Origin of the sequence: Providencia sp. PROV129 (assembly GCF_028482245.1) — a bacterium.
GTDB classification, from domain to species: Bacteria; Pseudomonadota; Gammaproteobacteria; order Enterobacterales; family Enterobacteriaceae; genus Providencia; species Providencia vermicola.
The window spans coordinates 115,343-158,055 of sequence record NZ_JAMPQD010000020.1; the positions used below are offsets into that span (position 1 = coordinate 115,343).

Annotated in this window: 39 protein-coding genes (1 of these 39 cut by a window edge); 14 read left to right on the forward strand and 25 right to left on the reverse strand. The window is 42.7% G+C overall.

Features of this window, described 5'->3' with window-relative positions; genetic code table 11:
• The 3 genes in view from PSF27_RS15020 to PSF27_RS15030 are tightly spaced (at most 56 nt apart) and all read left to right on the forward strand, a layout consistent with a single transcriptional unit that may run on beyond the window.
• Positions 1 to 368: the 3' portion of a LysR family transcriptional regulator gene (locus PSF27_RS15020; protein ID WP_206086841.1), read on the forward strand. The gene continues 541 nt to the left of window position 1, outside the view; only the last 368 of its 909 coding nucleotides appear in the window; its start codon lies off the left edge, out of view; it ends in the stop codon at positions 366 to 368.
• 56 nt (positions 369 to 424) lie between these two features.
• Positions 425 to 1,666, forward strand: coding sequence for a D-amino acid dehydrogenase (locus tag PSF27_RS15025; protein ID WP_272681787.1), 1,242 nt, complete (start codon positions 425 to 427; stop codon positions 1,664 to 1,666).
• Between the two features lie 2 nt (positions 1,667 to 1,668).
• On the forward strand, positions 1,669 to 2,022 hold the full coding sequence (locus tag PSF27_RS15030; RefSeq protein ID WP_206086844.1) for a RidA family protein: 354 nt from the start codon (positions 1,669 to 1,671) through the stop codon (positions 2,020 to 2,022).
• Positions 2,023 to 2,079: 57 nt separating this feature from the next.
• Here the strand turns inward: PSF27_RS15030 and PSF27_RS15035 are convergent, their stop codons facing one another.
• On the reverse strand, positions 2,080 to 3,093 hold the full coding sequence (locus PSF27_RS15035) for an XdhC family protein (RefSeq protein WP_206086845.1): 1,014 nt from the start codon (positions 3,091 to 3,093) through the stop codon (positions 2,080 to 2,082).
• A gap of 8 nt (positions 3,094 to 3,101) precedes the next feature.
• Complete coding sequence (locus PSF27_RS15040; protein ID WP_272681788.1) at positions 3,102 to 3,665, reverse strand: nucleotidyltransferase family protein; 564 nt, start codon at positions 3,663 to 3,665, stop codon at positions 3,102 to 3,104.
• A gap of 194 nt (positions 3,666 to 3,859) precedes the next feature.
• Here PSF27_RS15040 and PSF27_RS15045 point away from each other — a divergent pair, with 194 nt between their 5' ends.
• The 6 genes from PSF27_RS15045 to PSF27_RS15070 all read left to right on the forward strand — a co-directional run bounded on the left by PSF27_RS15045 (position 3,860) and on the right by PSF27_RS15070 (position 13,671).
• The gene (locus PSF27_RS15045) at positions 3,860 to 6,655 is read left to right on the forward strand and encodes a xanthine dehydrogenase family protein molybdopterin-binding subunit (protein WP_206086847.1); all 2,796 of its coding nucleotides are present in this window, start codon (positions 3,860 to 3,862) and stop codon (positions 6,653 to 6,655) included.
• Positions 6,652 to 7,203 carry a (2Fe-2S)-binding protein gene (locus PSF27_RS15050; RefSeq protein ID WP_206086848.1) on the forward strand — a complete coding sequence of 184 codons (552 nt, stop codon included), beginning with the start codon at positions 6,652 to 6,654 and terminating at the stop codon, positions 7,201 to 7,203. Before PSF27_RS15045 ends, PSF27_RS15050 begins: the two co-directional genes overlap by 4 nt.
• Complete coding sequence (locus PSF27_RS15055; RefSeq protein ID WP_272681789.1) at positions 7,200 to 8,435, forward strand: cytochrome c; 1,236 nt, start codon at positions 7,200 to 7,202, stop codon at positions 8,433 to 8,435. Before PSF27_RS15050 ends, PSF27_RS15055 begins: the two co-directional genes overlap by 4 nt.
• Positions 8,436 to 8,858: 423 nt before the next feature.
• Complete coding sequence (locus tag PSF27_RS15060; RefSeq protein ID WP_272681790.1) at positions 8,859 to 11,777, forward strand: xanthine dehydrogenase family protein molybdopterin-binding subunit; 2,919 nt, start codon at positions 8,859 to 8,861, stop codon at positions 11,775 to 11,777.
• Positions 11,774 to 12,340: a (2Fe-2S)-binding protein gene (locus tag PSF27_RS15065; protein ID WP_272681791.1), complete on the forward strand. Its 567-nt coding sequence runs from the start codon at positions 11,774 to 11,776 to the stop codon at positions 12,338 to 12,340. Before PSF27_RS15060 ends, PSF27_RS15065 begins: the two co-directional genes overlap by 4 nt.
• Before the next feature lie 11 nt (positions 12,341 to 12,351).
• A complete protein-coding gene (locus PSF27_RS15070; protein ID WP_272681792.1) occupies positions 12,352 to 13,671 on the forward strand; it encodes a cytochrome c in 1,320 nt (439 codons plus the stop codon).
• 13 nt (positions 13,672 to 13,684) lie between these two features.
• On the opposite strand, the gene PSF27_RS15075 is transcribed toward PSF27_RS15070, so the two are convergent.
• Positions 13,685 to 13,831, reverse strand: coding sequence for a hypothetical protein (locus PSF27_RS15075; RefSeq protein WP_272681793.1), 147 nt, complete (start codon positions 13,829 to 13,831; stop codon positions 13,685 to 13,687).
• Positions 13,832 to 13,920: 89 nt separating this feature from the next.
• Between PSF27_RS15075 and PSF27_RS15080 the strand changes: the two genes are divergently transcribed.
• On the forward strand, positions 13,921 to 14,538 hold the full coding sequence (locus tag PSF27_RS15080; RefSeq protein WP_272681794.1) for a Fic/DOC family protein: 618 nt from the start codon (positions 13,921 to 13,923) through the stop codon (positions 14,536 to 14,538).
• On the opposite strand, the gene PSF27_RS15085 is transcribed toward PSF27_RS15080, so the two are convergent.
• Positions 14,535 to 14,699, reverse strand: a complete 165-nt coding sequence (locus PSF27_RS15085; protein ID WP_206086854.1) for a hypothetical protein — start codon at positions 14,697 to 14,699, stop codon at positions 14,535 to 14,537. The genes PSF27_RS15080 and PSF27_RS15085 overlap by 4 nt on opposite strands.
• Positions 14,700 to 15,052: 353 nt before the next feature.
• Between PSF27_RS15085 and mutS the strand changes: the two genes are divergently transcribed.
• Positions 15,053 to 17,620 carry a DNA mismatch repair protein MutS gene (gene mutS / locus PSF27_RS15090; RefSeq protein WP_272681795.1) on the forward strand — a complete coding sequence of 856 codons (2,568 nt, stop codon included), beginning with the start codon at positions 15,053 to 15,055 and terminating at the stop codon, positions 17,618 to 17,620.
• 1 nt (position 17,621) lies between these two features.
• A complete protein-coding gene (miaE, locus tag PSF27_RS15095; RefSeq protein WP_206086856.1) occupies positions 17,622 to 18,386 on the forward strand; it encodes a tRNA isopentenyl-2-thiomethyl-A-37 hydroxylase MiaE in 765 nt (254 codons plus the stop codon).
• A 79-nt stretch (positions 18,387 to 18,465) separates the two neighbouring features.
• Here the strand turns inward: miaE and rpoS are convergent, their stop codons facing one another.
• From rpoS to cysJ, 15 genes are all read right to left on the reverse strand, one after another.
• Complete coding sequence (gene rpoS / locus PSF27_RS15100; protein ID WP_206086857.1) at positions 18,466 to 19,452, reverse strand: RNA polymerase sigma factor RpoS; 987 nt, start codon at positions 19,450 to 19,452, stop codon at positions 18,466 to 18,468.
• A 54-nt stretch (positions 19,453 to 19,506) separates the two neighbouring features.
• The gene (gene nlpD / locus PSF27_RS15105) at positions 19,507 to 20,580 is read right to left on the reverse strand and encodes a murein hydrolase activator NlpD (protein ID WP_206086858.1); all 1,074 of its coding nucleotides are present in this window, start codon (positions 20,578 to 20,580) and stop codon (positions 19,507 to 19,509) included.
• Between the two features lie 313 nt (positions 20,581 to 20,893).
• Entirely contained in the window at positions 20,894 to 21,520 is a 627-nt protein-coding gene (locus tag PSF27_RS15110) for a protein-L-isoaspartate(D-aspartate) O-methyltransferase (protein ID WP_206086859.1), read from the reverse strand.
• Positions 21,517 to 22,278, reverse strand: coding sequence for a 5'/3'-nucleotidase SurE (surE, locus tag PSF27_RS15115; protein WP_272539506.1), 762 nt, complete (start codon positions 22,276 to 22,278; stop codon positions 21,517 to 21,519). Before surE ends, PSF27_RS15110 begins: the two co-directional genes overlap by 4 nt.
• Positions 22,256 to 23,314 carry a tRNA pseudouridine(13) synthase TruD gene (truD, locus tag PSF27_RS15120; protein WP_206086861.1) on the reverse strand — a complete coding sequence of 353 codons (1,059 nt, stop codon included), beginning with the start codon at positions 23,312 to 23,314 and terminating at the stop codon, positions 22,256 to 22,258. Before truD ends, surE begins: the two co-directional genes overlap by 23 nt.
• The gene (gene ispF, locus PSF27_RS15125) at positions 23,280 to 23,792 is read right to left on the reverse strand and encodes a 2-C-methyl-D-erythritol 2,4-cyclodiphosphate synthase (protein ID WP_206086862.1); all 513 of its coding nucleotides are present in this window, start codon (positions 23,790 to 23,792) and stop codon (positions 23,280 to 23,282) included. The genes truD and ispF overlap by 35 nt, the downstream gene beginning before the upstream one ends.
• A 9-nt stretch (positions 23,793 to 23,801) precedes the next feature.
• The gene (gene ispD, locus PSF27_RS15130; protein ID WP_206086863.1) at positions 23,802 to 24,524 is read right to left on the reverse strand and encodes a 2-C-methyl-D-erythritol 4-phosphate cytidylyltransferase; all 723 of its coding nucleotides are present in this window, start codon (positions 24,522 to 24,524) and stop codon (positions 23,802 to 23,804) included.
• Between the two features lie 59 nt (positions 24,525 to 24,583).
• On the reverse strand, positions 24,584 to 24,880 hold the full coding sequence (gene ftsB, locus PSF27_RS15135; RefSeq protein ID WP_047757167.1) for a cell division protein FtsB: 297 nt from the start codon (positions 24,878 to 24,880) through the stop codon (positions 24,584 to 24,586).
• A gap of 170 nt (positions 24,881 to 25,050) precedes the next feature.
• Entirely contained in the window at positions 25,051 to 25,659 is a 609-nt protein-coding gene (gene cysC, locus PSF27_RS15140) for an adenylyl-sulfate kinase (protein WP_206086879.1), read from the reverse strand.
• A gap of 4 nt (positions 25,660 to 25,663) precedes the next feature.
• Complete coding sequence (gene cysN / locus PSF27_RS15145; protein WP_206086864.1) at positions 25,664 to 27,106, reverse strand: sulfate adenylyltransferase subunit CysN; 1,443 nt, start codon at positions 27,104 to 27,106, stop codon at positions 25,664 to 25,666.
• 22 nt (positions 27,107 to 27,128) lie between these two features.
• A complete protein-coding gene (gene cysD / locus PSF27_RS15150; protein ID WP_272681796.1) occupies positions 27,129 to 28,037 on the reverse strand; it encodes a sulfate adenylyltransferase subunit CysD in 909 nt (302 codons plus the stop codon).
• Between the two features lie 14 nt (positions 28,038 to 28,051).
• Positions 28,052 to 29,464, reverse strand: coding sequence for a siroheme synthase CysG (gene cysG, locus PSF27_RS15155; protein WP_206086866.1), 1,413 nt, complete (start codon positions 29,462 to 29,464; stop codon positions 28,052 to 28,054).
• 458 nt (positions 29,465 to 29,922) lie between these two features.
• Entirely contained in the window at positions 29,923 to 30,657 is a 735-nt protein-coding gene (locus PSF27_RS15160) for a phosphoadenylyl-sulfate reductase (RefSeq protein WP_272681797.1), read from the reverse strand.
• Positions 30,654 to 32,387, reverse strand: a complete 1,734-nt coding sequence (cysI, locus tag PSF27_RS15165) for an assimilatory sulfite reductase (NADPH) hemoprotein subunit (protein ID WP_206086868.1) — start codon at positions 32,385 to 32,387, stop codon at positions 30,654 to 30,656. Before cysI ends, PSF27_RS15160 begins: the two co-directional genes overlap by 4 nt.
• Entirely contained in the window at positions 32,387 to 34,192 is a 1,806-nt protein-coding gene (gene cysJ, locus PSF27_RS15170) for an NADPH-dependent assimilatory sulfite reductase flavoprotein subunit (protein ID WP_272539509.1), read from the reverse strand. Before cysJ ends, cysI begins: the two co-directional genes overlap by 1 nt.
• A gap of 364 nt (positions 34,193 to 34,556) precedes the next feature.
• On the opposite strand from cysJ, the gene queD reads away from it, so the two are divergent.
• Positions 34,557 to 34,922, forward strand: coding sequence for a 6-carboxytetrahydropterin synthase QueD (queD, locus tag PSF27_RS15175; protein WP_206086870.1), 366 nt, complete (start codon positions 34,557 to 34,559; stop codon positions 34,920 to 34,922).
• Positions 34,923 to 34,985: 63 nt separating this feature from the next.
• On the opposite strand, the gene queE is transcribed toward queD, so the two are convergent.
• Positions 34,986 to 35,657, reverse strand: coding sequence for a 7-carboxy-7-deazaguanine synthase QueE (gene queE / locus PSF27_RS15180; RefSeq protein WP_272539510.1), 672 nt, complete (start codon positions 35,655 to 35,657; stop codon positions 34,986 to 34,988).
• A 173-nt stretch (positions 35,658 to 35,830) separates the two neighbouring features.
• Here queE and PSF27_RS15185 point away from each other — a divergent pair, with 173 nt between their 5' ends.
• Positions 35,831 to 37,198, forward strand: a complete 1,368-nt coding sequence (locus tag PSF27_RS15185; RefSeq protein WP_206086872.1) for an amino acid permease — start codon at positions 35,831 to 35,833, stop codon at positions 37,196 to 37,198.
• A 56-nt stretch (positions 37,199 to 37,254) separates the two neighbouring features.
• Here the strand turns inward: PSF27_RS15185 and megL are convergent, their stop codons facing one another.
• The 5 genes from megL to PSF27_RS15210 all read right to left on the reverse strand — a co-directional run bounded on the left by megL (position 37,255) and on the right by PSF27_RS15210 (position 41,725).
• Positions 37,255 to 38,457 carry a methionine gamma-lyase gene (megL, locus tag PSF27_RS15190; protein ID WP_272681798.1) on the reverse strand — a complete coding sequence of 401 codons (1,203 nt, stop codon included), beginning with the start codon at positions 38,455 to 38,457 and terminating at the stop codon, positions 37,255 to 37,257.
• Between the two features lie 15 nt (positions 38,458 to 38,472).
• On the reverse strand, positions 38,473 to 38,865 hold the full coding sequence (locus tag PSF27_RS15195) for a hypothetical protein (protein WP_272681799.1): 393 nt from the start codon (positions 38,863 to 38,865) through the stop codon (positions 38,473 to 38,475).
• Between the two features lie 13 nt (positions 38,866 to 38,878).
• Complete coding sequence (locus tag PSF27_RS15200) at positions 38,879 to 40,066, reverse strand: NAD(P)/FAD-dependent oxidoreductase (protein WP_206086875.1); 1,188 nt, start codon at positions 40,064 to 40,066, stop codon at positions 38,879 to 38,881.
• A gap of 222 nt (positions 40,067 to 40,288) precedes the next feature.
• Complete coding sequence (locus PSF27_RS15205) at positions 40,289 to 40,846, reverse strand: DUF1287 domain-containing protein (RefSeq protein ID WP_241016922.1); 558 nt, start codon at positions 40,844 to 40,846, stop codon at positions 40,289 to 40,291.
• A gap of 87 nt (positions 40,847 to 40,933) precedes the next feature.
• Positions 40,934 to 41,725 (reverse strand): endonuclease/exonuclease/phosphatase family protein, encoded by a 792-nt coding sequence (locus PSF27_RS15210; protein WP_206086877.1) that lies wholly within the window; start codon positions 41,723 to 41,725, stop codon positions 40,934 to 40,936.
• Positions 41,726 to 42,713 lie beyond the last annotated feature (988 nt).

Below are 42,713 nucleotides of genomic sequence, written 5' to 3' on the forward strand. Positions count from 1 at the left end.
TTGATATTGACCAAGAACGTTGGATCCATCCTGGCTCTGATTCATTGTCTCAGCTTTTACAAAAGCGTCATCAATTCGCTGAATCAAATATCAGCGTACACACTTACCATATGGCTGCCGAGTTTGTTCAAGCAGGGTTAGGTTGCAGCATTACGGATATTTTCTCAGCAGAACACACACTACCAGAATCGATGATCTATCCGTTAAAAGAAGGACTGCGATTAGCGGTTTCTGTTTTCCACCGTGCAGATAAACCATTAACCAAAGCCGCACAAAATTACGTCAATACATTAGCGTTAACTCTCGAAAAAAGGAATAAAGTCGTTAACCAAAAGTTATACTCTGGTAATGAAAACTCAATTGTTTAGTTAGCCTATTCGCCGTTAAATATTCATTCCTACATTATTATAGGTTGTGGAATATTATGGCTAAACATGTGGTGATTATTGGAGCGGGTGTGATTGGGTTAAGCACCGCATACGCGTTAATTAAAGCGGGTCAAACCGTCACCTTGCTTGAATCTGATTCAGATGTCGGAATGCAAACCAGCTTTGCTAACGGTGGGCAGCTGAGTTACCGCTATGTTTCGCCACTTGCCGATTCTGGCGTTCCCTTACAAGGGCTGCGCTGGATGGGGAAAAACGACTCCCCGTTGAATCTGAAAATAACCCCATCAATTCAGCAATGGTCATGGTTAGCGCAATTTACCCTAGCGTGTAACCGTAAAACCAATAAAATCAATGGTGCACATATTCTGCGCTTATCACTATTAAGCCAAAACATAATGAATATGTGGCGGAAAAATGGTGATATCGCTGACTTTGCTTGGGAAAAATCAGGGAAATTAATTATTCATCGCGATAAAAAAAGCTTTCAAAAAGCGTGTGAAACGGCTGATAGTCAATTTCAAAAAATCTTAACGCCCGCTGAAATTACTGAGTTAGAACCCTCTCTAAAACATATCCAATCACAGCTCGTTGGCGCAATTTATGCCCCTGATGATGAAAGTGCCGATTGTTATTTATTTTGCAAAAACGTGCTGCAATATTTAAACACGCAGCCACAGTTTACTCTCTGCTTGCAACGTAGTGTCAAATCCTTTACCCAACACAATAATTGCATTACTGGAATAGTCACTCACCAGGGAAATATTCAGGCTGATGAGGTTATTGTTTGTGCTGGCAACGGCAGCCGAGAATTACTTAAACCGCTGGGAATTGATGTCCCTATGTTAGGCTTAAAAGGTTATAGTCTTAGCGTTGAATACCCACAAGCTGAGCATTGTGTCCCTAAGATGAATGTGACTGATTATGGTAATAAAATTGTTTATGCCAAATTGAATGACCAACTGCGCATCGCTGCCATGGTCGATATTGGTTATGATGATTCAGGGCTGCGCGATAACCGCGTGAATGCCTTAAAAGACATTGTGAAAAAAACGTTTCCACATTTACCTAAAGTGGATGATGCCCCTGCATGGTATGGGTTACGGCCATCAACACCAAAGGGCCCACCACTATTAGGAAAAACTATCTATAAAAACCTTTGGTTAAATATTGGCCATGGTAGTTTAGGGTTTACTCTAGCTGCGGGCAGTGCAGAAATATTAAGTCAATTGATTACGACAAAAACATCCCCCATTTCTCTTGCAGGATTAACGAGGTAAATATGAGTATTAAACGAAATAATCCAAAGCCACGCCTAGCAGACAGTGTTGAGTTTGGTGGCCTTGTGTACTTATCTGGCCAAGTTCCTAGCGATTTAACGGGTGACATTACACAACAGACTCAAGACGTTCTTGATAAAATTGATGCATTATTAGCAGCAAGTCAAAGCGATAAAACGTGCATTTTATCCGCTCAAGTTTGGATTAAAAATATGCATCGGGACTTTGCTGCATTTAATGCGGTTTGGGAAAGCTGGATGCCTGTTGAGCACAGCCCAGCACGTGCAGCTGTTGAAGCGAATATGGCGCGGGAACAAGTACTTGTAGAAATCATGGTGACTGCTGTACAACGATAACATCAGATATCATTAAAGACAGGGCGATAAACTGGCCGCCCTATCTTAAACTTTAACTTATTGATTTACCGCCGATAAATGATTTTTTATTTGTTTATCGTTCTGGCCTTTCACACCATTTTTGTATGCGACAATGTCTGCCATTATCGCTAACGCAATTTCAGGCGGCGTTTTGCTACCAATTGGAATACCAATAGGCGCGTGAATACGGTCGATTTCCGCCAATGACATTCCGCCAGCGCCCAATAACCGTTCACGTCGACGTGCACTTGTGCGGCTTGACCCCATTGCACCAATATAAAACGCAGGGGTATTCACAGCCTCCATCAATGTTAGGTCATCAATACGAGGATCATGTGTTAAAGAAACAATGGCCGTATTTGGCGTACAACTTTGGGACTCTAAATAACGGGCAGGAAATAATTTAATCACCTCAAACTGGCTAGAAAGCTGCCCAGAAAAACGCCCTAATTCATCCTCACGGTGCTCGCAAATGATCACTTCAAACCCCAATGTTGCCGCAAAACTTGCACAATAAATCCCAACATTCGAGATCCCTGCAATAATTAACCGTGGTGGTGCGGCAATATAAAATTGAATGTCATCACCAACACGCTCTATTTGGGTTGGAATCTGTTGATTATTGGCTGTACTAATTTCACCGCGTTGGGGCAAGATGATTTTTTTATTAATTGCGGTATATCCTAATAGTGCTTGATGTATTTCAGTGAGATAACTAACACTTTCGTCACTCTTAGGTAAATATTCAATTAAAACATCTAAACTACCATCACAAGGCAAATTCACTTTCGCCTCTAATCCACCGCGACCATAGCGAACAATTTGACTACCATTTAGGTATTTCGCATCTTGAATACGCTGAATAAAATCTTCCTCAATACAACCACCTGACAAAGAACCAACATACTGACCATCAGCTTTTGCGACAAGGAGCGACCCTGGGCTGCGAGGAGAAGAACCATACGTACTCAGCACAGTACACAACCAAATGGGCTCTTCTTTTATCCAAGAAAGGGCTTGAGAGATAACAAAAACATCTTCACGCAGCATACTTGCTCCTATTCATTATCAACTATTGGATAATCAATATCTTTAATAACACTTTCATCATTTATCTCTAATTCATAAACAAAATTGTGACGTAATATTGATTTTGCCCCATCATCCCCTGCTAATTTAATTAATTCTGAATAATACTTTGCAGATATTCCCACTGGATGACCAGGCAATCCACCATATACAGGTCTAACGAGCGAATGGTGATTGAGGTTATTGGCAACACAGAGGAGTAGACTGCTACTTATATAAGGCATATCCGCTAATTGAATTAACCAACCATCTAAATAAGATGTATTTTTAATGCCCAACGCTATAGATTCGCCTAATCCATCACTATCCAACAATGAGAATGGAATATTATATTGTAAGCAACTGTGAATAACCCCCTCATTATCAGGCCTGGTTACAACATGAACAGTAAGCTTGCTATCCATTGAATTTAAAAGTGTTTTTTCAAAAACAGTTTGTTCACCTAATAGAAGATTCAATTTACTGCCTTTTCCACCTGCATTTTTAAAACGCTGGCTGCGACCAGCTGCTAATATTAATATGCCAATATTCATAATTGTAATTATTCAGACGTATATTTATTTATGCTCTAATAAATAAGGGATATTCAATAAGATAACAAGTTATTGTTAATAGTAACTTGCCAAGCATTCACAATTAGACAATATTTGAATCAGTATGTAATAATTTTCAGAGTAATGATAAATAAAACAATATAGATGTAATATAATAAGTGTAAGGGTTTATTATGAGCAAAAGCAATGTCGAACTCTCCCGCAGACACTTTCTAAAATGTGCCGTTGTTGCTGGAATTTCAGTGTATCTCGCCCCTTTATATAGCCGCGCTTTTGATGTGCTATTTGAGGAAAAAATTCTTCAGTCCCCAGACTGGAACCCCGTTGATAAGCGAATAAAATTTCGTATTGATGCCTTTTCTAAAGTGCAAGGTGAAAAAGTTTTCGCCAGAGACATCCGAGCACGGGATATTCCCCACTGGCCAAAACAACAAGGCCACGCATTTTTACTCAGAGTGACCCAAGCGGACAAAATTTACCAAGGTTTTAACCTCGATAGGCTCAGCGATGGCTTGATGCCAGACCGCATTGTGACGGCAAGTGACTTAGAAAAAGACGGTGTTGCTTTCCCTGAGTTTTACGGAGAAGACTTGCTTCTTCCCGAAGGGAAAACCCCTGCCTATTTAGGCCAAGCTGTGGCACTGCTCATTTACCATGACTTTGCAAAATTCCGCTTTGCCAAAGAAACGCTTAAATTCCACGATGATATTATTCAATATGGTGCATTTACAGGGCCATTAGAACGTGACCCTTGGGGCACCTATCGTGGAGTACGTATTGGAAGTGAAAACCCTTACGACCCAGATATTTATTCCAGTATGAAAGACATGCCGATATCACCCATTGGGATGAAAAAACATCTTCCCGTATGGCCTGAAGGCCGTGAAGGTGGAAAACTGGATGAAGAAGGTATGTTTTTTGCCGATGCGCTAGCCAAACAATTGGAAAATCCCCCTGAAGACTGGTTAGTCATTAAACGCAAATATTCAACTCAATCCATTGATACCGCTGCATTAGAGCCTGATAATGCCAATGGTTGGTATGATGCAAAAACGCAATCATTCCACCTTGTGATCCCAACTCAGTCACCACAAGAAGTGGCGGCATCGTTGCCTGAAATGCTGGCTAAATCAACGTTCCCAATTAAGCAAATATTCCTACATCCTTGTTTTACAGTGGGTTATGGTTCAAAAGACCACGCCCCATTCCCTTATTATGGCGCCATGGCAACACTATATGGCGATGGCGTACCTATTCGTCTAGCTAATGACCGCTATGAGCAATTCCAATCCAGTATCAAGCGCCACGCTTTCGATATGGATTACACATTAGCCGTCAACAAGAAAACACATAAAATTGAAGCTCTCAGCGCCTCATTTATTGGTGATGGCGGTGGACGCTGTAACTTTACACCATCCGTTGTGATGGTTGGTGCCACGGGAGCACAGGCGATTTATTATATTCCTCGTAGTGACCTTTCTGCAGTTGGTATTGCATCACGAGCGGTCGATGCTGGCTCTGCTCGAGGTTACGGCACACTGCAAGCCATGGCTGCTACCGATATGTTAATGGAGGAAGCTGCGAAGCTGCTCAAGGCTGACCCCATTGAATTTCGCCTAAACAATCTAATCAAATCAGGGATGAAAAATACCCAAGGGGCAATCCCGGGCGGCGCGATCCGTGCCGATGAAGTATTAACGCGCTGCGCAGCTCACCCGATGTGGACCGAAAGGGCCAAACGCAAAGCCGATTACGAAGCCAAAAATAGTGGGAAATTTTTTGGTACAGGGATTTCCTGTGTGCAAAAAGACTTTGGGACAGGCGCGGAATCGTCATTTGCTCGTGTAGAGCTAACGCGAGAAGGCAAAATTGCCATCTACCACAGTGGGGCTGAAATGGGAACGGGCATGTCTACCTCTCAAGCCGTTGTATGCGCAAAATGGCTTGGAAAACCCGCTGAACTTGCTCACTTTTCTGTAGCTGACTGGTCGATTTTGCCTATGATATCAACGGGTAACCCGTTTGCCATGGCACAGGAAGAACAAGACCGCTTAGCGCAAAACCCACTCTGGACGCCAAATTATTGCTCACCGTCAAGTGCCAGTAATTCCGCATACTACTTTACCCACAGTACAGAAGAAGCGGCTCGACTCGTGTTCGAACATGGACTGTGGCCAGCTGCAATGTCAATTTGGCAAGAGGGCATTGGCGGAGGGCAAGCCGCACCATTAGTTGTACGCCGCGAAGATGCACGCTGGGTTGCTGAAGGGCTAACTGCCGATGGATTAGAAGTGTTAAGTTTACAGCGATTAATCGATCGCACCTTTGAAATGGGGGGTGTGACAGGTGCAGTTAGCCACGTATTTAACCGCTGGCAATGGGCTGAAGCCGATTTTAGCATTCAAGGCGAAATGCGCCGCTTACCCGTCGATGGGCTCGCGTTGCGTTTTGCTGAAAAGGATTACCAAGTCTGTCATCGTGAAAAAGCCTATTACCCTGATACGCAAAGAAATAACGCAGGTGTAACCTACTACAGTGCAGTAGCGACTGTCACAGAATTGTCCATTGATAAAGCCACGGGGCAAGTTGAATTACTTGACCATCACACCGTTGTGGAATGCGGTAATTTAATCGTTCCACAACTGGTTTCAGGGCAAATCCAAGGTGGTCTCGCAATGGGTATCGGTCATGCCCTCCATGAATATTTACCTCTGTATGAAGACGGCCCTGGTAATGGAACATGGAACTTCAACCGTTACCATCTTCCACTCGCCAGTGACGTTGCAGTTTGGCAGCAGACCAGTGAAATCCTACCAGGACTCTCAGAAACCGATCCCCCAAAAGGGGTTGCTGAGGTAGTGATGATCCCTGTGGTTTCATCTATCGTCAATGCTATCGCCGATGCAACTGGCCACCATTTCTTGCACCTCCCTGTGCGAGCTAAAGACATTCAAGAGGTATTATCATGAGCTTAAATTTCCTTCCGCTGACATTAACCATTAATGGTCAATCTTATGGGCCAATGGATGTACCTGAAGGCCTCATGATGATTGATTTCCTTCATGAATATGTTGATTTAACGGGTTCACGTCTAGGTTGTGGTCAAGGTATTTGCCACGCCTGCGTGGTGATCTTAGACCACCCTTCAGGTACCAGTGAAGAGATCCGCACCTGCATCACAGGCGCTCACTTTTTTAACAACAAAAGCATTCGTACCATTGAGGGGGCTGCAACTAAAGCGGAAAATGGGGATGTGAAATTATCCCCTGTGCAACAAGCTTTTATTGAGCATTTTAGCTTCCAGTGTGGCTATTGCACTCCTGGTTTTGTCAATGCAGCAACCGTTTTTATTGAGGAACTTCAACGTAACCCAATTAAAGAGGAAGAATTAGAGGAAGCCATTAAGCAGGCTCTGAACAACCATATTTGCCGTTGTACAGGCTACGTTCGTTATTATGATGCGGTGCGAGAAGTTGTTCTTGCCACTCCAGGGCTTATCAAGGAGGCAATCAAATGATCAAAAAAATCATTTTATGGCTGATTGCGATAATTATCGTCGTTTGGGCTGTACTTTACTGGTATGAAAGCCGTACATTGGATGGCCCCCCTCAAAAAGTGACCTCAACTCCCCAAGAAATTGAACGAGGTCGCTACCTGACTCTCGCTAGCGACTGCGCAGCTTGCCATACCAGCACTAACGGCGCACCACTTGCGGGCGGATTTCCCCTTGATACGCCTTTTGGTACCATCTATAGCAGTAACTTGACCCCTTCTGCAGATTTTGGGATTGGCCGCTGGACAAAAGATCAGTTTTATAAGGCGCTAACTCAAGGGATCTCACCGCCGAGTAAACACCTTTACCCTGCGATGCCATATACCTCCTACAAAGGTATAACCCGAGAAGACTCCGATGCAATTTACAGCTACTTGATGAGCCGCCCAGCGGTGGATGTTGCACCCCCCGAAAACTCATTGCCTTTCCCGCTAAATCAGCGCATGGCAATGATTGGTTGGAACCTGCTATTTTTTAACGATAAACCGCTTCCAGACAGCTCTCAAGGTAGCTCTCCTGAATGGCAACGTGGAAAATATTTAGTTAACGTATTGGAACATTGCTCTGAATGCCACACGCCAAGGGGAGCTTTAGGTGAAATGGATTTGGACAACTATATGAAAGGTGGTGCATTAGGGCGCTTTATCGCACCTGACATTACGCCAGAGGCGCTCGCTGCACGTGGCTGGACAAAACAGGATTTACAGCAATTTTTCATGACGGGTATCGCCCCACAAGGTTCAGCCTATAGTGATATGCACCCTGTGATTTACCTGAGTTCACAGCATTTAACTCCTGAAGATAATAGCGCAATCGCCACTTATCTGATGGGCGACAACCCACCGACCACATTGCCACTAAAAATGGGCGAAGGTAACCCACAAGGCCGACAAGTGTATTTAGAAACTTGTTCTGGCTGCCACGCTTACGATGGTGGCGGTAAACCGAATGTGGCCGTTGCGATGAAAGGCAATTCAACATTACGTGATGTAGACAGTACCAATCTGATTAATGCTATTTTGGATGGTTTACCAGAACAACAATTTCCGAATAACCAAAGCCTACAAAGCATGCCAGGTTTTGCGAATAAGCTGAGCGACCAACAAATCAGCGAATTAGTCAATTTTCTACGTGTTGAATGGGGTGGTCAACCTGCTGATGTAACGCCAGAACACGTTAAAGCCTTACGTCAATAACCTAAAAAAGCCAGACTAACAAAATGAACCAGTCAGTCTGGCTTCTCATTAAAATTAATAACAATCAAAAAATAGAATCGTTATATATTTAATTATACATTGAATTTATTTAAAAATAATCAAAATGATTTTACCCCATTAACTCAACATGAATTTTAGGCAGTGATTTTTGTTAAAATTGTCCAATTAAGATTACTCTACCAAGATTATTCACTTTCTTGTATAAAACCCTTTACTCATTTCCCATAACCCTTTATAGATACCCATACTATTTATGTAACTTATTGAGTAATCACATATTAACCATCTAAATGTGATTTGATTTATTTGTCATAAAATAATCTTATATTTAATTATACAAACACATTATTTATTACTACCTCTAATGCAAATCCCCCTAATAATAAAATTTGGGAGTACATAATGACGGGACATATTTCTAGGCGTAATTTTATTAAATTAGGTACCATCGCAGGGATTACCATCATGGTAGGTAAACTCCCTTTTGCCCTTGCGGTTGAATTGGATTCAGATTCACCGAAAACCGACTGGATTGGGCAAAATGGTAAAGCGCGTTTTCGTTGGGATGGCGTTGAAAAAGTCACGGGGAGAAAAAACTTCGCCCGTGATTACCGCGCCAAAGATATTCCAGGCTGGCCAAAAAAACAAAGTTATGCCTTTATGTTAAAAGCCACCAATGCGGATAAAATATTTGAAGGTATTGATATTTCAATGCTAGGGCCAAACTTACAGCCTGATAAAGTCATCTTACAAGAAGACCTCATCCGTGATGGCCTGAATATCCCCCAAGATACAGGGATGGGCAAAGGTTTTTACGGTACCAATGTGCTAGTTCCGTTAGGGGAAACAGCACCAATTATTGGCCACCCAGTTGCCATTTTGATTTACCAAGACTTTGATAAATACAGCGCAGCGCAGCGTATGTTGCGCTTTGCAACGAATACAGTGAAATATGGCGCCGTTACAGGCCCTAAACCACCTGCAAACTATGGGGCAGCCCGCTATGTACGAATTGGTGGGGAAACGCCGCTTTCCCCATCAATTTTCTCCCCTTACCAGGATTCTGGGATTAAAGGCGGTTTTGATGGCAATACACCTGTTTGGCCTCCTTATGACCCTAAACATGCCATCACCGTTCCCCCTGTTATTCGCAAAGATCGTGGTGGAGGCTTTATTCAAGCCCTTCATCAAGCAGAACAACGGCCTGATAAGCAAGAAAGAGCCATGGATTACGCACGGGAAATTGAGCAAGAAATTGCCGCAGCACGCCAAAACCCAGACAAATTTGTGCTTGAACGCCACGGTTTTTCGCAATCCATCGACCCTTGCGCCATGGAGCCTGATAACTGCAACACATGGTATGATGCCAAAACCAAAACTCTGCATATTTTGACGGCGACACAATCTCCCGCAGGTGTCGTCAATGCAGCGGCAGAATTATCGAAAAATAACAAACACTTTCCTGTTGAAAACATTGTTTTATTAACAGGCTCAACGGTGGGCTATGGTTCGAAAGATTATTCGGTTTTTCCATTCTATGCCTTAGTTGCCAGTTTTTACGCAGATGGCCTGCCTGTGCGCATGGCTAATGACCGTTATGAACAGTTCCAAATGGGGATGAAGCGCCATTCGATTGAAATGGACGTGACCATTATCGGCGATAAAAAAACGGGGAAATTTGATGTTTTAAAAGGCACATATAACTGCAATGGCGGAGGGCGTGAAAACTTATCCGTTGCGGTTTCTCATGTTGCGGTACGGGGTGCACAATCTATTTATTATTTCCCAAAATCTGATTTAACCGCGCTCGCCATGGCAACGCCTGCGGTTGAAGCTGGTTCAATGCGAGGTTTTGGGTCGCTGCAATCCATGGCAGTAACTGAGTTGATGGTAGATGAAATAGCGCATAACCTGAATATCGACCCAATAGAGTTACGCCGTCGTAACGCCATTTTAGAAGGTTATCCGAATACCCAAGGTGGCGTAATCGCAGGAGACCCACGCAATGTGGAAATGCTGAACTTGGCAGAAAAGCATCCGATTTGGCAAGATCGTGAGAAAAACAAAACCGAATATGATGCCAAAAACCCTGGCAAGCTGTACGGTGTTGGCTTTGCTCAAGTTCAACAAGTGTATGGTTCTAGCGGCGTACCTACCATCCTTTCCCTTGAATTTGATGCCGACGGTAAACTGACCATGCGCCACTGCATGCAAGAAATCGGCACAGGGGGAACGACTGCTCAACAAGTGATGGTATGGCAAGCTCTCAGTAAAGCTCCTGATGTAGTGGAGTTTGGCGTCACCGAATTTGCTGAATTACCGTTAAAAACCAGCTGGGCAGATCAGAAAAAACAAGACGAACTTGCCAAAAGCGACCCGTATTGGACACCTGCGTTAATCCCTGATATGAGCTCATCCAGTGGAGTCTACTATATCGGTTTTGGCACACGCCAAGCGGGTCACTTCTTACTGGAAAATACCTTATGGCCTGCGGCAAAAAGCATTTGGAGCGAAGGCCCTGGAGGCGGTGCATTTAACGGTCTAAATGTTGAGTTTTCAGATATTCGAGTGGGGCCCGATGGCATTGGAGGTGGTGGTATGAAGCCCATCCCTTTCAATATTTTAGCCAAGCGTGCCCATGAAATGGGACTAATCACGGGGATTGCAGTACATGGTTATTCCAGCTGGCAATGGGCTCGCGCTGATTTTGATATTCCAACCGTGGGGCTAAAAAACCTGCCTCTTGATGCCATATCCATTCGTTATGGTGATGGTGCGCCAAATGAATTGAAAAAACAAATGACAACAGGCGGTTACCACTTTATCAAACGTAAAATGGCGTACTACCCACCGACTCAACGTGCGAAAGCAGACCCAACAACGGTCACTCCCGCGTGTTGCTTAGTCGAGCTCAACGTCAACATTATGACAGGAGAAGTGGATGTAATGCGCCATCATATGATTATGGACCCCGGTACCATGATAGTCCCTGAGCTGGTTTCTGGGCAAATTCAAGGTGGTACGGCAATGGGCATCGGGCATGCATTGATGGAAGAACTGCCACTGTATGAAGATGGCCCGGGTAACGGTACGTGGAACTTTAACCGCTATGTTTTACCCCGTGCAAAAGACGTGGCCGTTTGGCAGCAAACCATCGATTATTTGCCTCCGTTGTCTGAAACCTCGCCGCCGAAAGGTATGGCAGAACTAGGGATGATCCCTATCCTTCCCGCCACTAGCAACGCACTCACCCACGCGACAGGGAAACGTTTTTATGAATTTCCTATTACGGTAGATAAAATTAAAAAGGCCCTCTCATGAATATCAAAAATGCCGTTCCGATTATTGAGCGCAAGCCATTAACCTTAACCATCAATGGTCAAAAAATTGGCCCTGTTGACGTCCCTGTTGGGATGCCAATGATTGAGTTCCTTCATGAATATCTAGACCTAACAGGAACTCACTTTGGTTGCGGACAGGGGATTTGCCACGCCTGCACCATCATGGAAATTCAACCTGATGGCACTACTGTTGAAAGCCGTACCTGTATTTTTGGCGCACACTACTTTAATAACAAAAATATTGTCACTATCGAAGGGCAAGCAAAACTGGATGAACAAGGAAACGTTGTCGAATTGACCCCGATCCAACAAGCGTTTATCGAAAACTTCTCTTTTCAATGTGGCTATTGCGCACCAGGTTTTGTCACAGGAGCCACAGTGTTCCTCGATAAACTCAAAAAGAATCCAGTCAAACGGGTTGACCTTGAACAAGCCATTGAAGAGGCGCTAAATGAGCATATTTGCCGCTGCACTGGGTATGTGCGTTACTACGAAGCTGTGAGGAAAGTCGCCCTCGACACTCCTGGCTGCGTAATTGATTAGGGAGAACGACGATGACTAACTCTCGTTCCATACGTAAAACGCTCTATATCATCATTGTACTATTTGCTGCACTGATGCTTTCAATCCTGTTTGGTGCATTTCGTACCTCCAGCATTGGCCCTGACTTAGACAAACCACTCACCTCGGAAGAAGTCGCAAGGTTAATGCCTCGCGGGCAAGAACTGGCTATTGCAGGGGATTGTTTTGGTTGCCACTCTTTACCTGAGGGGCCTCTAGCCGCTGGTGGACGGGCTATCGGAACACCGTTTGGTACCATTTATTCCACTAATATCACCCCTGATAAACAATTCGGTATCGGTAACTATACGCGTGCCGATTTCCATCGCGCGCTTAAAGATGGCATTGGCAAAGAAAGGGGCAACCTCTACCCTGCAATGCCGTTTGTTTTCACACATATGACAACCTCAGAAGATATTGATGCACTGTATGCGTATGTGATGACCTTGCCGCCAATGGCCGTGGCCAACAAAGAGAATACAGGCGTATTTGTTTTACCTGTTCGCCCGTTTATGAACTTTTGGACGCTACTTAATTTTCCGAAACAAAATGCCCCACACGATCCACAACGCTCTGAGCAATGGAACCGAGGTGCATATATTGTGGAAGGTCTCGCCCACTGCGGAGCCTGCCATTCACCACGTAACCTGATGATGGGCGTAGAATTTTCTCGCTCATTACAAGGGGGGGAAGAAGCGGGTCTTGCAATTCCAGATATCACCGCACAAGCGTTATCTAAACATGGCTATGACACTGCGTCTTTGAGCCAGTTTTTACTGACAGGTAATGCCCCTCAAGGCTCAGCCTTTGCCGATATGAGCACCGTGACGCATTTTTCCACCAGCCAAATGAAGAAAAGCGATGTGGATGACATGGCGATTTACTTAATGACGGACAAGCAAGGAAAGGTGTTAGGCGCTAAAGCACCACCTGCTCCATTACCAGAAGCCAGTCCCCAACCTACCGCGGATATTGGCGCAACAATGGAAACGGGTCGCTTGATGTATATGTCCACTTGTGCGGGTTGCCACGGCATTACAGGTGAAGGCGTACCGAATGGTATTCCGGCTTTAAAAGGCAATGCTATTTTAGCCATGGATAGCCCTGAAACCTTTATCAGCGTAGTATTAACAGGTATCCCGACGACCACATTCCCCAATGGGCAACGCATGTACGCCATGCCAAGCTTTGCCGATGATTTAGACCCAAAAGAAATCGCTGATTTGCTTTCATGGGCACGCGCCGAATGGGGTGGCCAAGGCAACCCCGTTACTGCCGAACAAGTTGAAAAACTGAAAAAATCGATGCAATAACAAAAAACGCCTCTTAAATTAAGGGGCGTTTTTTCACCTGCTCAACGTCGTTAAACTTACTTTCGCACACAAACAAGTAATGCCCACACATTTCAGACTCTTTATCACCAAACTCAAGTTGTCCTCTATCACTTTGGCGTAATACCATAGAGAAATCCATGCGTAGCACGCCAATCAAAGCTAATCATTTGCTTTATTATTAATTCTAGTTCCATTTAACCTAACAATCTGAAGAATGGAAAATATAAGATGAACAAATACGAGGTATCTAATAATGAAGGGAAATTTACCATAGATTCTGATTATGAGGTATTGGCGAATAAGCTAAGACTTTCAAGCATTGATGATATCAATGATGCAGAGATAGTCCTGTTAGAAAAACTGTATCAAGTCATTTTCGAAGAACAATTTCCAACAGAACAAATCACCGTATCACTTATCCAGCGTTGGCACCGCCAATGGCTAGGGAATGTTTACGAGTGGGCAGGTCAGTTACGCACGGTGAATATTAGCAAGGGTGGCTTTATGTTTGCCCCTGCGGGTCGTGTTGCAAAGTTACTCGAACAATTCGAGAAAGAGTACCTAAAGAAATATACGCCATGTACAAATATGAGCCGTGAGCAAACCATAGAAGCTATTGCAACAGTGCATGTGGAATTGATTCTGATTCATCCGTTTAGGGAAGGAAATGGGCGCTTATCGCGCTTACTCGCTGATGTGATGGCCGTACAAAATGGCTTACAAACACTAAATTATGAAAGTTGGTTCTGTCATCCTGAGCAATATATTGCTGCAATCCATGCAGGGATAAACCTTAATTATGAACCAATGAAATATTGGATTAACGAAGCCTTAAAAACAAATTAAATTGCTAATTTCAAATGTCCAAACTTTTCACGTTTCGTTTTCAATTCTTCCTCAAGACGACGAGGCTCCTGCCCTATTTCAATCGCTGTAGACGTTGTCACTGCACGAATAATTTGAATACGTGTCGGTTTTGTTGCTTGAATTAATTCATTCTTTTTCATTGTAGCCTCACTTCAAACGGGCAATAGTGCATTTTATCATCGTGGTTTAATATTAATGACGCTAATTTGATCAGTATGTAAATTTAGAACAGTATGTAAATTTAGAACAGTAAACTCTAGCAAGAATAGCACGCGAGTCATAAATGTCTAAATAGACAACGACACATTTCAGACTCTTTATCACCAAACTCAAGTTGCCCTCTATCACTTTGGCGTAATACCATAGATAAATCCATCCGTAACACGTTTGCCTACTCTCATTTGATGGGATCTGTGGTATTTTATACCCTTTAGTGAACGTTAAACTCGCTCACAGAACTTCGTTAACTCAATACGCTAGAACAGACAACACTATGACTGATAAGCAAAGCTTCGAATCCCACACACCAATGATGCAGCAGTATTTAAAACTAAAAGCACAACATTCAGACATACTGCTGTTTTATCGTATGGGGGACTTTTACGAACTGTTCTTTGATGATGCTAAAAAAGCCTCACAATTACTGGATATCTCCCTAACAAAACGCGGGCAATCTGCGGGTCAACCCATTCCGATGGCGGGTGTACCACACCATGCTGCCGAAGGTTACCTCGCCAAACTGGTGCAAATGGGCGAATCTGTCGCGATTTGCGAACAAATTGGCGACCCAGCGACCAGTAAAGGCCCCGTTGAGCGCCAAGTGGTACGCATTGTCACACCAGGCACCATCACCGATGAAGCATTATTAAATGAACGCCAAGACAATCTACTCGCCGCAGTATGGCAAGATCCTCAAGGCTACGGCTTTGCCACACTAGACATCACGTCAGGCCGCTTTATTATCAGCGAAATTTCTGATGAAGAAACCCTGCAAGCCGAGTTACAGCGTACGCGCCCTGCAGAGCTTTTGTACCCAGAAGATTTCGCCAGTATGTCCTTGATTGAACATAATAAAGGCTTACGTCGCCGTCCATTATGGGAATATGAACTGGATACGGCAAAACAACAGCTTGGATTGCAATTTGGCACCAAAGATTTAATCGGTTTTGGCGTAGAGAATGCCCATAAAGCCCTACGTGCTGCAGGTTGTTTGCTGCAGTATGTCAAAGATACCCAACGCACTTCGCTACCACATATCCGCAGTATTGTGATGGAAAAACAAAATGATAATGTCATTTTGGATGCGGCAACACGCCGTAATCTAGAAATCACCCAAAACCTTGCGGGTGGCACTGAAAATACACTCGCCTCTATTTTAGACATGTGCGTAACACCAATGGGTAGCCGCATGCTAAAACGCTGGTTACATACCCCACTGCGTAATATCCAAGTATTGAATAACCGCCAGCAAGCAATTAGCGCTTTGCAGGAACACGGTTTTGAATTACAACCGTTTTTACGCCAAATTGGTGACTTAGAACGCGTTCTTGCTCGCCTTGCACTGCGTTCTGCGCGACCACGTGATTTAACTCGTATGCGTTATGCATTCCAGCAATATAGCGATATACATCAAATTCTTAGCCAATCCAGTAGCCCGTATTTAAAAGAACTACAAAGCCGAATTGGGCAATTTGATGAACTGCAAAGTTTATTGGAAACCGCAATTATCGATGCTCCCCCTGTATTAGTACGTGACGGTGGTGTGATTGCCCCTGGTTACAATAGCGAACTCGATGAATGGCGTGCTTTGGCCGATGGCGCGACAGATTACCTCGACCGATTAGAAATTCGCGAGCGCGAAAAATTAGGTATCGACACCTTAAAAGTTGGTTATAACGCGGTTCATGGTTATTATATCCAAGTCAGCCGCGGCCAAAGTCATCTCACGCCAATTCACTATGTACGTCGCCAAACCTTAAAAAATGCTGAACGCTACATTATTCCTGAGCTCAAAGAGTATGAAGATAAGGTTCTAACCTCTAAAGGGAAAGCATTAGCCATCGAAAAAGAGCTATATGACGAACTGTTTGATATGCTACTTCCACACCTTGCTGCGTTACAAACCAGTGCAGAGGCATTATCAGAACTCGATGTCTTAACCAACCTTGCTGAACGCGCAGAAACATTAGGTTATGCCTGCCCACAACTCACTGAAAAAGCAGGTATTCAGATTACAGAAGGCCGCCATCCAGTCGTTGAACAAGTATTAAGTGAGCCGTTTATTTCCAACCCGCTTTCATTATCTCCACAGCGCCGTTTGTTGATCATTACAGGGCCAAACATGGGCGGTAAAAGTACCTATATGCGTCAAACTGCGCTGATTACCTTGCTTGCCTATATCGGTAGCTTTGTGCCCGCTAGCAAAGCGGTTATTGGCCCAATTGATCGTATTTTTACTCGTGTAGGTGCCTCGGATGATCTTGCTTCTGGTCGTTCAACATTCATGGTGGAAATGACTGAAACAGCCAATATTTTGCATAATGCAACCGAACACAGCTTGGTCTTGATGGATGAGATCGGTCGTGGTACCTCAACGTATGACGGGCTTTCTCTTGCATGGGCTTGTGCTGAAAACTTAGTCAATAAAATCAAAGCAATGACATTGTTCGCAACCCATTATTTTGAACTGACAACCTTACCTGAAAAACTGGAAGGCGCCGTAAATATCCATCTTGATGCCATTGAGCACGGTGATACCATCGCCTTTATGCACAATGTTCAAGAAGGTGCAGCCAGTAAAAGCTATGGTCTTGCCGTTGCGTCGTTAGCAGGTGTGCCTAAAGAGGTGATTAAACGCGCCAAGCAAAAACTAAAAGAGCTAGAGATTATCTCGAATAATGCCAATGCGAGTCATGTCGATAGCGCACAACTGAGTTTCTTAACAACGGAAGAGGCGGAACCCTCTCCAGTGTTAACCACACTGGATGGCATTGACCCAGATAAGCTGACACCTCGCCAAGCCCTTGATTGGATTTATCGTTTAAAGGATATGAATAACTAACATGGATGAGTATGCGGTGTTACTCGCACCAATTCGGCAATTTTTACAGTGTGAAACCCCAGATGAATGGGTGCAAAAAGCGAGTCAGCCTGAAAACTTACCGATTATCCTTAAAGACCACTTATTGTGCGAGTTAAAAGCCGCGCAAAGTGCTCTATTTTTAATCCGTAAATATGCCGTGGATAAAGACAGTGCGGCTACGTTACTCGAATGGTTTAAACCCTATGAGGCTTTTGCTTACGATAGAATTGGTGATGTTCACACTTTAAGAAATAAAAACCAGATTTCCAAACAGATACTGGCGCGTAAACAATCACCTTATAGCCAAAATTTAATCGATAAAATGGTGCTGCTCATCAAGGAAGAGTTACATCATTTTTACCAAGTGTTGGAAATCATGCACGAGCGTAATATTCCTTATGATGGCATCACTGCAGGCCGTTATGCCAAAGGATTATTTAGCCATATCGATCCGCACGATCCAAAAACCTTAGTCGATAAGCTGATTATTGGTGCTTATATTGAAGCACGTTCTTGTGAACGGTTTGCAAAATTAGCGCCTTATTTAGATGAACAACTGGCTAATTTTTATATTTCATTATTACGCTCAGAAGCTCGACATTACCAAGACTATTTGCAGTTAGCTCAGTTAATTAGTAAACAAGATATTACTGAGCGTGTTAATTATTTTGGAATCATTGAAGCTGAATTAATTTCAACGCCTGATAATGATTTTAAATTTCATAGCGGTGTTCCCATTAATTAACGCTATGTCTAGTCATAAAAAAATCCCTATAAACTTTCACTTATAGGGATTCTTATTTATCTTTTATCTCATTAACACTCTACATATTGAATAGCGACTCTAATGTCAGTTCTTCGCCATGTAAAATATCTTTTAACCGTCTTAAACCTTCCACCTGAATCTGACGAACTCGTTCACGAGTGAGCCCAATTTCGCGCCCAACCTCTTCAAGAGTTTCTGCTTCATAACCTAAAAGCCCAAAACGACGTGCTAAAACCTCCCTTTGTTTTGGGTTCAATTCATATAACCACTTAACAATATTATCTTTTAAGTCGTTGTCTTGAATTGTATTTTCTGGGCCTGAATCATTATCATCAGACAATACCTCAAGCAAAGATTTCTCTGAGTCCCCTGCAATTGGAGTGTCAACAGATGTAATTCGTTCATTTAAACGCAACATACGGCTGACGTCTTCAACAGGTTTATCTAGCTGTTCAGCGATCTCTTCAGGGCTTGGCTCATGGTCCAATTTTTGGGCTAATTCACGTGCAGTACGAAGATAGATATTGAGTTCTTTTACGATATGAATAGGAAGGCGAATGGTTCGGGTTTGATTCATAATGGCGCGTTCAATCGTTTGACGGATCCACCACGTCGCATACGTCGAAAAACGGAATCCTTTTTCTGGATCAAATTTTTCAACAGCACGAATCAACCCAAGGTTACCCTCTTCAATCAGATCGAGTAAAGCAAGGCCTCGGTTATTATAACGGCGAGATATTTTCACAACTAAGCGAAGGTTACTTTCTATCATGCGCTGGCGTGAAGCTACATCGCCACGCAGTGCACGTCTAGCATAGAAAACTTCTTCTTCTGCTGTGAGGAGTGGTGAAAATCCAATTTCACTTAGATAGATTTGGGTAGCATCCAGAACACGTTGACTCGTGTTCTGGAGTAAATCCATTTCTTCATCCTGTTCAGAAACCAGATCTTCTTCTTTAAACTGACTCTCATCAAAAGCGTCGTCTAAATTGCTTTCGTCAAGGTCATTATATAACTCGTTAACTTTCAGCGAACTTTGGCTCATCAGTGACTCCTACCCTAGATAATGCGGACAGAATGTCAAAGCATTCTGCCCAGTTTATCGTTGCGGTAAATAACGCAACGGGTTTACTGATTTTCCCTTGTAACGAATTTCAAAGTGTAGTCTAACTGAACTTGTACCAGTACTACCCATAGTAGCTATTTTCTGACCTTCAGTTACATCCTGTTGATCGCGCACAAGCAACGTATCGTTGTGTGCGTAAGCACTCAAGTAGTCATCGTTATGTTTTATAATTATTAGATTTCCATATCCACGCAAAGCATTACCTGCGTAAACGACTTTTCCTGGCGCAGAAGCGAGCACAGATTGACCTCGGGAACCGGCAATATCCACCCCTTTGTTCCCGCCTTGGGCATCAGAGAAACCTTCAATCATTTTCCCTTCTGCTGGCCAACGCCATTTTATTGACGAATTATTTGTGCCACTTGCTGCTGTAGAAGCAGTTGATGCAGTAGTCGTATTCGTTGTTGTAGAAACTTGCGTTGCAGGTTTTCTATTATTCGGCAACATCTTACCCGAAGTTTGACCACCACTGTTTGCAGGATACTCATTAGTTGTTCGGAGATCAACTGGTTGCTGATGACTATTTGATGAATTTGACGCCAATTGCGTGCTCGAGTTCACATTTGTATTACCAATATTAATTACCTGACCGACATTTAAGCTGTATGGTTCAGGTATATTGTTTTTCGATGCTAACTCGCGGAAATCATTACCCGTTATATACGCGATATAAAATAACGTATCGCCACGCTGAACAGTATAACTATTCCCACTATAACTGCCTTTTGGAATACTGCCATAATCACGGTTATAAACAATACGACCATCGCTGCTTGTATTTACAGGCGTTGACGTACGGTTTATCGGCTGATTATTCGTATTACTCGATAAGTTTGGACGTGATGATGGCATTGCCGTACTCATCCCTGTGCTGTTTGACGCAGTAGATGTTGTCCTTTGAGCCACTGGCTGACGCGATTGGCTATCATTCACACTCGAAATAGGTGCTGCTGGATGATATGGCGTAGAACACCCTGCCAATAGCGCTCCGCTAAATGAAAAGATGACTGCCCATCGAATTCTGCTTATAGGGCTAACAATTTTCATGCTTCTTCTCCCGTGAAGAAAAATCTGACGCGACAATTCAGTTTTATGTCAGTAATAGAGTTACCATAAAATATTTCACTTATTAAAGCAGAAATACAAAATAGTGAACAAGTTAAATATATCAAAAAGATAACAATTTGAGATTATGACTTAATAGTTTAAGCCACTGATTCAATTTTAGATGGGTAAAATATCATATTTGGAATGGTTTTACTTCTATTTGAGTTAGTAAAACTTTTGCAATGGCATTTTATTTAACATCATTATAAAAAATCAATCCGTTTTATAATGCAGAAATACCATTGCAAATAAATTAAAGCAGTTCACCCGCAATAAGAGGCACAAAACGTACTTTTTCAATGACGTTTGCATGATAATCATTTCCCCGTCGAGTAATTAACTTCAGGGATTGCTCTTTATCCCCAACAGGTAATACCATTCGACCACCATCTTTTAATTGCCCTAACAACAGAGTCGGAATTTCTGTTGGTGCTGCTGTAACAATAATGGCATCAAATGGGCCTTTGGATTGCCACCCTTCCCAGCCGTCACCATGGCGAGTAGACACATTATGCAGATCCAGCTGTTTAAGCCGACGTTTAGCTGTCCATTGCAGGCTTTTAACACGCTCAACCGAGAACACATGGTGTGCAAGATGCGCCAATACCGCAGTTTGGTACCCCGAACCTGTACCGATTTCCAGCACATTATCATTCGGTGCTAACGACAATAACGCCGTCATTTTTGCCACAATATACGGCTGTGAAATAGTTTGCCCATGACCAATTGGTAACGGGATATTATCGTAGGCTTTATGTGAGAGCGCTTCGTCCACAAACCGTTCACGAGGAACCTGTGAAATAGCATCCAATAGGCGCTCATCGTGAATTCCCTGTTGGCGTAACTGTGCCAAAAGTTCTTTCATGAGCCCTGTTTTCATTTTACTGTCACTCCTGATTTTTCCAACCACTCTTCGACCAATGTGTGCGCTTTATACGCCGTTAAGTCGACCTGTAATGGCGTAATGGAAACATAACCATTTTGAACGGCTTCAAAGTCTGTCCCTGGCCCTGCATCGCGAATTTCCCCGACAGGCCCTAACCAGTACAGCATATTTCCTTTAGGGTCTTCAAGATTATACACTTCCGATGCCGCGTGGCGGCTACCACAACGCGTGACTTTGATACCCTTAATTTCTTCATAAGGGATATCAGGTACATTGATATTCAAGATATTTCCTGCTCGTAATGGGTTCTTTTGTAACATCGAGAGAATATCACAAGTCACTTTTGCCGCCGTTTCATAATGGATTTCACCATCTAGCGAAACGGCAATCGACGGCAACCCTAAATGACGGCCTTCTGTTGCTGCTGCCACCGTACCTGAATAAATCACGTCATCACCCAAATTAGGGCCACAGTTAATCCCCGATACCACAATATCAGGGCGCGGACGAACGACTTTATTCACGCCAATATAGACACAGTCAGTCGGCGTTCCTTCTTGGACAGAAAGATCGCCGTTACTTAACGTTTGAATTTTTAGCGGTCTATCTAATGTAAGTGCATTAGACGCACCACTGCGATTACGATCAGGCGCAATTACTTGAACATGATAATATTGGCGTAGTGCTGCCGCAAGCGTTTGAATTCCTGGAGCATTTACACCATCGTCATTACTCAATAAAATCTTTAGCATCGACATTATCCTGCCCATTCTGATTAATAATTTCTCGTACCACGCTAGTAGCAAAACAACCTGAGTTCAAGAAAAACGCCAATTTTACTGTCGAATCATCTAACCATTGCCATGAAAAATTTTGCGGTTTAGCAATAATCGCACGCCTAACTGGAGAAACGCGTTCGCGTTGCATCAGTGGGATAACGGCTTGATATTCTGTTAAACATGCCGTTTCAAATGCCAGTGCGTCATCTTGTGTACCTAACTCACCATCTCCAGGTAAAGGTGCGGTGACACTCAACTCTGATGATAGCAAACGGCTTTGCAATGATGGAAGTTCTTCTTGTGTTGCCACAAACCAACTACCACGCCCCGTTAATTGCAAGGCATCACCTAACAGCACTTGCTGCTGGATTCCTTGGGCAATTCGCTCGCTCGCCACATGATTAAACATCGCACTGCGTGCCGCAGACAAATAAAAACTGCGTTTATTGCGTTCGCGAACTTGAATTTCTTGGTTAGCCCAGCGCAAAGCTTGTGTTAAATTTTGTCCATCACGCCCAAAACGCTGCTCACCAAAGTAGTTTGGCACACCCGAAGTGGCGATTTTTTGCATACGCTGCTCAACATCATTGGCATTAGAAATATCACGCAGCGTGATTTCAAATTGATTTCCTTTCAGGGAACCAATACGTAATTTACGCTTTTGTCGCGTCACAGCAAGCACGCGGCAACCCTCTAATTGCCACGCTGAGAAATCAGGTGTGTCTTTGCCTGGCATTTGCAAACAAAACCACTGTTCGGTCACCGCATGTCTGTCTTTTAAACCTGCATAGCTAACAACACGGGCTGAAATTTTAGCAAATTTGGCAAGTTGCTCTGCCACAAACAGCGTATTGCAGCCTGTTTTTTCCACGCGCACCATCACGTGCTCGCCTTCGCCATCTAACTCGAAGCCTAGATCTTCTTTAACAATAAAATCTTCAGGAATACTTTTTAATGTCCCTGAAGAAAGAGGTTTACCATGCAGGTACTGAACATTCATTGCTTTCATTACTATTATCTTTCACTAAAAGGACAACGGCGGCACACGCGATGCCTTCTTTACGACCCACAAAACCTAATTGCTCTGTTGTTGTCGCTTTTGCATTCACGTCATCCATATGACATTCTAAGTCTTCAGCAATATTCACACGCATTTGTGGAATATGAGGCAGCATTTTCGGGGCTTGCGCCATAATGGTGATATCGATATTACCAATACGATAGCCTTTAGCACGCACGTGGCAAAAGGCTTCCCTTAATAAAACACGGCTATCCGCCCCTTTAAATGCAGGGTCAGTATCGGGGAATAATTTTCCGATATCCCCCAATGCCGCAGCGCCTAAAATAGCGTCCGTTAACGCATGTAACACCACATCACCATCTGAATGAGCCAGCAAACCTTGCTCGTAGGGAATACGCACGCCGCCAATTACGATAGGGCCTTCGCCACCAAATTTGTGTACGTCAAAACCGTGTCCGATTCTCATTGTTTTTCCTTAGTTATTCATTCTTGAAAGATAAAACTCCGCCAGCGCGAGGTCTTCAGGCTGCGTCACTTTTAAGTTATCCGCTCGGCCTGCCACGAGAACAGGTTGATAGCCACAATACTCAAGTGCTGAGGCTTCATCGGTGATCACGGCGTTCTCTTTCAAGGCTTTACTTAGACAGTTCCGTAAGAGTTCCAACGGAAAAAATTGAGGGGTCAATGCGTGCCATAGCGCCTCACGTTCAACCGTGTGGTCAATGAATACTGAGGTTTTTACACTACGTTTCATTGTGTCACGCACAGGGGCGGCAAGAATACCACCACAGCAACCTTGTTCCGTTGCTAATTGAATAATGTTGTTGAGATCTTGTTGGTGGAGGCAAGGCCTTGCCGCATCATGCACCAGTACCCAACAATCATGATAATCGGGTTGTGATGTAAGGTAATTAAGCCCTGCCAAAACAGAATCGGCACGCTCTTTTCCACCCGTGACTACCGTCACCCTAGGGTCTTTCGCAATATCAAGCTGCTGGAAATAATCATCATCTGCGCTAAGTGCGATCACCACCGTATTGACGGTATTATTCGCTAACAATGCATCAATAGTATGTTCGATAATCGTTTTGCCCGCGACGGGTAAATACTGCTTAGGGCAATCAGCATTCATACGACTGCCAATACCTGCAGCAGGGATCAGTGCAACAATTTGTGGGGCAACACTTGGATTTGTCATTATTTGGTTCTTACATCAGAAATTATCAGGCAAATGGGCTCATTGTTTTAGGTTTCATATTATTGAGCAGATTTCTGGTTGCTGCTTTCTTTTACCATGCGATAGAAAGACTCACCTGGTTTAATCATACCAAGCTCGCTACGCGCACGTTCTTCAATTGCATCTTGACCATCATTGAGGTCATTAATTTCAGCAAATAATTGTTCATTACGCATTTTCAAGCGCGAGTTAACAATTTCCTGTGCGGCAACATCGTCTTTAACTTGGACATAATCATGTATGCCATTCTTGCCTAACCATAAGGAATACTGCAACCATGCTAATATCGCGATTAATAGTAGCGTTAATTTACCCATCTTGCCCCCTGAAATGATGTGCTAATCATCCCATAACTCAGCGAATCGCGCTACTGTGACAAAAAATTATATTAAAAAGTCAGAATAAATCGGATTTGTACCCCTTAACTATCACCTTATTTTATCACTAAAGATCAAGATCTGTGATTTAAGATAATAGCTAAGTGGCATTAATAATCCATTTGAATGATATTATTGCGCAGTAATAGCGCAATAATATGAGAAAGAGAATCGGAGATAGGTTGCTGCCCGTCAAGCCGTAATTCAGGGCTTAAGGGTGTTTCATAAGGGGAGTCAATCCCTGTAAACTGTTTAATTTTCCCTTCTCGTGCTTGTTGATATAACCCTTTCGGGTCACGTTGTTCACACACATACACTGGCGTATCAACGTATAACTCAAAAAATTGGTTTGGTTCGAATAATTCACGAACACTTTGCCGATCCGATTGAAAAGGCGAAATAAACGCCGTTGCTACAACTAACCCCGCATCCACCATTAGTTTAGCAACTTCACCCACTCGCCGAATATTTTCTTGCCTGTCAGCCTCACTAAAACCAAGGTCACGACATAACCCATGACGAATATTATCGCCATCCAATAAATAGGTTTTCACGCCAATAGAGGCCAGCTGGTGTTCAATGGCGCCCGCGAGTGTCGATTTACCCGACCCAGAGAGCCCAGTAAACCACAAGACGGCCCCTTTATGACCATTATTACTTTCCCGTAAGGGGCGCGTGACCACATGTTGATGCCATACAATATTGTTATCTTGAGTCATTGGTTTATTTTCCACCCAGTACGTCCCGAGCCCCCCAATGAGGAAAATGCCGGCGAATCAGCTGGTTAAGCTCAATTTCAAATTCACTAAATTCCCCCGTTGACTCAAAAATTGGCTCCTGTGCTTCTCGCACGAGTCCAGCCCCCACAGTCACATTCGTCAGCCTGTCGATAAAAATCATGCCCCCCGTGTCCGCATTGCGTTGGTAGTTTTCCAATAATAATGGCTCATCAAATGAAAACTCCACTAAACCAATGCCATTTAACGGTAATTCCGTTGCCACTTTTTGTGTGAGGTTATTCACATCCACTTGATATTGAATATTTTCAACTTTCCCTCGGCTGCGTTTTCCTGCAATTTTAATATCTAATTGCTGGCCTTGAACAAGGGGTTGTTCCGCCATCCACACCACATCAATCGACGCATGTTGCGTGGTTTGCAAGTTTTCGTTTTCTGCGACAATCAAATCGCCGCGGCTAATATCGATTTCATCATCCAACACCAACGTGATGGCTTCACCAGGTACGGCGAAATCCTGTAAGCCCGAAAATGTCACTATTTCCTTAATTTTGGCCGTTGCCCCCGATGGCAGCACTTTAATTGCTTGTCCAACTTGAACAATGCCTGACGACAGTGTGCCGCTGTAACCACGAAAATCTAAATTGGGTCTATTCACATATTGCACAGGAAAACGCAACGCTTGCTCTGAGGCTTTTTGCTCAACCTGCACATTTTCTAAAATAGACAATAACGTTTCCCCTTGATACCAAGGTAGTTGCTCACTCGGGTTAACAATATTGTCACCATCAAGGGCTGAAATCGGTACAAACCAAACATTCAGCTCGACGGGTAATTCAGTAGCAAACTGTTGGTAATCCTGTTTAATTTTGTCGAATACAGCTTCACTGTACTCCACTAGATCCATCTTATTCACCGCAACAATTAAATGACGGATCCCCAGCAATGTACTAATAAAACTGTGGCGGCGAGTTTGCTCTTGCACGCCTTTTCGAGCATCGATCAACAAAATAGAAAGTGAGCAAGTTGATGCGCCTGTCGCCATATTGCGGGTATATTGCTCATGTCCTGGGGTATCTGCGATGATAAATTTGCGCTTTTCTGTCGAAAAATAGCGATATGCCACATCGATGGTGATCCCTTGCTCACGTTCCGCAGCAAGGCCATCCACCAACAGGGCGAGATCAAGCTTTTCCCCTTGGGTGCCCATTCGCTTACTATCGCTTTGCAGTGTTGTGAGCTGATCTTGGTAAATTTGGCGAGTATCGTGCAATAAACGACCAATTAATGTACTTTTCCCATCATCCACATTGCCACAGGTTAAAAAACGCAAAAGTCCTTTTTGCTGTTGCGCAAGTAAGTAAGGTTCCACGCCACCTTGCTGCTCAATTTGCAGCGCGATTGATTCGTTATAAACGGCTTGTGCCATAATTTGCTCCTTATCTTGCGAATTAAAAGTAACCTTGGCGCTTTTTAAGCTCCATAGATGCAGACTGGTCACTATCGATTAACCGCCCTTGTCGCTCACTCGTGGTCGAAATCAACATTTCTTCAATGATTTCAGGCAATGTTTGGGCTTGAGACTCAACCGCGCCAGTTAGCGGCCAGCAGCCTAACGTTCGAAAACGTACTTGCTGTTGACTGATCACCTCTCCGACTTTTAAATCAATTCGGTCATCATCCACCATTAGCAAAGTACCATTTCGCTGGATCACCGGGCGCTCTTTCGCAAAATACAGCGGAACAATATCGATATTCTCCAAGTAGATATACTGCCAAATATCCAACTCTGTCCAATTCGAAAGTGGGAATACGCGAATACTTTCCCCCTTGTTGATCTGACCGTTATAATTGTGCCAAAGTTCAGGGCGCTGGTTTTTTGGATCCCAACGATGAGATCGGTCTCTAAATGAGTAGATCCGCTCTTTTGCTCGGGATTTTTCTTCGTCACGCCGCGCGCCACCAAAAGCCGCATCAAAACCGTATTTATCAAGTGCTTGTTTCAAGCCTTCCGTTTTCATGATATCCGTGTGCTTTGCACTGCCATGTACAAAGGGGTTAATTCCCAACTTTTCCCCTTCAGGGTTACGGTGAATCAATAATTCAAAACCGTATTTTTGTGCGGTAGCATCACGAAACTCATACATTTCGCGGAATTTCCACCCTGTATCCACATGTAACAATGGAAAAGGTAATTTCCCAGGATAGAAAGCTTTGCGCGCTAAATGCAACATCACAGAAGAGTCTTTACCGATGGAATACAGCATCACAGGGTTTGCGAACTCAGCGGCAACTTCACGAATAATATGAATACTTTCAGCCTCTAACTGCTGCAAGTGGGTCAATTTTTTCTCGTTCACGACAATCTCCATCATTAAGCCAGTTCCAGCACAGCGCTACGCCAGCGGATATCTTCTGTTTGCGAACCAAACCATGCGAGCTCATTGTGTAATGCTGTAACCTCGCCAATCACAATCAATGCAGGTGCGGGTGCTTGTTGGGCAAGTGCCTCGAGGTCATGCAATTGACCTGTTACCACTTTTTGGTCTCGTCGTGTCCCACTCCCCACAACGGCGACAGGGGTGTCACTCGCGCGACCAAATTTAATCAATTGCTCACTGATATTGGCCGCCTTTACGGTGCCCATATAAATCGCTAATGTTTGCTGACCGCGAGCCAATGCCTGCCAATCCAGATCCGCGCCATTTTCACGGCAATGTCCAGTAATAAACGTAATGCTTTGCGAGTGTTCTCGGTGAGTGAGAGGAATTCCTGCATAAGCCGTCGCGCCGATTGCAGCGGTTACACCTGGCACCACTTGGAAAGGTATCCCTGCTTTTGCGGCAACTTGTAATTCCTCACCGCCACGACCGAAAACAAACGGATCGCCGCCTTTTAATCTCACCACTTTTTTACCTTGCTGAGCAAATTTCACGATCATTTCATTGGTTTCTTCTTGAGAAACACTGTGATTGCCCGCCCGTTTACCCACACAAATTTTGTCAGCATCACGGCGTACCAATTCGAGGATCTCCTCGCTCACCAAATGGTCGTATAAAACCACTTCCGCGCTTTGTAATACTCTCAGCCCTTTTAATGTAAGCAGTCCTGCATCACCAGGGCCTGCACCGACTAAAACCAATTCTCCACGGTTATCTTGCTCATAAAGCTGCCGTTCAAGCTGTTGTTCCGCTTCGCTTAACTGGCCTTTTTCCACCAAAGAGGCAAAGCGACCACTAAAACTTTTTTCCCAGAAACGCTTTCTTTCTCGCATATTACTCAACGTCTCTTTGACTTTACCGCGCCAACGCCCTGCGATTTCGGCCATCTTGCCTAACGATAATGGCAGCATGGTTTCCAATTTTTCTCTAAGTAAACGCGCCAACACAGGAGCAGTTCCACCAGAAGATATCGCCACAATCACAGGCGAGCGGTCGATAATCGAAGGCACGATAAACGAACACAGCGGCTGGTCATCAACCACGTTGACAAAAATTTTGCGCTCATTGGCATCGTAAAACACGGTTTCATTGAGGAGCGCGTCATCCGTTGCTGCAATCACTAAAAAAGCATCATCCAACAGCGAAGAAAGGTACTCTTGCGCCAACCACTCAAAGTGGCCTTGCTGATGCTGTGTTTGTAATTGAGGACATAACGACGGGGAGATCACCACAAGCTTAGCCTGTGCTTTGATGAGCAATTCGGCCTTGCGCGCGGCCACTACACCGCCGCCAATTAACACCACTTTGCGCGTACGTACATCGACAAATAACGGTAAATAATCCATCTTGCTCACCCATCGTTATACAAACAAATTATATGAAACATAAAATTGACTATATGGCGTAAAAGTTAAGGTTTGAAATGCTAAAAAAATATGACTTGTAACAGAAAGGAATAAGCCAAATACTCATTAATTAGCAATAAATAGAGACCAAAAACACCAAATAGACAAAACTTAACTTAAACTTTATTTTGAAAGTAAATTTATAAAAATTAAGGAATATCTATTTTTAGATATAAACATCCCTTTGTAATTAAACAAATATTTTATTAAATCCATCACTATTTAGACTCTAAACTAAAACTATAGCTTGGGTTACAAATAACCAATACTCTAAATAATTCATGTTGTCCCTAGGCGATAAGTAAATGAGTCGCTAGGAACATACACAAGTATGTGACTAAGGTAGCTGAGCGCAGACCACAACGCTGCAGTTTGAAATATGACGGGGAGACGAGTATTTAGTTTTCATGAAGCCCACACTCCCTCTTTAGGCCAAAGAAACGCGTATCTTCCTCATTCATGCCAGCTTCCCATTTGCGGGTTGTATGAGTATCCCCAACAGATAAATATCCCTTCTCCCACAACGGATGGTAAGGCAAGTTATGCTTTGTTAGGTATTCATAGACTTGCTTATTATTCCAATCAATCATGGGTAGAATTTTAAAAATCCCTTTACCTATGCCAAGCACAGATAAATTTGCACGGCTTGCAGATTGCTCTCGCCTTAACCCTGAAAACCAGCTCTGCGCCTGTAGTTCATGTAAAGCTCTTTCCATGGGCTCTACTTTGTTCAATTGGTTATAATGTTCTATCCCTTCAATACCTTGCGTCCAAAGCTGCCCATGAATTGCTTCTTGCCAAGCGGGTGTTTGTTTCGCGCGATAAACCTGTAAATTCAGGTGTAATCTCTCCGTTAATTGCTCAATAAATTGATAGGTTTCAGGAAAAAGATAACCTGTATCCGTCAATATCACAGGGATTTCAGGTAATACTTGCGTCACCATATGTAAGGTAAGTGCCGCTTGAATACCAAAACTGGATGACAACACAAATTGTATGGGTAAATTTTCAACTGCCCATTCAATGCGCAGCTGCGCAGTCTTATTTTCCAATTGAGTATTAAACTCAGACAAATACTCCGTTTGCTGCTCTTTATCTAACCCAATAACGTCTGCAAGCTGAAGTCGGCTCATACCGCCTCCTTAACCTCATAGAAATCCACAGCAGAATTTAGCACAGGCTTCACAACCTCAGTACGGATCAGAAAATCACCAAACCCCTCTTGTGCTAAGCGGTTTTTCGCCCAATCGCCAATAAGATCATCAAGGATGGATAAAATTTCTGCGCTGCTAATATTTTCACGATACATCCGAGGAATACGAGTCCCAATGCGGTTGCCACCAAGGTGTAAGTTATACCTATCTAACGCTTTCCCCACTAACCCGACTTCCGCCAGCATCGCTCTTCCACACCCATTTGGGCAACCTGTGATACGCAAAACGATGTGCTCATCTGCCACATGGTGTGCTGCCATAATATTCTCAACATGGGTCGTAAACTCGGGTAAAAAGCGTTCAGCTTCCGCCATTGCCAGAGGGCATGTCGGAAAGGAAACACAGGCCATGGAATTTTCACGCTGTGGTGTAATGACATCGCTCATTAACCCATGGGCTCTCGCAATGGCTTCAATGGTCGCTTTTTCACTTTCGGGCACACCCGCTACGATGAGATTTTGGTTAGCCGTTAAGCGAAAATCCCCTTGGTGGATACGTGCTATTTCTGCAACACCCGTTTTCAACGGCCTATCTGCTAAATCAATTAATCGACCATTTTCAATAAATAATGTTAAGTGCCAACGATCATCTATCCCTTTAAGCCAGCCAATCTTGTCACCGCGTTCGGTAAATTCATAATGGCGGATCGGCTCAAAATTCACGCCTGCACGCTTTTCAACCTCAGCTTTAAAAGTGTCAACACCCACGCGTTCTAAGGTGTATTTCGTTTTGGCATTTTTACGCTCAGTACGGTTCCCCCAATCACGCTGTGTGGTGACAATCGCTTCCGCAACTGCCAATGTTTTGTCTAATGGAATAAAACCAAATTCACTGGCTAAACGTGGAAATGTTGCGGTATCCCCGTGAGTCATTGCTAACCCGCCGCCCACTAACACATTAAAACCAATCAACTCACCATCTTCAGCAATCGCCACAAAGTTCATGTCATTAGCGTGTAAATCCACATCGTTCAATGGCGGAATGACGACTGAGGTTTTAAATTTTCGTGGTAGGTAAGTTTGGCCTAAAATCGGCTCTTCATCCGTGGTCACTACTTTTTCTTTATCTAGCCAGATTTCGGCGTAAGCACTGGTGCGAGGCAGCAGATGCTCAGAAATTTTCTTTGCCCATTCATACGCTTGCTGATGTAATTCTGATTGCACAGGGTTAGATGTACATAACACATTACGGTTAACATCGTTTGCCGTAGCGAGTGCATCCAAGCCAACATGGCTTAACATTTGGTGGGCAGGTTTTACATCCCCTTTAAGGATGCCATGAAACTGAAACGTCTGACGATTTGTAATGCGCACACTGCCATATAATGTGTGTTCTGAGGCAAATTTATCAATATCAAGCCATTGTTTTGGCGTGATAATTCCCCCAGGTAAGCGACAGCGCAACATCATTGCGTGGCGAGGCTCTAATTTTTGCTCAGCTCGCTCAGCGCGAATATCACGATCATCCTGCTGGTACATACCATGAAAACGGATTAATAAAAAATTGTCCCCATCAAAGCCACCTGTTAAGCCATTTTTTAAGTCCTCCTTAATGGTACCGCGCAAATAGTTACTGTCTTGCTTCATACGTTCGCTATCGGCTAACTTGCCTTCGACGATTAAGGGTTTTTGTTGCTGTTCATTGCTCATTAATAAACATCCCTCTGATAACGGCGCATTACGCGCAGCTCACTTAAAAATTCATCGGCAGCCTCAATGTCCATGTTGCCGTATTGACCGATGATATCCAATAAAGCCTGTTCAACATCTTTCGCCATACGGTTTGCATCACCACAGACGTAAATATGTGCGCCTTCTTGCAGCCATTGCCACACCGCTTCCCCTTGTTCACGCAACTTGTCCTGTACATAGATTTTTTGTTGTTGATCGCGCGACCAAGCCAAAGAAATTTGCGTTAATAAGCCCTCTTTCACATAGCGCTGCCATTCCACTTGATACAAAAAATCATCTACAAAATGGGGGTTACCAAAAAACAACCAGTTTTTCCCCGTTGCGCCGTCGTTATCTCGCTGTTGTAAGAAAGCACGGAATGGAGCAATCCCCGTTCCTGGACCAATCATAATGACAGGCGTTTCTGGGTTCGCAGGTAAACGGAAATTATCATTGTGTTCAATGAAAATACGTAGCTCATCACCTTCATTGAGTCTGTCAGCTAAAAAACCCGATGCGCCCCCAGTACGCAAGCGACCATCAATGTCATAGCGCACCACCCCTACCGTGACGTGAACTTCGTCTTCAGCCTCTGACTGAGACGATGAAATGGAGTATAAACGAGGCGTTAATGGGCGCAGCAAATCAATAAACTCTTGTGCACTTGGCTGAGATGCCGCTTGGCGCACCATGTCCACAATTGGCGTATTTTGTGCGTAATGCAAAATGGCTTGCTTATCACTGATCAGCGATAACAACGCATCGTCTTTAGAAAGTTGAGCGTATTTTTCCACAATCACTGGGGTATTTTGCGTTAACTCTAATTGGTAAATTAATGCATCACGTAAAGAGTGGCGTTGAGTCCCAATAAAGACGTCTTCGTCGCCCTTTAGCCACAGTAATGCCACCAGCTCATCAACTAAAGCAGGGTCATTATCGAACCACACACCTAACGCATCCCCTGGTTGATAACGCAGGCCTGAATCTCCTAAATCAATTTCAATGTGCCGCACGTCTTTTTGTGAATCTCGGCTGGTGAGTTTCTGGTTACTGAGCAGCGATGCCGTTAATGGCGCGGTTTTACTGTACGGGGAAGTGTGAATTTCATTCATACTTCCCGCTTGTGCAGACAACAACTGACTGTCGCTTTGTGCGGGTACACGCGCTTTTAAAATACGGGTTAAATTTTCGACCCATTCATCGGCAATGGATTGGTATTCCACATCCGCATCAATACGCTCAAATAATGATTTCGCACCCAACAAGGCTAGTTGTGAATCAAAATCTTTGCCTGCTTGGCAAAATTTTTCATAAGAAGAATCGCCCAGTGCAAATACCGCGTATTGCGTTTGGGATAAATCAGGAGCTTTTTTCGAGAACAGGTACTTGTAAAGCGCAACCGCCTCTTCTGCTGGCTCCCCTTCTCCTTGAGTCGATGCCACAATAACCAACACTTTTTCTTGGTTAATTTGCTTAAACTTATAGTCGCCCGCGTTTACTAAATGGACATTAATTTTTTCACCGACTAAACGCTCCCTAAGCTGTTCCGATAAACGGCGAGCATTCCCCGTTTGCGATGCAGAAATAATTGTCACGGTTTCTTGAGCCGCAACAGGGGCATTCACAGACACATCCGTGGCTGCCGTTTGGTTTACCATTCCCCATAAATACCCCGACAGCCATGCAAGCTGATGAGATGAAAAATCGTCGACCGCAGTTTGTAAACGCGCTAATTGCTCAGTTGATATTGGCAGCAATGTTAATGGCGGCTGTTTTTTTGTCATTATCCTGTAACCCCAGTGTCGCTCATCGTTGAGTTTGTCTTACAATCGAGTGAAATGGGCAAATTTGTTCAGCCACTCGCTCGGAAAAGTTCTAAAACCTATCGCTCAATCGTTTCCCTAAATAATTCAGGTAGCAAAGCAAAAAATGCCGAGTTACCTCCAATATGCAGGGTATACGATTAGGTTATAACAACCGTCAATAACGGGATAAGAAACGATAGCCATAAATCATAACTAAAAAGCCTAAATCAATTACCAGATGGATCATATGGATAAAACAGGTTAGCGATAATTTGGCAAATAACGACAATCTGCTCTAAAAATACAGTACAATACGCTGTTTATTAACACTAAGGAGCCACTAATGAGCACAACTATCTATAAAGATTTCACCTTCGAAGCTGCACACAAATTACCCCACGTTCCTGAGGGGCATAAGTGTGGACGCCTTCATGGGCATTCTTTCATGGTGCGTTTGGAAATCACAGGTGAAGTCGATGCACACAGTGGCTGGATCATTGATTTTTCTGAGGTCAAAGGGATATTCAAACCGATTTGGGAACAACTAGACCACCATTACTTGAATGATATTGCAGGCTTAGAGAACCCAACAAGTGAAGTTTTAGCACAGTGGATTTGGCAACAAACGAAACCCCATTTGCCATTACTCAGCGCGGTCACCGTGAAAGAAACCTGTACTGCGGGCTGTGTTTATCGCGGGGAAGCTTAAATAATACCATTATGTAGAGTGGTTTTGCCCCAGCCATATCACTTTTTATGGCTGGGGTTTCAATTATTGAATATTTAAATACTTATGTGTTTGAATGGATAAACGCCAATTTCGTTGAATACACATCTCAATACACAATTTTGTGGCTGCTGTTTTTTGGCTGATCGGTTGCAATGCAACAATTGGCGGGTTAACTGATGTACGCAGCGCTAAAATAGCTTCTAGAGCCTCAATATCTTTTTCCCGTGCAACAGGATGTTTAACCTCATTTGCTCGGTTAACTGCCTGAGCCAAAACTTTAAGCCCTCCTTTCATACCCACTTTTGGTGAAACCGTTACCCATGTTTTTTCTGTGCATTGAATAGGGTAAGTTCCGCTGGTTTCAATCTGGCATTGATACCCGCTTTGTTCTAATGACTCCGTTAGTGGCGTTAAATCATAAATACAAGGTTCTCCCCCTGTAATCACAATATGCTTTGCTGTAAACCCCTTCGTTTTCATCAATTGAATCAATTCGTCGCTATCAGCCATAGCCCATGTATCTGAATCAAGCGTCTTTAATACGATATCACCAAGAGTGGTTTGTTTGTCTTGTTCTTTTTCCCACGTTTGCTTGGTATCACACCAGCTACACCCTACTGGGCAGCCTTGTAAACGAATAAAAACTGCTGGAACACCTGTAAAAACCCCCTCTCCCTGCAATGTTTGGAAGATTTCATTAATTGGGTATTTCATATCACTCCTAAATTAGTTAACTAAGTGGACATTATATTGCAGATATCTATCTCACGAACAAGGGAGTTTGTGATAATGTAGCCATCTTGGGTTCAATAATGTACGTCCAACTTAATAAACAATACCGAAATTACATTCGGAACGATATCTCCTAAGAAAAGACAGGAAAAGACATGCAAAGTAGTCAAACAAACCAACTCAGAAAGGGACTGAGTGTCAGGCACATTCGCTTTATGGCTTTAGGGTCTGCGATTGGGACTGGTTTATTCTATGGTTCCGCATCCGCAATTCAAGCTGCGGGTCCTGCGGTTCTGCTGGCCTATATGGTTGGCGGTGCTGCCGTATTTATGGTCATGCGCGCTTTAGGCGAAATGGCCGTTCATCATCCTGTCCCTGGTTCTTTCTCGCACTACGCTAGCCATTATATGGGCCCCCTCGCAGGCTTTTTAACGGGTTGGAATTATGTCTTTGAAATGCTGGTTGTTTGCTTAGCAGATATCACCGCTTTTGGGATGTATATGGGCTTTTGGTTCCCAGATGTTGATCAATGGATATGGGTATTAAGCATTGTATTATTTATCGGTGCGCTAAATTTATGCCACGTCAAAATCTTCGGTGAAATGGAGTTCTGGCTATCCATAGTGAAAGTTTCTGCAATCATTGCGATGATTATCGGTGGAACCTTCTTGATGTTTTACGGCTTTGGCCAAGAAACTGACCATGCTGTAGGCATCCAAAACTTGTGGGAACATGGCGGTTTTATGCCAAACGGTATTTCGGGGGTGATTGCTTCTCTTGCCATTGTTATGTTTGCTTTTGGTGGAATTGAGGTGATTGGGATCACAGCCAGCGAAGCGCAAAACCCAGAAAAAACCATCCCGAAAGCCATTAATGCGGTGCCTCTTCGCATCTTATTATTCTATGGGTTAACGTTATTTATCCTGATGTGTATCTATCCATGGAACCAAATTGGTCAAAATGGTAGCCCATTTGTCCAAATTTTCTCCAGTTTAAATATCGCATCCGCCGCAAATATTTTGAACGTTGTGGTTATCACAGCAGCAATTTCTGCAATTAATAGTGATATTTTTGGCGCAGGCCGCATGATGTATGGCATGGCACAAGACAAACAGGCGCCACAAGTTTTTACTAAGCTGACGAAAAACGGTGTGCCTTGGGTCACTGTTTTAGTGATGTCTGTCGTGATGTTATTAGGTGTGTACCTGAACTACCTGCTACCAGAGAAAATCTTTGTCATTATTGCTTCGATTGCGACATTCGCAACCGTCTGGGTTTGGTTGATGATACTACTATCCCAAGTCGCTATGCGCCGTCAAATGAGCAAAGAAGAGGTTAAAAAACTGAAGTTCCCTGTGCCATTCTGGCCTGTAGGGCCTGCGATTACTATCGCCTTTATGGTATTCGTTATTGCATTGCTCGGCTTTTTTAAAGATACACAAGTGGCGCTGCTAGTTGGGTTTGCGTGGGTCGCGATACTCAGCGTGACCTTCTTCATTATGCGTAAATTTCAAACCAAATAACCGTTCGTATTCGTAATACAGAGCCCAATATCACAATGATATTGGGCTTTTTTTCATTATGCTAACGCTTGTTTAAGATCTTCAATCAAATCTCTCGTACTCTCGAGCCCAATTGATAAGCGAATTAACCCATCACTAATCCCGTACTGTTGCCGTTCTTCAGCGGTATAAGTTGAATGAGTCATACTTGCAGGGTGCTGAGCAAGGGATTCACAATCTCCCAAACTAACCGCTCGAGCAAATAAATTTAAACGGTTCAGAAATTGCTTACCAGCCTCAAGTCCACCTTTAAGTTCAAACGCAATCATTCCCCCAAATAATCTCATTTGCCTTTGAGCCAGCTCATATTGGGCAAAACTAGGTAACCCAGGATACATCACTTGAGCAACATGAGGATGTGATTCTAAATACTCGGCCACTATTTGCGTGCTTTCTACAATACGCTCCATACGAACAGGGAGGGTTTTCATTCCTCGTAACACAAGATTTGCATCATGAGGAGATAAACAAGCCCCTGTCATATCCTTGAGCCCTACCAATCTAATTTGTTTCGCTAAGGCTTCTGTCGTCACAACAGCCCCCGCCATTACATCACCGTGACCATTCATATATTTTGTCAATGAATGAATAACGATATCAGCCCCTAATTCTAATGGCTTTTGGATATAAGGTGTACAATAGGTATTATCTACTACCATGAATATTTCCTGTTGGTGAGCTTGTCGGTATTGATGAACTATATCGCTTACCGTTTTAATATCTACCAAACGCATATTTGGATTCGCTGGTGATTCAAAAAATATAATGCGTGTTTTATCGGTTAATTCGCGAGCAATATTCTCTGGTGAACTCATATCAATATGGCGAACCTTCACACCAAAGCGTGCTAAACCATGATGAAAAAATGCATAAGTACAACCATATACGGTCATATCCACCAACAATTCATCACCTGGACTCAATAACGTCCAAAGTGTTGATGTTATCGCTCCCATGCCAGAAGAAAATACAATTCCAGCTTCCCCTTCCTCTAAATCTGCAATTCGTTTTTCTAAAAGACTCAAGGTTGGGTTGTTGATACGAGTATAAATATAACCATTCGATTCACCACTAAAGCAGGCAGCGCCTTCTTCTACACTGTCAAAAACATAAGTTGATGTCTGGTAAATAGGTGCAGTTAGTGAACCTAAATTTTTGATAGGATCGTAATAATTATGTATCACACGAGTATCAAAAGAATACAATTTATCTAAAATCATACCACCTCCGAAATATTACCCCTCCTGGGTCTTATTCAATCGAGAACCAACAATTTGTAAAGTTCGTAAAACGGTACTTATTCCACGTAATGTATCGGTATCTTTTAATAAACTATAAACAGAACGAAAATTATGTGTTTTATCTGAATATTTGGCTTCCATCTTTGCCATGTTATAAGCGGTACCTAATTCCCACACTGGCGTTAAAGTATCCTCAAAACTATTTGCTAATTTTTCTACCGTCCCCGTATCCATAATATCTACGAGGTCAGATAATAAAGATAATAAATCAACTATATTGTCAAAACGCTGTAAATATAATAATGGGACTATTTTTTCCGCTAAATGATTTGCAGGTTCGCTATTTAGTAATTCCAGAAGTTTTGCTTGTTGATCATTACTTGACATGATTATTCTCCTATTACACTAAACCACGAATAGCAGCCCAATATATTCCTCGATTAAAACCATTTCTTAATAACCCTCCCACTTTTGTTGCTGGGGTAGGAATTACATCATGCTTATAATCGTATTGTAATGGCATCCCCGCATTAAGCCCCATTTGGGCAACAGCTTGGACACGCCCATCATAAATAGCGGAAGGGTATCCATAAGTAAGCTCTCCGCAAATATTATCTGCAATTATGGCGGCCTGATTATGACAGCTTCCTCCTGCTTTACTTATTGGCAAATCAACAGTGTCACCAATAACATAAACACCATCTGTACCATATACTTGCATAGTTTCATGGTCCGTTGGTAACCAACCTTCACCATTTTTATGTTCGCTTAAATTTGTATTCACTACGGCTTCAACCGCTGTAATTGGAGGTGTGCTAATTAAAATATCAAATGGTTGCTCATCCCCCTCTTTCGAATAAGCAATTTTTTTATCTGGATCGACCTTGTTTAAGGTAAAGCCGCGCTGGGCTTTGATGTTTTTAATATTAAAAATTTCAGGTATCGCTTCACATACAGGTTGCTGTAAAAACAAACAATTCCTCAGTAATTGTGAAACCGTCGGGTAAGTATAAACAATTTCAATATTATCCCGAACTCGCCGTTTACGTAAGAACTCATCAAGCATCAATGTTGTTTCCATTGGTGCTATTCCACATTGGTGAGGTACATTTGGTGTTTCAGGAAATGATACTGTAATAAAAATACGTCCCTTTTCAATCTTAGCAATTTGATCCGCTAATTTTCTTGCGGCATCATAAGCATAAAAATGATTTCCTATCTCTTTCAATCCTTCAATTCTATCTGGCCTCGGTACGCATCCTGTAGCGACAACTAAAAAATCATAATTATATTTTTTTCCACTTCTAGAGTGTAGTTCTTTATTTTTAAAATCGAATGATTCAATTTTATCAATCTCTAATTGAATTTCAGGTCTTAATAGTGAACTCTGATCTCTCATCAATTCTTCTTTAAAAAATAAATTGAATGCAACATACATAAAGGCTGGTTTGTAATAATGAATAGGATTATCAGTGATGAGTGTTACTTTTATTTTTTTTGAGAAAATTTCTTTGTTCAGTTTTCGGGACAATATGTTTGCCAACATTGTTCCACCTGTACCACCACCAACGATCACTATATTTATCATAACATCTCCAAACTAAATATTTAAAATGGATGGCAAGACATCAATTAAATTAAAAAACTGATACCTTTTAAATATAGTTCAATTCTAATAATTACCAATACAATTAATTGAATATAATTCAACTAACAACAAGAAAAATTAATCACACTAAAATATAAATACCCATGAATAAATTAATGATAAAAACTATCATCACTGTAACCATTTTAGTTTAAAAAAAATTCAATAAGAATAATGACCTATCAATTTCCATTTAAATAAAACATCTTCCGTGACTTGACCATAACCAATATTATGCATAATCAAATAATTTTTATTATTAACAGATTTTATAGAGGTCACAATGCCAATATGTGGTCTTCCATTATCTAATCGCCATGTAACAATATCACCTGGCACATAATCTTTTGTATCTTTAGTGACAGGTTTTTCCTGTCCTTTACGTGAGAAAAAAACTTCTAAATTAGGCACTCTGCGGTGATCAATATTGGTATCCGTTTTACGCAGCCCCCAAATACGCTGACTCGGATATTTGCTAAAATTCGATTTCATATCCTCATGTACTAATTTTTGTAGATCAATCCCCATTTTTCGATAACTGCGAATAACAACATCAGAACAAACGCCGTAATGTTCTGGAATATCACCATTAGGATAAGAGATCTGTCGATATGCTGGATCATAAATAACAAAACGAGGGAGCGCTTCCGCATGTTTAGCTAACGTTAAATTAGCACTACTTGCAGTGTGAGAAAGGGCTAATAATAAAATAGCTGACATTATAGTTTTCAAAGAGATACTCTCCATATCAATATATGAATAAAATCTACAATAAAAACAGAGAAAAATAAGGTGTGAAAATCTTAATTATCTAGACACATCAAACCGAGTGATAATCGGGTTATGATCAGAAGCATCTGTGATTAATACTTTACTATCAATAGCTTTGAGCCCGCGATAAAAAACATAATCTAGCGGTCGACCAAAAGCTTTGGTCCGTAAATCCTCATCAATCGTAATTTCTTTTAACCCCACACTGCGAATGAAGCGTTTTAGCGCATTCACCCTTTGTCGACTCCATGCGTTAAAATCCCCCGCAAGAATCACAGGGCCAACATGTTTACTAATATGAATACCAAGCTTATTCAATTGCCTTGTATAAACATCAACCCCAAAGCTAAAGTTAATAGCATGGACATTTGCCACCATTAATTGCTGCCCATTAGGTAAGGGATAAACCGTAATCAACGCTGATTTAGCGAGCCGAAGCAGTGGTTCTTTTTCTCGTAATGGGCAGCAATAAATAGGATGAGCAGTGGCAAGGGTCATCACTCCAGACGGATGGGGAGAAAAAGGAAGAGCAGGGACTTGATCTGCAATAAGCTGCTCAGAAGCAGCAAAAGAAATCAACTCAGGGGACATTTGAGCTTCTTGTAATAAGATCAACTTACGGCCTTTAACCAGCTCGCTTAAAGCTATTTTCCAATTTGGCCGTTGCTGTTTATAAATGTTCCATATAACAACATCAAGAGTTTCGCTGGCAGCAAACAAAGGTAACCCGATTGGGAGAGATTCCCCTAGCATATGCACAGGTGTCGGCTGAATACGTTTAGCGGGTTGACCTGCAATATATCGAACTGAATAGGTTCTTTTCGCCAAATTCAACTTCCTACTTATCTCAATGAAATGATAAATTCTACGCTTTATAACTTATCTCTGTGGTCAGTATACCAAACACACCCTGTTATGGCCTATCAAATTTAGTGAATAACATCTTTCGCTCGGCAATATCGTTCAATAAACAGTTACCCTATCCATATCCCGAATGACTCATTGACGCTCTTCCAACTCTAGCCTTACAAAGAAATGAAAAAGCCATCATGAGGAATACAAGTAGTAATCAAGCAGAAATTAATAGCGACAATACAGGCAAAATATTCTGAAAAAAAGACTGTAGAAAAAATCCTTAGAATTGAGTATTCCGAGTCTAAGGACCAATCAAGTGCTAAGAGAGAAAAACAGTGAACAAAAATACGACCTAAGAGACAACGAAAGTGATGAAAACTGTGATAACACAAGTTAATTACTGAGCGGATTATTGATTAATTTAGTTTTTTCTTCCTTAGCCCATTAGAGAAACAACCAGCGGAGTTAATCAAGAAAATATCCTCTACTCATCTAAGCGACAAAATACAAGTCACTTACTGAGCTGACGGCTAATTAGCTTATTAGTCTTTCATACTCTTTTCTTGTATAGACGTAACTTTATAAGAGTAAACAATGAGTGATTATCCATAGGCACAGTCAATACGTAGACAAGGAATAGTATAAAAAGAGCAAATACGATAAAGAACGAGACAACACAAAGGCGAGCGACTGAATTATTGATTAGCTTACCGCTATTTATCTAACCTTCAGCTTGTCATACCAGTATCCCGCGCCATTCTTTAATTTTCCACTTATTGTCATCACAAAATGCGATTTACTGTAATCAACGACAGTTGCTAAAGGAGCGTCGGATAAGCTTACGAAGATTTCTACCTTTTACCCACAAACCATAACGACGTGAGCACAGAAACACAGAACACGGATAACACAATGATTAGTTGCCAAGTGGACTATTGATAAGCTTGCAAAGATCTCCCCG

Coding starts and splice junctions, on each gene's coding strand:
- cysI (WP_206086868.1), bottom strand. CDS start 32,387: ATGAGCAATGAACAGCAACAAAAACCCTTAATCGTCGAAGGCAAGTTA.
- queE (WP_272539510.1), bottom strand. CDS start 35,657: ATGAAATACCCAATTAATGAAATCTTCCAAACATTGCAGGGAGAGGGG.
- PSF27_RS15055 (WP_272681789.1), top strand. CDS start 7,200: ATGATCAAAAAAATCATTTTATGGCTGATTGCGATAATTATCGTCGTT.
- ftsB (WP_047757167.1), bottom strand. CDS start 24,880: ATGGGTAAATTAACGCTACTATTAATCGCGATATTAGCATGGTTGCAG.
- PSF27_RS15035 (WP_206086845.1), bottom strand. CDS start 3,093: ATGCTGCGTGAAGATGTTTTTGTTATCTCTCAAGCCCTTTCTTGGATA.
- PSF27_RS15195 (WP_272681799.1), bottom strand. CDS start 38,865: ATGTCAAGTAATGATCAACAAGCAAAACTTCTGGAATTACTAAATAGC.
- megL (WP_272681798.1), bottom strand. CDS start 38,457: ATGATTTTAGATAAATTGTATTCTTTTGATACTCGTGTGATACATAAT.
- PSF27_RS15185 (WP_206086872.1), top strand. CDS start 35,831: ATGCAAAGTAGTCAAACAAACCAACTCAGAAAGGGACTGAGTGTCAGG.
- mutS (WP_272681795.1), top strand. CDS start 15,053: ATGACTGATAAGCAAAGCTTCGAATCCCACACACCAATGATGCAGCAG.
- PSF27_RS15065 (WP_272681791.1), top strand. CDS start 11,774: ATGAATATCAAAAATGCCGTTCCGATTATTGAGCGCAAGCCATTAACC.
- cysG (WP_206086866.1), bottom strand. CDS start 29,464: ATGGATTATTTACCGTTATTTGTCGATGTACGTACGCGCAAAGTGGTG.
- surE (WP_272539506.1), bottom strand. CDS start 22,278: ATGCTAAAGATTTTATTGAGTAATGACGATGGTGTAAATGCTCCAGGA.
- PSF27_RS15050 (WP_206086848.1), top strand. CDS start 6,652: ATGAGCTTAAATTTCCTTCCGCTGACATTAACCATTAATGGTCAATCT.
- cysJ (WP_272539509.1), bottom strand. CDS start 34,192: ATGACAAAAAAACAGCCGCCATTAACATTGCTGCCAATATCAACTGAG.
- miaE (WP_206086856.1), top strand. CDS start 17,622: ATGGATGAGTATGCGGTGTTACTCGCACCAATTCGGCAATTTTTACAG.
- truD (WP_206086861.1), bottom strand. CDS start 23,314: ATGAAAGCAATGAATGTTCAGTACCTGCATGGTAAACCTCTTTCTTCA.
- rpoS (WP_206086857.1), bottom strand. CDS start 19,452: ATGAGCCAAAGTTCGCTGAAAGTTAACGAGTTATATAATGACCTTGAC.
- PSF27_RS15045 (WP_206086847.1), top strand. CDS start 3,860: ATGAGCAAAAGCAATGTCGAACTCTCCCGCAGACACTTTCTAAAATGT.
- PSF27_RS15060 (WP_272681790.1), top strand. CDS start 8,859: ATGACGGGACATATTTCTAGGCGTAATTTTATTAAATTAGGTACCATC.
- PSF27_RS15030 (WP_206086844.1), top strand. CDS start 1,669: ATGAGTATTAAACGAAATAATCCAAAGCCACGCCTAGCAGACAGTGTT.
- PSF27_RS15025 (WP_272681787.1), top strand. CDS start 425: ATGGCTAAACATGTGGTGATTATTGGAGCGGGTGTGATTGGGTTAAGC.
- ispD (WP_206086863.1), bottom strand. CDS start 24,524: ATGACAAATCCAAGTGTTGCCCCACAAATTGTTGCACTGATCCCTGCT.
- PSF27_RS15200 (WP_206086875.1), bottom strand. CDS start 40,066: ATGATAAATATAGTGATCGTTGGTGGTGGTACAGGTGGAACAATGTTG.
- PSF27_RS15160 (WP_272681797.1), bottom strand. CDS start 30,657: ATGAGCCGACTTCAGCTTGCAGACGTTATTGGGTTAGATAAAGAGCAG.
- nlpD (WP_206086858.1), bottom strand. CDS start 20,580: ATGAAAATTGTTAGCCCTATAAGCAGAATTCGATGGGCAGTCATCTTT.
- PSF27_RS15110 (WP_206086859.1), bottom strand. CDS start 21,520: ATGAAAACAGGGCTCATGAAAGAACTTTTGGCACAGTTACGCCAACAG.
- cysC (WP_206086879.1), bottom strand. CDS start 25,659: ATGACTCAAGATAACAATATTGTATGGCATCAACATGTGGTCACGCGC.
- PSF27_RS15205 (WP_241016922.1), bottom strand. CDS start 40,846: ATGTCAGCTATTTTATTATTAGCCCTTTCTCACACTGCAAGTAGTGCT.
- PSF27_RS15040 (WP_272681788.1), bottom strand. CDS start 3,665: ATGAATATTGGCATATTAATATTAGCAGCTGGTCGCAGCCAGCGTTTT.
- cysN (WP_206086864.1), bottom strand. CDS start 27,106: ATGGCACAAGCCGTTTATAACGAATCAATCGCGCTGCAAATTGAGCAG.
- queD (WP_206086870.1), top strand. CDS start 34,557: ATGAGCACAACTATCTATAAAGATTTCACCTTCGAAGCTGCACACAAA.
- PSF27_RS15075 (WP_272681793.1), bottom strand. CDS start 13,831: ATGGATTTCTCTATGGTATTACGCCAAAGTGATAGAGGACAACTTGAG.
- ispF (WP_206086862.1), bottom strand. CDS start 23,792: ATGAGAATCGGACACGGTTTTGACGTACACAAATTTGGTGGCGAAGGC.
- PSF27_RS15085 (WP_206086854.1), bottom strand. CDS start 14,699: ATGAAAAAGAATGAATTAATTCAAGCAACAAAACCGACACGTATTCAA.
- PSF27_RS15070 (WP_272681792.1), top strand. CDS start 12,352: ATGACTAACTCTCGTTCCATACGTAAAACGCTCTATATCATCATTGTA.
- PSF27_RS15080 (WP_272681794.1), top strand. CDS start 13,921: ATGAACAAATACGAGGTATCTAATAATGAAGGGAAATTTACCATAGAT.